Genomic DNA, 56,776 nt, shown 5'->3' with positions numbered 1-56,776 from the left:
CGTTGGGCACCTGCAGCGCCCATTCCCCGGGCAGGCGGGCGGCTGTTCCTTCCGCCGTGTCCGCCACGTCCGCTGGAAGCGCTTCGGTGACCACCGCGTGCGGGTAGTCGAACACGCCGCTGCCGAGTTCCTTGCCGTCCCGGACCCGCACAACCACGGCCCGGCCGGACAGGGTGCCGTAATCCACCCCGATGACATAGTTTTCGCTGCCGTCTGCTGTGACGTCCATGAATCCTCCAAATGATGGCCCGCTGCTTATCGGGCTGAAACTATTGTGAGCGCTAACAACGGACTGCGTCAAGTGCTGCAGATCACCGATTTAGGGATCTATGCCCTCAGGCCGGGGCGGACGTGCTCCGGCGGACTACCAGCTCGGGTTCCACCACCGTGGTGCTCACCGTGTTCCCGTTCTCGATGGCGCTCAGCATCAGATCCATGCAGCGCCTGCCCAGTTCCTCGAAGTCCTGGCGCACGGTAGTAAGGGGCGGCGTGAAGTAGCCGGACTCCGGCTGGTCATCGAAGCCCACCACCGAAACATCCTCGGGGACCCGGACGCCGGCCTCATTGAAGGCCCGGAGCAGGCCCAGGGACATCTGGTCGTTGCCCACGAACAGCGCGGTGGCGGTCCGTTCGGCCGCCAGCTTCCGGCCGATCTCGTAGCCGCTGCCCGCGCTCCAGTCCCCCTCGACCACCAGGCTGTCGTCCAGCCCGGCCTCGCGCAGCGCGGCGCTCCAGCCTTCGGCGCGCGCCACGGCGTCGATCCAGTCCTGCGGACCGGCAACGTGGCCAATCCGGCGGTGGCCCTGCTCAATCAAATGCCCGACGGCGAGCTCGGCCCCCCGCTTCTGGTCCACCATGGCGCCGCTGACTCCCTCACTGCCGAGGGACCCCACGGCCACCACCGGCACGCCGGGCTTCAGCTCAGCCAAGGCAAGAAGCGTCTCGGAATGCGGCACGATCACCACAATGCCGTCCACGGACTGGTCCAGGAAGTGCCGGATGGCATCGAAAATCGCTTCCCGGCTCACCGACCGCAAGGCCGCGATGCTCACGAAATAGCCGGCGTCGCGCGCTGCGTGCTCAACACCCAGCAGCGTGTTGGCCGGACCGTACTGGGACAGCTCACTGCCGAGCACCCCGATCGTCTGAGACTTCCGCGTGACCAGGCTCCGCGCCGCAGTGTTGCGCCGGTAGCCCAGCTCGGCAATGGCGGCCTCGACGCGCTCGCGCGTGGCCTTGCTGACGTTGGGATGGTTGTTGATCACCCGGGACACAGTCTGGTGCGAGACTCCCGCGCGCTCCGCCACATCCTCAAGCCGGGGCAGCCGGGCATTGCTTTTTGCCATGGGGTAATTGTGCGCGACCCACAGCCCCCAGCACGAATAGGCGCGTGCATGCAGAACGAATGAACGCGGCCGGACGTAAACTGATGGGAACAAAGGAGCGCTGGCGATGGACGGAAAAGTTCATCATTCTGGGGCCGGATCTTCCGCACGGCACATGCTGACGGGCCTTCTGGTTCTGCTCGCCCTGCTTCTTGGATACGTGCCCGGCGCCACCACCGCGCGCGCCGTATCGCTCAACGGCCATGACATCTCCTGGCCCCAGTGCCCGACGGCGGTGGGCGGCTTTGGCCTGCCGCTTCCGCCGGCGTCGTCACAGTTCGTGGTGATCGGCCTAACGAAGGGGCTGCCCTTCACCGAGAACCCGTGCCTGGCCAGCCAGGTCGCCTGGGCGTCCAGCAACCGCAAGCCGGCCCAGGCCTACACGATGGCGGCCTTCCCCACGGCCGCCCAGCTCACCACCTACCGGTCCCAGGGACCGTGGTCCGCAGCCACCCGGGCGGGGCAGCTCTCCAACGTCGGCTATGCCGAAGCACGTTTTGCGGTTGCCAGCCTGGCGCGGGTCCGGTTTGCGCCGCGCGTGGTGTGGATCGACGTCGAACCCCGCCCGGCCCAGCCGTGGCCCACGGCGGGCGCCGCGCAGCAGCGCGAGAACCGGTACATCGTCGAGGGCCTCATGCGCGGCCTGCGCGATTCCGGCTATTCCTATGGCCTGTATTCATTCGCCTCCGGCTGGGCCAGCATTACAGGTTCCTGGCGGCTGTCCGGCGTTCCGGTGTGGGCCACCGCCGGACGGCTGGATTTCCCCGGCGAAGCCCAGAACCTCTGCCGCACCGCCAGCTTCTCCGGTGGCCGAGTGTATCTTTCCCAGTGGTACGACGACGTCCGGGATTACGACCTCACCTGCGACCCCTACGCCTTCACCCCCCTGCCTGTTCCGGCATCCACCCTGTCCCGGTCAACCGCAGACTTCAACGGTGACTGGAACACGGACATCCTGGCCCGCGTGACGGCCACGGCCGAGCTGCGGCTGTACCCGGGGAACGGCCGCGGGGGCCGGCTGCCCGGCGTGCGCATCGGCACCGGCTGGAACGGCTTCAGTGCCCTTGAGACGCCCGGAGACTTCAACGGCGACGGCCCGCAGGACGTCTTTGCCAGGGAAGCCGCCACCGGATACCTGTGGATGTACCGCGGCAACGGCACCGGCGGGTTCCTCCCCCGGGTCCGGCTCGGCACCGGCTGGAACAGCTTCAGCGCGATCATAGGCCCGGGTGACTTCAACGGCGACCAACGTGTGGACATCCTCGCCCGCGAGACTGCCACCGGCTTCCTCTGGCTGTACCGCGGCAACGGCACCGGCGCGTTCCTGCCGCGGATCCGCGTCGGCTCCGGCTGGAACAGCTTCAATGCCCTGGTGGGTCCGGGCGACATGAACGGCGACGGCGCCGCCGACGTCCTCGCGCGGGAAACAGCCAGCGGCGTCCTTTGGCTCTACCGCGGCAGCGGCACCGGCGGCTGGCTGCCCCGCGTCCGGGTGGGCGCCGGCTGGAACGCCATGACCGCCGTCGTAAGTCCCGGTGACTTCAACGGCGACCGCAACCCGGACCTGCTGGCGCGCGACGGCGCCGGCGTCCTCTGGCTCTATCCCGGGCTGGGCACGGGGCAGTTCGCCGCCCGCGTCCGCATCAGCGCCGGCTGGAACGGGCTCGCCCCGCTGTTCTAGTGGGGCTTCTGACCGACCGTTGAACCCGGCCTCTGATCGATCGTTTCACCAGAACGGCCGTTTTCCGCCCAATTCCTTCTATTTACTTGGCCGTAGCCCTATGACGGCCACCCCCCTTATACCCATCTCATTGAGGGGTATGCACCGCACCCGTCCAATGTTTTCCCAAGCCCCGGCCCGCACTGTAGTTGCGCGGGGCAACGACAAGCGCAGCCGGCTTCCGCAAGGCCAGGATTTCCCGGTGCAGAAACCGCCGGGGGAGCCCCTGAGAAAGCTCGAATACCGGGGCCACCAGGCCACACTTTATTGCCCCGAAGGAGGCGCATACCCGTGTCAGAAGAAATCGCAACCACAAACGAAGTGCCGACAAACACAGTGTCCCGCCGCAATCTCTTGCGGCTCAGTGCGGCCGGAGGCGCCGGTGCGGCCGTCGTCGCCGCCCAGGGCTGGGCAGGACCACTGCTCGCGCAGAAAGGACTCCTTTCGCCCGACGGCGCGTTCGCCGCTTCGTCCACCGCCCTCGGTGACCTGCTGTTCTACATCGAGGCATTTCCCACCAGCCCGCTGATCCTGACGCCGTTCAAGGACCAGCTGCCCATTCCAAAGGCCCTGGCCCCGACGCCGGCCGTGGGCGACGGCTTCACCAAGGGCTACACCGAGTGGAACGACCCGCCCGGTCCGGGAGATGGCCAGCAGAGTTCCTTCAAGAACGAACGGCACCAGATCTGGCCCTCCCAACTGGGCTATCCGGACCCCCTGGTCTACAAGATCGACATACTCCTGCGGCAGCACGCGTTCACCACCTCCCAGGTGCTGCCCATCGACGCGAACGGCCGTCCGACGATTTCCTTCGATGAGAAGCGCAAGACGTACCCGGCCGGCACCAAACGCACGCTGCCGCTGAGCACCATCTACGGCTTCAACGGGACCTTCCCTGGCCCCATGATCAACGCCGAATACGGCAAGCCGGCGCTGGTCCGGTTCGAGAACCACCTCGACGAAAACCCGCTGAACCTGGACCGCCAGGACTTCGGCTCTCCGGACTGGTCCTTCCTGACCCACCTGCACAACGGCCACACAGCGCCGGAGAGCGACGGCAATCCGCACTACAGCATGGTGAGCGGGCCCAAGTATGAGGGCTACCTGCCGAAGACGTTCTGCGACAACCTGTACCTGAACTGGCCCGCCGGGGGCGACGACCGGGAGAAGCAGAGCTTCTTCTGGTTCCACGACCACCGGATGGACCACACGGGTTCCAATGTCTACAAGGGCATGGTGGGCCTGTACCCGATCTATGACCCGAAGAACGGCATGGACATGGGCGATGAGCGCCAGGGCCTGCGGCTGCCCGGCGTCCGTAAGGACAACCCGGACGGGTCCTTCGACGTCGACTACGACGTTCCGCTGGCCTTCTACGACTGCCGGCTCGACGACGGCGTCACCATGCACAAGGACATCCACGACGTGCAAAAGGAGTTCCCGGACGCCAAAAACCCGGCCAAGCACCCCGAGTGGTGGGGCAAGACCTTCTACAAGCACTTCCCCAACCACGGGTTCGTGGGTGACATCTTCACCGTGAACGGCACCGCCTACCCGGTCATGGAGGTGAAGCGGCGCAAGTACCGCTTCCGGTTCCTGGACGCGTCCATCGCCCGGATCTACGAGTTCAAGCTGATGAGCTCCACGAAGGGGCCCAAGACCTCCGTCTCGCTCGGCTACAAGGGCGACGAGCTCGAAGGCCAGTACCGCATCCCGGACGGGCAGCAGTGCATGCAGTTCACGCAGATCGCGTCCGACGGCGGCTTGCTGCCGTTCCCGATCAAGCGCGATTCCTTTGAGCTGTGGCCGGCCAAGCGACGCGAGGTGGTGGTCGACTTCAGCCGGTACCAGGATGGCACGCCCACCACCAAGGGCGACGTCATCTACCTCACCGACGTCATGAAGATGCCCAACGGCCGGATGTGGAGCAACTCGTCCCGGTTCTCGCCGGACCCGAACTACAAGGTGCCGGTGCTTAAGTTCGTGATCGGCGACGACGCACCCGACGACAGCGAGATCCCCGTGAAGATGCGCGACCTTCCGCCGCTGCCGAGCAACTGGCAGACCATGCTGGACAATCGGCTCATCTTCGAGGTGGAGCGCGGCTCCGGCGGCGGCGAAACCGAGTGGCTTATCAACGGCAAGCCCTTCACCCCGAATACGGTAGCCACCAGCCTCAAGAACCGCGCCGGCCGCTCACCGCTTGCCCAGCAGAAGAAGAACAGCTTCAACCTCTGGGAGATCCGCAATGGCGGTGGCGGCTGGGTCCATCCGTTCCACCTGCATATGGAGGAACACCGGACCGTCATGCGGAACAACAGGGACGTGACGCGCGGCGGCGACAAGTCCCATCCGGACGATGTGTCACGCGAGGATCTGGTGGCCCTGGATCCCGGCGAGTCGGTGATCATTTACCGCGGCTTCCGGGACTTCGTGGGACCGTATGTGGCCCACTGCCACAACCTGGCGCATGAGGACCACGCCATGATGTTCGGCTGGGAAATCACGCCATGACAGCGGTACCAGCGGGCACCGCCAGCTGGAGCAGCAGCGGGACCGGCGTCCAGGCGCCGGCCCGCCCCGCGGTCCCGTGGCTCACGGTCATCCCGCTGGCGGCGATGATGGCCTACGCCGACGGCTTCTGGATGGTCTCGCTCAGGGGCGCCGTGGGGGCCATTGAGCGGACCCAGGAGCCGTTCATCAGCTGGTTTCGGGAGTCCACCGTGCTGCTCCCGGTGTTCGTGCTGGCGGTCATCGCGGCCGTGACGCTGTCCATGCGGTGGTTCGGGCCGGTACCAGCGGGAAAGAAGGCATACTTCACCACGGCCCTGCTGATTGCCGCCGCCGGCACCCTGGCCGGCGCCCTCACGCTGGCCGCCAGCCAGGCCTGGGACTACGCCCTGCAGCACGACCTGATGAGCCACCTGCACCATTCGAACTCCGCACAGTCCGTGGATCAGCTGGACCAATCCTCGCTCGGACTCCAGCTGGCCGCCTTCGGCTATGGCGCCGGCCTGCTCCTGGTCACCAATGTCGTGGTGACCGGGTGGACGGTGGCCATCCGGGGCGGGCGGCTGGACGTCAGCCGCCGGCCGAAGGCGCACCCGGAGCGCGCCCTGCGCCGGGTGCGGTCCGGCCGTGCCCGGGAGGGCGCCACGGACCCCAGGCAGACGCTGGCGGCGGTGGCACTGTTCGGTTGCGCCGCCATCCACCTCGCAGTCATCCCGGACCATCTCAACCATTGGGTGGTTGCCAGCGCCTTCTTTCTGACCCTGGCCATGGCGGAGGCGGCCGGCGGAGCCCTACTGCTGAGCCGGGCCGGCCAGAATGTCCTCGTTACCGTCGCAGCCGCCTCCGTGGTTCCGCTGGCACTGTGGGTCTGGTCCCGCACATCCGGGCTGCCTTTCGGTCCCAACTCCAACCTGCCCGAGCCTGTGGGCCTGGCTGATATGGCCGCTGGCCTCCTCGAGCTGGGGACCCTGGTGTTGGCCGTCGTCCTGCTCCGCGCCAGGCGCGTTGGCACCGTCAAGCCGGAGGGGCGGATGACGGCGTCGGCCCACGTCCGCGCACTGGCCGTGGTGGGGGTAATTGCCATCGGCTCCCTGGGCGTGGCCGGAGCCGTACCCGGCTTGCTCGGCGACGTTGACACCACAGGGACCACCACACACGGCACCACGCATTAGGAAGACTTTTTCAGTTCAAAGTCCGACGACGGCGGCTCCCGGTTTTGGGGGCCGCCATTGTCGTGTCTGGCGTGCAATAGCGGTTACAAGCAATTTACATTCCCGAAACCCACCGCAGATTCCGGCGCTCTATGTTGTGGGGACAACGGCATTCGTCCGGTCTCAGCAAAATGCCACACACCGATTTCTTGAGTGGAGTTCGACGTGAACGCTGGAGATGTTGCCTGGATCCTCGCAAGTTCCGCACTGGTCTGCATGATGATTCCCGCCCTGGCCCTCTTCTACGGAGGCATGGTGGGATCGCGCAGGATCCTGAACATGATGATGATGTGCTTCGGCGGGGCCAGCCTCGTGGCCGTGCTGTGGGCACTGTTCGGATACTCGATGGCCTTTGGCAATTCCGTGAACGGCCTGGGCCTGATCGGGGACGTCACGGAATACGCAGGCCTCGAGCCAATGCTGAAGGATAATCCCGATGCCGCCCTGCCCGCGGCGCTGTTCACGTCCTTCCAACTGTTCTTCGCCTGCGTCACCACCGCCCTGGTTGCCGGCGCGGCCGCGGGGCGGATGAAGTTCGGCGCCTGGATGGTGTTCGCGGGCGTGTGGGCCACGCTGGTCTACTTCCCCATCGCGCACTGGGTCTTCGCGTTCAACTCCGCGGACGGCTCGGTGACGGGCGGCTGGATCGCCAACGGCATCAAGGCCATCGACTTCGCCGGCGGGACAGCCGTGCACATGAACGCCGGCGCGGCCGCCCTCGCCCTTGCTCTGGTCCTGGGCCGCAGCTCCGGCTGGCCGAAGATGGAACACTCCAAGCCGCACAGCCGCCCCCTGGTGCTGGTGGGCGCGGGCCTGCTCTGGGTGGGCTGGTTCGGGTTCAACGCCGGATCGGCGCTGACCGCCGGCCATTCGGCGTCGGTGGTGTTCCTCAACACCGCCGTGGCAGCATCCGCCGGCCTGCTCGCCTGGGCCGTCGTTGAACGGATCAGGCACGGCGCCACCACCAGCATGGGTGCCGCCTCGGGGCTGGTCTCCGCCCTTGTGGCCATTACGCCCGCCTGCGGCGCGGTCAGCCCGCTGGGCGCCGTGGCCATCGGCGCCATCGCCGGCGCTGTCTGCTCGCTGGCGATCGAATGGAAGTTCCGCCTCGGCTTCGACGATTCACTGGACGTGGTGGGCGTGCACCTCGTGGGCGGCATCATCGGCACGCTCCTGATTGGCATCTTCGCCACGGACAGCGCGCCCAACGGCGTCAGCGGGCTGCTGTACGGCGGTGGCCTGAAGCAGCTGGGCATCCAGTCGATCGCGACGGTTGCCGTGCTTGTCTACTCGTTCGGACTGACCTGGGTGATCGCCAAGGTGGTGGACATGGCCATGGGCCTGCGCATCCACGAAGAGGACGAACTGCGCGGCATCGACATCGCCGCCCACTCCGAGTTCGCCTACCTGACCGACGAAGACCCCGTGAACCTGGGCTCCGCGCCCCGGTCCTGAGCCTGAACCCCCGCAGGGAGAACAGGCGCAGCCAGCTCCTTCGTGAACGCCAGCGGCCCGATGGTCTCGGGGTCGGCGGTGAGGTCGAACTGCGCCAAGTACCCGGTGTTCAGGTACAGGTGCTTGGCCTCCGGCTGGCGCGGGCCCGTGGTGAGGTAGACCCTGCGGTACCCGCGCTTCGCCGCCAGCCGCTCCAGTTCCGCCAGCACCCGCCGGGCCAGGCCCCGCCGCCGGTGGGCCGAGTGCGTCCAGATCCGTTTGAACTCGGCGGTTTCTGGGTCGTAGCGGCGGAAGGCTCCGCCGGCCACCGATTCGCCGTTCTCCTGGATGATCAGCAGGGCACCGCCCGGCGCCTCGAATTCCTCGGCCGGGTACCTGTTCAGTTCGTCCGCCGCCGCGCCGCGGCCAAACAGATCGCCGTAGCGGGAGTCATATTCGACGGCCAGCTCGTCCAGGAGCGGCCGGACCCGGGGATCGTGCATGGGCAGTTCGAGGACGGTGAGGTGCGGAACGGACACGGCAGTAAGGATCCTTCGGGCCAGGGCGTCGTTCTCCCGGAACGGCGCGGCGTTGGTGCCGGGCCGGGCGAAGGCGCCCGCTCCCCAGCCAGAGGTCCCGGGGCCGACGCCGAACAGGCGGCTCCGGGTATCGCCGCCCCGGCCCACGATCCGGTGGCCTGAAGTGACCAGGAGCCGGCCGGTGGAGTGACCCCCGTCGGACGTGAGCAGGTGCTGCTCAGCGCCCAGGCCCGTGCCGTGCAGCGAGCGGAGCAGCGGGTTGGCGGAGCGGGCCACGGCGGGACCGGGCAGTCGCGCCTCGATGAAGGCCTTCGTCCGCACGCTCACCGGTGACTGCGCGGACGTCGCCACGAACTCGCCGGTGGCGTCGTCGGCGGCAACCGCAAGTCCCGGTCCCAGGAAGTGCAGCAGTCCGGCGCGGTGGACGGCCAGCATCTCACGCAGCCGGCGGGGCGGCGGGCCGGAATCCACAAAGCTGAAGAACCCGTGCCACCAGCCGTGCACCTCCTCCTGCGAGCGCGCGTTCAGCCGTTCGGGCGGGACGATCCTGCCCAGTTCCATGTACACCTTCAGCAGGGCCATGAACAGTGCCATCGTTTCCGGGTGGTCCGGTCCCGTCCGCAGCTTGAGATCATGCTCGATGTAGGCGGCAACCGCCGCCTGGACGTCATCGTGGCCGGCAAAGAGCTGCCCGCCGAACGGCCGGTCCAGCCGTTCGAGGTCCAGGTGCAGTTCAGCGTCCGGCACTGCCGCGGCGACGAGCTCGTGCCGCGCGCTGCTGTACCAGTCCAGGGCAGCAAACTGCTCGGCAAACTCGTCCCAGCCCAGTGCAACGCGCTCCGGGCTGCCGGTGAACAGCTCCCGGTAGTAGCCGTAGCCGGCGTCCTTCGCAATCAGGGGCCAGAGGTGGGCGCGGAAATCCAGTTCGGCGTGCTCCGCCAGGAGCGCGCCGACGGCGTCGGCTGTGAAGAACCGGGGCGCCCCCGCCGGCTCGCCGCGCAGTGCCACGGAGATCTTGGAGTGGAACGGCACACCGCGGCGCGACCCGGCCCAGAGCCTGGGCTCGGCCCCGGACGGAAGGTAGCGCAGCCCGCCGTCGGACGTCTCTTCAAAGCGCCCGCCGCGGCCTTCGGTGAGCAGCACCAGCAGGTCCACAAAGGCCAGCCCCATGCCGGAGACGATGACGTCCTGGCCCGGGGCGATGGGGGAATAGTCGACGTCGGTGGTGTAGCTGGGTGCCGCATGGAACCCGCCGTTCCGGGCCGCAAAATCGGTCCAGGCGGCGGAGCGTGCGTCCGGCTCCGCGTCGGTGTGCCCCAGCGCGGAAATCACGACGTCGGCGTGCAGCGTGCCGCCGCCGGCCAGCCGCACGCTGTACCCGCCGTCGTCGGACTTCCCGTCGTCGGAATTGCCACCGTCATTCGGTTCGACGCTGACCGCGGTGTCGCGGTGGACGGTGACGCGGGCGTCGGCGCCGAGGGCGCGGACGGCGCGGCGGAAGAACCACTCGAGGTACTTGCTCTGCAGTTGCCGCGTGGCAAAGGAACTGCCCGTCAGCGAGCGCAGCTGTTCGTGCAGGTGCGGCGGCATGGCCGGCACGTCGGTGATGGAACCGTCCCGGACTCCGGCAGCCCAAGCTGCCAATCCGGGCCCGTCGATGGGCGGCCCTTCACACAGCACCGAGGCGTCCGTGAACATCGTGACATCCGCCGCGGTGGAATTCATCATGAGGCCGGGCTCCTGGTCGAAGCGCCAGATCCTGCCGGAACCGGGTTCGTACGGCTCAACGATGTGGATGTGCACTGGGCCGCCCGCGAGCCCGGGCCTGTTGGCCGCGAGGCGTTCGAGGATGCCGGCGGTGCGCGGACCACCGCCGATGAAGACCACGGATGGGTGCTGCGCTGGCATCGGAAACTCCTGGTGAGAAAGGGCCGCTTAGAAAGGGGTTGGGCCCTCAATCTAGGGTCTGGACAAACCGCCGGTCGAGTGCCCTGTCACCGCCGTTCACCCCGCGTAACGGCGGGTAAACCAGCGCAAGAATTCGTCTCATGACGCCCCGCTAAGCCGCGTGAACGATTGCAACGGAGCGCTTTGCCGGACCTTCCGGGCGCACCTAGATTTGCAGCCAACTACCCCGAACGACCACCCGGAAGAAGCGAGATGGCGCATGAGTTCAGCAGCAACCAGGACGTCACAATCCAAACCTGACGCACCGTCCCCCACTGACGTGCCCGCCGCCACCGACGCGACGGCCACCACTGGGACGCCGTCTTCGGCGGAGCCGGCCGGCCCCGCCGAGCTGCGTGCCGCCGTCGACTACGCCGACTACCGGCTGGTCCCTGCCCGCCGCCCGTGGCGCTGGGTGGGCACGGTGCTGGTGGCACTTGGTGTGGCTGCGGTGGTGTGGTCCCTGGCAACGAACCCGCGGTGGGAATGGGGCGTGGTGGCCCAGTGGTTCACCGCCAAGTCCGTGGTGAACGGTCTTGTGGAGACCCTCAAGCTCACAGCCATCTCCGGGGTGCTCGGTTTCATCCTTGGCTTCATCCTCGCCCTCATGCGGCTGTCCGCCTCGCCGCTGCTGGTGTCCGTGTCCTGGACCTTCTCTTGGATCTTCCGGTCCACGCCGTTGCTGGTCCAGATGCTCCTCTGGTACAACCTGGGCTACCTCTACGAGAAGATCAGCTTAGGGCTCCCGTTCACGGACATCCGGTTCTTCGAAGCGCAGACCACCACCCTGATCAGCCAGTTCGCGGCCGCCGTGCTGGGCCTGACGCTGAACCAGGCCGCCTACTCCGCGGAGATCATCCGCGGCGGCATCCTGTCCGTGGACCAGGGCCAGCTCGAGGCAGCAGCCGCCCTGGGCATTCCCGCCTGGCGCAGGTCCACCCGGATTGTGCTGCCCCAGGCCATGCGCGCCATCCTGCCCACGGCCTTCAACGAAATCATCGGCCTGGTCAAGGGCACCTCGATCGTCTACGTCCTGGCCTACTCGGAGCTCTTCTACACCGTCCAGGTCATCTACAACCGCACCCAGCAGGTCCTGCCGCTGCTGCTCGTGGCCACGCTCTGGTACGTGGTGATCACCTCCGTGCTCAGCGTGTTCCAGTACTACATCGAACGCCACTACTCCAAGGGCGCCCTGCGCAGCCTGCCCCTCACACCGCTGCAGAAGGCCAGGAAGTTCTTCGCCACCCACGCCACGGTCAACACCACCGGAAGGAAATGATTCCGATGAGCACAACACTTGAGGCCCCCGCCGCCACGCGCGGGCTGGTGGAAATCACCAAGGTCCGGAAGTCCTTTGGCCCCACCGAAGTCCTGAAGGGCATTTCCCTGACGGTGGAGCCCGGCGGCGTGGCCGCCATCGTCGGACCGTCCGGTTCCGGGAAGTCCACCCTGCTGCGGACCATCAACCACCTGGAAAAGGTGGATGCCGGGTTCATCGCCATCGACGGCCAGCTGGTGGGCTACCGGGTCAAAGGGAACAAGCTGCACGAGCTGCCCGAGCGGGACATCCTGAAGCAGCGCACCGAAATCGGCATGGTGTTCCAGAACTTCAACCTGTTCCCGCACCTCACGGCGCTGGAGAACGTGGCGGAGGCGCCCGTCGTCGCGCCGCGCCCCGGAAAACCCCGCCGGTCCCAGGCCGAGGCCCGCGAGCGCGGCCTCGAACTCCTGGACCGGGTGGGCCTGCGGGACCGTGCCCATGCGTACCCCCGCCAGCTCTCCGGCGGCCAGCAGCAGCGCGTCGCCATTGCCCGGGCCCTGGCACTGGACCCGAAGATCCTGCTCTTCGACGAGCCCACCTCCGCCCTTGACCCCGAACTGGTCAACGAGGTGCTGGACGTGATCCGCGAGCTGGCCAAGTCCGGCACCACCCTGATCATCGTCACGCACGAGATGGGCTTTGCCCGCGACGTGGCGGACACGGTGGTGTTCATGGACCAGGGCCAGATCGTCGAACAAGGCAAACCCCAGGACATTTTCACCAACCCCCAGGAAGAACGCACCAGGAGTTTCTTCTCCAAGGTGATCGAGCCCGCCTTCAACATCTAAGGAACTCTTATGGCACTCTTCTCCAGACAGCGCCGCAACTCCCGACATGGCTGCAACGGCGCGCTGCCCGCCGTCGTTCTTCTCGGCACGTTGCTGGGCACGGCGGCTCTGTCCGCCTGCTCCGATCCCGGCGCCGCCGCCTCCGGCGGTTCAGCCGGTGCCGCAACAGGAGCGGCGACGACGGCGGCCAGGAACGGCGTCGTCTACAACACTTCACCGGACCAGCAGCGGATCCGCGCCGCAAAGGATGCCGCGCTGGCCGCGAAGGTGCCGGCGCTGATCGGCAAGGACGGCAAGCTCACGGTGGCCACCACCGCGGGCTCCATCCCGCTGTCCTTTCACGCCACGGACGACAAGACGCCTATCGGCTCCGAGCTGGATATAGCCCAGCTGGTGGCGGACAAGCTGGGCCTGGAGCTCGACGTCCAGGTCACGTCCTGGGAGAACTGGCCGCTGAAAACGCAGTCCGGCGACTTCGAGGCCGTGTTCTCCAACGTGGGCATCAACAAGGACCGTGTGAAGCTGTTCGACTTCGCCAGCTACCGGGCGGCGTACATGGGCTTCGAGGCGAAGAAATCCTCGTCCTACAACATCGAGGGCGCGGACGACATCTCCGGCCTGAAGGTTTCCGTGGGCTCCGGCACCAACCAGGAGAAGATCCTGCTGGCCTGGAACAAGGAGCTCGAGGCCAAGGGCAAGGAACCCGCCAGCCTGCAGTACTACTCGTCCGACGCCGACACCATCCTGGCGCTGTCCTCCGGCCGGACCGACCTGAACATCGCACCCTACCCCTCAACGGTCTACCGGGAAAACACCCGCGACGACCTCAAGATCGTCGGCAAGGTCAACGCCGGCTGGCCGTCGGAGACCCTGGTGGCCGCCACCACGCTCAAGGGCAACGGCCTGGCGCCGGTGATCACGGAAGCGCTGAACTCCGCCATCAGGGACGGCTCCTACGCCAAGGTGCTGGACCGCTGGGGACTGTCCGAGGAGGCCCTGCCGGAATCAAAGACGGTGACCGAGGCCAACTTCGCGAGCACCCAGACAGGGACTACTCAGACGGGGTCTGGGAAATGAAGTTCCAGGTCCTGGACATCATTCCGCATCTGAAGAATCCGGTCACCGGGGACATCGTCTCCACCGCCGACCGGCTGAACCAGGTGGTGCAGACCGCCCGCCGCGCCGAGGAGCTCGGCTACGACAGCTTCTCCGTGGGCGAGCGGCACGCCGGGGAGTTCATCTCGTCCTCCCCCACCACGGTGCTCGCGGCCATCGCCGCCGTCACCTCCCGGATCCGGCTGCAGAGCGGCGTCACCGTCCTCTCCGTCCTGGACCCGGTGCGCGTGGCCGAGGACTACGCCACGATCGACCAGCTCAGCCGCGGCCGGCTGGAATTGGTGATCGGCAAGGGCAACGAGGTGCTGCAGTACCCGCTCTTCGGCCTGGACCTGGCGGACCAGTGGGACCTGCTGGAGGAGAAGTACGCACTGCTGCGCCGGCTCTGGCGCGAGGAGGACGTCACGTGGTCCGGCCGTTTCCGTCCGGCGCTCACCGAAAAAACCACCACCACGCCCCGCCCCTATGCCGGTTCCCCGCGGATTTGGCACGGGTCTGCAACAACCCTGACGTCGGCCGCGCTGGCCGCGCGCTGGGGCGACCCGCTGTTCACCGCGAACGCCATCCAGCCGAGGGAAAACTACAAGGTGCTCATCGACCACTACGTGGCGGAGTACGAGCGGCACGGCCACGATCCGCGGCACCGCTACCTGGGCTCGGGCAGCGGGGCCGGGGGTGTGTTCATTGCCGGCACCACGCAGGAGGCCAAGCGCCAGTACGGTCCTGTGTACGAGGGACTCACGGCGGGGCGCAACGTTCCCGGCAACAACTCGCCCTTCCGGGACATCGACCATGCGGTGGCGGAGGGCCCGGCACTCGTCGGCAGCCCCGAACAGGTGATCGACAAGATCCTCAGCTACCACGAGCTCTACGGGCACAGCCTGCAGTCCATCTCGCTGCCCACCACCCTGCCCTTCGAGCAGCAGCTGGACGTCCTGGAGCGGTTCGCGCTTGAGGTGATCCCGGCCGTGCGCGCATCAGCCCCCACCACACTCTGGGAGTCCGCAGATCCGTTTGGCGGCCGTCCCGGTTTAGCGGGAGCCACCCAGCCGGACGCCGCCTCCGCCGTCACCACCGACCACCACAACCACAGGAGCGACCATGCCCACGTCTACGCACACTGAACCGGATTCCGGCACAGCAGTCTTCGCCGCCGAATGGGACCAGTGGCACGCCGCGCATGAGCGCCGCCGCGCCGATCCCCACGGCTTCCTCGCCGTCACCCACCTGCACTGGCTGGGGGCGGAACCCTCCCGGCTCGACGGCGTTCCGGGCATCTGGAGCGTGCAGGACGACGCCGTCACGGTGGTTCTGGAGGCCGGCGAAAGCCTGCTGCGGGACGGCCGCGAGCTGAACGGCAGCCCAGCTAAGGACGGAAGTACCGCCGTCGTCCTCGATCCCATCGCCGAGCGTGAGGGCATCAACCTCACGGCCGGTCCCGCCGTCGTCGAACTCGCCAAGCGCGGCGGGGAGTACATCGTCCGGCCCCGGCACCCGGAGAACGCCCTGCTCAACGGGTACCGCGGCACACCGGCCTACGGGCCGGACCCGCGCTTCGCCGTTGAGGGCCTGTACGTGCCGTTCGAGTCGCCCCGGCCCACTACCGTTGGGGCCGCCGTGGAGGGCATCGTGCACGTGTACGAGGCACCCGGCGAGATCCGGTTCGAGCTGGACGGCCGCGACCTCACGCTCACAGTCTTCAACGGCCACGCGCCGGGCACCCTGTCCGTGCTGTTCACGGACGCGACGTCCGGCAAGACCACGTACGCGGCGAACCGCGCGCTCACGGTGGGCGCACCGGACGCGGACGGCCGCGTGACCCTGGACTTCAACCGCGCCGTGAACCTGCCGTGCGCGTACACCGACCTCGCCACCTGCCCGCTGCCGCCGGCCGAAAACCGCCTGCCGGTGGCCATCGAGGCCGGCGAACAGACCCCCCGCGAAAGGCAGGCCGGACAGTGAGCACTGCAGCCAATACCTCTACTGGCTTCCTCGCGCTCGAACTGGACGGCGACGGCGGGCACCCCGCCGCCTGGCGCAAGGCCCGGCACGCTCCCGCCGAGCTGCTGAACGGAACGCGGATCCGCGCCACGGTGCTGGCCGCCGAATCGGCAGGATTCCACGTGGCCACGTTCGCGGACGGATCGCTGACGCCTGCGGTCGATTCGGCGGACGGCCGCGATGTCCCCGGCCGGCTGAACGCCCTCCAGCGCGCAGCCTTTGCCGGGCCGGTCTCCGGTTCCATCGTGCTGGTCCCCGAGGTGGACACCGTCTACACCGAGCCGTTCCACATCTCGACGCAGCTGGCCAGCCTGGACTACGTGTCCGGCGGCCGCGCCGGCTGGCTGGTCGCTGCCTCGGACCAGCCAGCTGACGCTGCCGCCGTCGGACGTTCCTTTGTCCCTGCTGACGGGCTGGGCCGGGAGGCCGCCGATTCGATCGAGGTCAGCCGCCGGCTCTGGGACTCCTGGGAGGACGACGCCGTGATCCGCGACGTCGCCACCGGCCGATACATCGACGCCGACAAGCTGCACTACGTCGACTTCGAAAGCGGCGCCGGCTTCTCCGTCAAGGGGCCGTCCATCATCCCCCGCCCGCTGCAGGGCCAGCTGCCTGTCCTGGCACCGGCCGGCCTGCTGAGCGCGGACCAGCTGTCCGCCGGGGCCGCGGACGCCGTGCTCGTCTCCGCGCCCACGCCCGAGCTGCTGGCCGGCGAGATCGCCGAGGCCCGCACCGCCGCTCCCGCGGCGGCCATCATCGCCGAGCTCGACGTCGTCCTCGACGCCCGCGGACAAAGCGCCGCCGGGCGCCTCGCCGAGCTGGATGCGCACACTCCCTGGCAGAGCAGCCGGGCCCGTTTCGTCGGCACCGCAGCGGAGCTCACTGAGCTGCTGGCCTCCGTTTTGGAGACTGCCGACGGCGTGCGACTCCACCCCGCAATGCTGGACGTGGACCTGGAGGAGCTGGCCCAGCTGGTGCTTCCTGTCCTCCGGCGCCGCGGTGTGCTGGCACCGCAGCAGCCGGGTTCCACCTTCCGCGACATCCTGGGCCTGCCGCGGCCGGCCAGCCGGTACGCCGCCGTATCCGCGCCCTCCGCGGCCGAGAACTAGGGAGAGACCCATGACAGACACACACATCGGCAACGGCTTCGTGCCCTCCGGCAAGCTGCAGCTCGGCATCTTCTTCCAAGGCGTGAACTCGGGTACGGTCTGGAAGTCGCCGGAATCCGGGTCGCAGACCGACTTCGAGTCCTTCCGCCGCATCGCCCAGACCGCGGAGCGGGGCCTCTTCGCCGCGTTCTTCCTCGGTGAGGGGCTGCGGCTCCGCGAGCACCTCGGCCGTCCGCACGCGCTGGACGTCGTTGGCCGGCCGGACGCGCAGACCATGCTGGCCGCCCTGGCCTCCGTGACAAGCCGCATCGGCCTGGTGGCCACGCAGAACACCACGTACAACGACCCCGCTGATCTGGCACACCGGCTGTCCAGCCTGGACCTGCTCTCCGGCGGCCGCGCGGCCTGGAACGTGGTCACCACGGACAACGCCTGGACCGGCGCCAACTTCCGCCGCGGCGGATACCTGGACCACGCCGACCGGTATGTCCACGCCGAAGCGTTCGTCAACACGGCCAAGCGGATCTGGGACTCCTGGCAGGACGGCGCCATCGCCGAAACGCCCGCCGCCTCCGCCTGGGCCGCGCCTGGTTCGGCCAGGCCCGTGCACCACCAGGGCAAGCACTACACGGTGGACTACGTGCCGCGGCTGCCTCGCAGCGCCCAGTACCGGCCTGTGCTGTTCCAGGCGGGTGACTCGCCGGAGGGCCGCGACTTCGCCGCCCGGCAGGCAGACGTCATCTTCTCCGCCCACCCGAAGCTCGAGGACGCCCTCGACTTCCGCCGCGACATCGTCGAGCGCACGGTCAGGGCCGGCCGCGGTGCGACCGACGTCAAGATCATGCCCGCGAGCGAGTTCATCCTCGCCGCCACCCCGGAGGAAGCACGCGAGAAGAAGGACTGGGTGCGGAGCCTGCAGATCGGCCCCGAGCAGGCCATCGCGTACCTCGAGCAGTTCTGGGGGCGCGAGCTTCAGGGCTTCGATCCCGACGGCCCGCTGCCGGACATCGACCCAGTGGTGGAGGAGACCTCCGAGACCCGCGGCAGCGGTTTCCACGGCGCCAAGGCCAAGCAGCTGGCGGACCAGTGGCGCGCCGAAGCCAAGGACAAGGGCCTCAGCATCCGGCAGTTCGTCTCCGCCCGGACCAGCCGCGGGGACTCCAGCTTCACGGGTTCCTACACCGAGGTGGCGGACCGCCTGGCGGAGTATGCCCGCACCGGCGCCGTGGACGGCTTCAACATCTCGCCGTGGCTGATTCCTACCGGGCTGGACGACATCGTCAACCACCTCGTCCCGGCGCTGCAGGAACGTGGTGCCTACCCGACGGAGTACGCCGGGTCCACGCTGCGGGAGAACCTCGGCCTGGCGACGCCGGTCCGGCAGGACGCCGACGCAGTCCGGCTCCAGCTGACCATCGGGGAGCAACTCCTCTAGAGTTTTTGTACAGATACCGCGGGTTGTGGGGGTATTTGCGGCCATTATCTGTACAAAAACTCGAAGGGGGTCCAGCGGGTGAAGGATTGGGCCGTGGGATTGGACCGGGGTGAAGCCACCGTCTAGCGTGAGTCCTATGTCGGCAGCCGATGCTTCAGCCAAATCCAGCAGCAACCCCCTGCTCGTCCTGGGGAAGATCACGTCGATCCTGGATGCCTTCTCGCTCTCCCGGCCGGTGCTCTCGCTGAGCGACATCCGGGAGTACACCAGGATGCCCACCTCCACTGTCCAGCGGCTGGTCACCAACCTCACTTCCCAGGGCTTCCTGGACCGGGAGGAGGATGCCTACCGCATCGGCATGCGGATGGCGTACTGGGCTGCCCCGGCCACGCGGGGCATGGAAGTCATCGATGTTCTCAGCCCCCTGCTGAAGACCCTGCGGGACACCACGGGCGAGACGGCCTGCTTTTTCAAGGCCGAGCAGCATTACCGGGTGTGCGTCGCCATGGCTGAGACCCGCCACGCCCTGCGCCGGGAGATGCATCTTGGCAAGGTTCTTCCGCTCTATGCAGGCTCCGCGGGCCGGGTCCTGCTGGCGTGGGATCCCGAGCTCATGGACGCCGTCCTCAAGGATCCGCTGGAGCCGATCACCGAGTCCACGATTACCAGTTCCGAAGACCTGGAGAGCGTGGTGAAGCAAACCCGGACGGACGGCTTTGCCATAACGGTGGGTGAGCGCGAACACGGGGCTTCCGGGCTTTCCGCACCGGTTTTCGACTCCGCTGCCGGACTGGTGGGCGCGGTGACCATCAGCGGACCGACCCTGCGCATGCCCCTGGAAACCTGTGAGGCCTGGGTGGAGCCGCTGCTTGCGACCGCCGAGCACATGACAAGACTGATCGGCGGCCGGTTCCCCGGCGAAGCGTAGCGGCCCGCCGGGAAATCGCGGGAAACCCCAGGGACCGGGCAAACCGAAGCGCTACAACCGCGCCGCCGAGTACCCGGCCACCGACATGCCCGCCGCGTGCATCGCCGCGGCGTCGGAGGCCACGAGTATGTCGCTGAAGTTCCGGGCGTAGGCGCCGAGGTCCGCCGCGACGGACCCCACCACAGCCACCACGGGGATGGTCCGTCCCGATCTCCGCACCCGTTCCAGGAAGGTCGACGTGACATCGGAGAGCACGGTGAGCCGGGCACCCCGGAGGCCGCCGCCGTCGTTGATCGCCTGGACGGCACCGGCTCCCCCGTCGGTGGTGGCAGACCCGCCCGCTGCCACCATGATGTGCGTGGCGCCGGCATCCACCGCGGCGGAAACCATCATGCCCGTGCCGTAGGTGCTGGCCGATACCGCATCACGCGGTCCGCTGCTCGGCACCGTCAGGCCGCTGGCCTGTGCAAGCTCGACGACGGCGGTTCCGTCCGCCGCCAGCCCGATGGTAGCGGCGAGCGGCTCACCCCAGGGGTTCTGCGCGACGACGGAAACAGCCGACGCCTGCAGGCTGCTGCACAGCGCGTCGAACGTTCCCTCCCCGCCGTCGGCGACGGGCAGCTCTGCCGCCGTGCCGCCTGCGTCACGGATGCCGGCGGCGATGGCCGCAGCCACTTCCGCTGCCGGGTACGTCCCCTTGAAGCTGTCCGGGGCGACCAGGACGGTCATGCGCCCGTAAGGGTGTTGACGGCGTGCGGCGGGGTGCGTCCCTCGGCGATCGCGACGGCGTTCAGCGCGCTGAGGCGGGCCATCTCGCTGCGGACCGGGACGGTGGCACTGCCCACGTGCGGCAGCAGCACGGTGTTGGGCAGCTCGGCGAGTCCGGGTGCTAGCCGCGGCTCGTCCTCGAACACGTCCAGCCCGGCACCGGCGATGACCCCGGCCCGGAGCGCCTCGACCAGGGCGGCCTCGTCCACCACCGGCCCGCGGGCGGTGTTGATCAGGATGGCATCGGGCTTCATCCGCTCCAGCACCGGCCGGTCCACCAGATGCCGGGTCTGGTCGTTGAGTGGCACGTGCAGGGACAGGAAGTCGCTGCGTTCCACCAGCTCATCCCAGGAAACCTGCCGCACCTTCCCCGCGAATTCGCCCAGCTCCTCGTCGCTGACCGGCCGGTGACCGGGAGGCCGCGGGGCGAAGAGGATTTCCATCCCGAAGCCCAGGGCGCGGCGGGCGGTGGCACGGGCGATCCGGCCGAACCCGGCCAGGCCCAGCACCGCGCCGGACACGTCCCGGCCCAACAGCAGCTCGGGCTCCCAGCCGTGGAATTTCCCGTCACGGACCAGCCGGTCCGCTTCCACCACGCGGCGGGCGGTGCCGAGGATGAGCAGCATGGCGATGTCCGCCGTCGCATCCGTCAGCACGCCGGGGGTGTTGCCCACCAGAATGCCGTGGCGGGTGGCGGCGTCCACGTCGATGTTGTTGTAGCCGACCGCGAAGTTGGACACACCCTTCACCCGCGCGCCGGCCAGCAAAGGGGCGTCGACGACGTCGCGCAGCTGGGTAAGGACGACGTCGTACTCGCCCGAGGCGCACAGCGCCGCCAGCGTCTCATAGTCGGGCGGCGACGGCAGCACGGTGACCGTGCCGGCGTCGGAAAGCAGCTGCAGCCCGGGGTCCGGGATGGCGGTGGTGACCAGGAAACTGCTGCCCATCCCTATTTACCTCCGGTGGTGCATGATGTCGCGGAAGCGGGAGTGTCCGACGGGATGACCCAGCGGAACGCCGGGGCTTTGGACCTGGCGCCCTGTGCCGCCTTGGAGCGGTTGGGTTCGCCCAGTTCGGCGAGCAGCTTCTCGGACAGGACAACGAGGTCCGCGAAAGTTTCCGGGGTAACCCAGCCGGGCCGGGTGGCGAACAGGATGTCTTCACTGGAGGTGTTGCCGCTGGCGCCCGGGGCGAAGGGGCAGCCGCCCAGTCCGCCGAGCGCGCCGTCCACCATGGCGGCCCCTGCCTGGATCGCGGCGAGGGTGTTGGCCACGCCCAGGCCCCAGGTGTCGTGGCCGTGGTAGACGATCCGGCGTGCCGGGGATTCCGCCCGGACGCGCTGGATGAGGCCCGACACCTGGGCGGGGACGGCCTGGCCCAGCGTGTCGCAGAGGACGATGTCCGTGGTTCCCTCCGCACGGGGGTCGTTGGCGATCGCCAGGACCCGCTCCTCGGGCACGGTCCCCTCGAACGGGCAGGTGAAGGACGTGGCAATGCACAGCTGGATCTGCCCGTTGACCGCCTGTGCGTACTCCACGGCCTGGGGCAGGGCGGCGAGGCTTTCGTCGGTGGTGCGGCCGATGTTCGCCTTGTTGTGCGAGTCCGACGCCGAGAGGCAGTACTGGAAGTTGCGGGCACCGGCGGCGGCAGCTTTGGCAACGTGGCCGGGGGTTGCCACCCAAATCCAGCACTTTTCCAGTTCCTTCGGGGTGAGATTCTGGACCACCTCCAGGGTGTTGGCCATGGTGGGGACCAGGTCCGGACGGGCCATGGAGCCCAGCTCGATGGCCGGCACGCCGAGGCGGAGCAGTTCCCGGACCGTCTCCAGCTTCCGTTGGACGGACAGGACTTTCCCTGTGAGCTGCAGCCCGTCCCGCAGGGTGACATCCCGCAGGATGACGTCGCCCAAGATCGAGGCGAGGGTGTCTACATGCTGGTTCATGCCTGGAGTGCCTCCTCGCGGCCGGTTGCCGCACTGATCTCTGCCGGGTCCATGCCGAGGAGCCCGGCGAGGATTTCTGCCGTGTTTTCGCCCAGGTCCGGGCCGAGGTTCCGGATGGGGAGGGATTCGCTGCCGATCACCGGAACAATACCCGGGAATCCGACGCCGGGCAGGATCTCCTCGCCCGTGGAGACGTCGAATTTCTGGACCATGTTGCGGGCGGCGTACTGGCTGTCGGTGCTGATGTCCGCCGCGGTGTAGATGGGCCCCGCCGGGACACCGGCTGCGTCCAGGGCTGCCAGGGCGTCGGCGGCATCCAGTTCCGCGGTCCAGGCGCCGATCGCCTGGTCCAGCTCCTCGCGCCGGGCCCACCGGCCGGCGTTGCTCTGCAGCGCAGGGTCTTCGGCCAGGTCGGGGCGGCCGATGGTCTGCATGTACCGCTGGTAGATGGAGTCCCCGTTGCCGGCGACCACGATGCTGGCGCCGTCCCGGCAGATGTAGGCGTTTGAAGGCGCTATCCCCTCCATCCGGCCGCCCACACGCTGCCGGTCCACACCGTACGCCTGGTAGTCGGGGATCAGGGATTCCATCATGGAGAACATGGCCTCGTGGAGCGCCACGTCGATGATCCGCTCGGTGAGCGGCACAGCTCCGGCCGTGTCCCGCCGTCGTGCTTCCCTTTGGTACAGGCTCATCATGGAGCCGAAGGCGGCATAAAGTCCGGCGATCGAGTCCCCGATCGAAACGCCCACCCGTACCGGTGCGCGGTCCGGGTCACCGACGAGGTTCCGGAACCCGCCGTACGCTTCGGCGACGGCGGCAAACCCCGGACGCTCGGACAGCGGGCCTGTCTGCCCGAAGGCGGAGATCCGCGTGATGATGAGGTCCGGGTTGGCCTCGTTGAGCACCTCCGGGCCGAGGCCCCACTTCTCCAGCGTGCCCGGACGGAAGTTTTCCAGCAGGATGTCCGACTTGGCGGCGAGCTTCAGGACCGCCTGCTTTCCGGCCTCGGTGCGCAGGTCCAGCACCACGGACTTCTTGTTGCGGTTGATGGTCCGGTACAGCATGGAGGTGTCGCCCTTGTGCAGCCGCCAGTTGCGCAGCTCGTCACCGGTTCCCGGCCGCTCCACTTTGATGACCTCGGCGCCGAAGTCCGCGAGGAGCCTTCCAGCCGTGGGTGCGGCAATGTAGTTTCCGAGTTCCAGGACGCGGATGCCTTCCAGGGGCGCGATGCGTGGTGGTGTCATGGTGTCTTCTTCTTTCGTTGGCGTACGCCGGGAACGCGCGGTGGTCTCAGGTTCGATTAGAACAGCAGGCTCATGGGCAGGATCAGCAGGATGGCGACGACGGAGGCCACCGAAACCCCGACCGTCACCGATTTCAGCGCACCCCGCACGCTCTGGCCCAGGAGCGACTGCAGGAGCCAGAAGGTGTTGCTGGTGACGTGGACCATGAACAGCGATCCGGCGCCGGCGGACAGCGCCAGCAGCACGGGATCCAGGCCGATGACGGGTGCAATGGGCGCCAGCAGGCCTGCTGCGGTGATGGCGGAGAGCGTGACGGAGCCGACGGCGATGTGCAGCACGGCCGCGATGGCCCAGACCACCAGGAGGGGTGCGACGGTACTTGCGGAGAAGAAGCCGCCGAGGATGTGGCCGAGGCCTGCTGCGGCGACGGTCGCGGCGAGTGAGCCGCCCACGCCGGTCAGGATCAGGATCTGGCCGCTCTCCTTGAAGCCGACGGCGATGGCCTCCTCGACGCGCTTCTGCCCGATGGCGGAGCGGGTGACGAGGCAGGTTCCGATCAGGCCGATCAGCAGGGCGATGACCGGTTCGCCCAGGAGCTGCAGCCAGGGCAGGTCGATCTTCAGGATCTGCAGGATGGCCCCCGCGCCGATGAGGAGCAGCGAGGTCAGGAGGGGTGCAAACAGGACGATCAGCGGGAACTGCTTCGGTTCGCGTTCGGCCACGGCGACGTTTCCGGCGACCTGGGCAGCGGTTCCGTTGGTTCCCGGCCCGCTGGCGGCGGTGCCGGCGGCAGCGGGGCGGCCAGCACCGCCGTCGTACTCTTCCTCTTCACCCTCCCGGTCCTCTTCGGCGACGAAGGTGTGGTCCTCGTCCTTGGCCTCGTTCCAGAAGCCGCGGCGGAAGAGGAACGTCATGATGGCGATGGCGATGATGATGGTGGGGATGACCAGCAGCAGGCCGAACAGCAGCATTTTGCCGAGCGGCACGTTGAGGAGGCCTGCCAGGGCAAGGGATGCGACGCCGGGAACCGTGAAGACGATGCCGCATTCGAGGGCGATGGCCATGGCGGTGGCCATGCGCGCCGTGCCGAGTTTGCCGATTTTGGGTGCCAGCTTGCGGGCGAGCGGGGCGGAGATGACGAGCAGGACGTCCAGGAAGATGGACTGAAGCACCGTTCCGATGGCCAGGCCCATGGTGTAGGGCAGGCGCTTGGGCCCGAACGTGTTCAGCAGATGCTCCACGAGGCGCCGGATGGCTCCGCTCTGGTTGAGGATGGAGCCCATGAGAACGCCGAAGGCGATGAGCAGGCCGACGTCCACCATGATGTCGCCGAATCCGGCGGTGATGGTCTTGACGGTCTTTTCGACGCCGAGGCCGACGGCGAGGCCGAGGTACACGGAGCTGACCACCAGGGCGATGACGGGGTTGACTCTGAAACGGACAATCAGCAGCACGGCGGCGAGAACCGCGACGGCTGTGTTGATCAGGACAGCGATGTCTTGCATGTTGGGGAATCCGATCGTTGGGCCTTCCGCACTGAAGGCTTGGGAGCAGGGTCGGTCGTGAGGAGCGACACATTCGCTGTTCCCATATTATGGGTTTCAGCTCACAATGCAAGATGTTGCGGGCAACTTAAACGCGGAAGGCGCCCGGCCGTGTGGCCGGACGCCTTCTGCGTTGGTTACCGCGTCGTGTGTGGGTCTGCCTTCCCGGTTCAGGAAGCCTTCGCGCTTTCCCCGGCGCTCCAGTTCATGGCGGGCTGGGATTCGACGTTGTTGAATGTGTAGAGGTGGATGCCCGCAAGTGCAGGTTCCATGGCGGCCAGTTCGGATACCAGGGAGCGGGATGAATAGCTGCCGGCGTTCAGGAGCCTGCGGGCCAGGGGCCCCTTGCGGTTCAGGAACTTCAGCGAGGGACCTACTCCGATCTTGGTGGCCAGCGAGATCAGCTTGGCCCGCGGAACGGCCCCGGCAACGCCGGCCCAGATGGGAAGGTCGACACCTTCGCGGCGCAGCAGTTCGGCGTACCAGCCGATCCTGGGCGCCGAAAAGCACATCTGCGTCACCACGCTCGAGGCCAGATGCTGTTTCTCCAAGAGTGCATCGAGCATCTTTAGCTCGTTGTGCTTCGGATGGCCTTCCGGGTATCCGGCGACGCCGATGGCCATGGTCCCGCCGGTGAGGTCGGCTATGTCCTCCATGAGCCGGCTGCTGTTGCCGTAGGGACCGGCCGCCTCCGGGGCGTCGCCCCCGATCGCGAAAACCTCCGTGATCCCCGCAGCCTCGCAGTCGCGGAGTATGCCCGCCAGCTGGGCGCGGCTTTCGAGACTTCGTGCGGCCAGATGCGGAATCACCTTGTAGCCGAGCTGGCCAAGTTGAACCGAGGCCCGCACGGTGGTCCCAACCCCATGGTGGGGCAGGCACGTCACGGTCAGCGTTGATCCGGCGGGAACTTGGGCCTGGACTTTGGGAATGATGCCGTCCGTGGGGATGATCTCCAGGCGCAGGGGCAATTGGTTCGTCATGAGCAACTCCGGGTCTGGTTGGGCTTGTCAGCGGAGGATAACCGTGCGGTTCCCTGACAGGATGATTCTTCCTTCGGCGTGCCAGCGCACGGCATTCGTCAGGGCCTTGCACTCCGCATCCTTGCCCACGGACACCAGATCCGCGGGAGTGTACGTGTGGTCGACCTCAATCACCTGCTGCGCAATGATCGGCCCCTCATCAAGCTCTGAGTTTACGTAATGGGCCGTGGCGCCGACCGTCTTCACGCCGCGCTCATGCGCCTGGTGGTACGGTTTTGCGCCCTTGAAGCTGGGCAGGAAGGAATGGTGGATGTTGATGGCCCTGCCGGCGAGCCGCGCGGTGGCGGAGTCGCTGAGAACCTGCATGTAGCGGGCCAGGACCACCAGTTCAACCTCATAAGTGTCCACCAGTTCCAGGAGCCGGGCCTCCGCTTCGGCCTTGCGCTCCGGGGTCACGGGGATGTGGTGGAACGGGACACCGTGCCAGGCCGCGAGCTTTTCGAGGTCCGGGTGATTGGACACCACCGCCGCGATCTCCACCGGCAGCTCGCGGCTGCGGGCGCGGACCAGCAGGTCGTTGAGGCAGTGATCATACTTGGACACCATCACCAGGATCCGCTGCTTGCGGTCGTGGCGCTCGAGCCGCCAGTCCATGCTCCACTGTCCGGCCAGCGGCGCGAAGCCGTCCCGGAGCTGTTCGACGGCGGCTGTGTCACCCGTGGAAGCGAAGTGGACCCTCATGAAGAAGTGCCCCGCGTTCCGGTCGCCGAACTGCTTGAGGTCAACGATGTAGCACTCCTGCTTGAGCAGGAAGTCCGCGACCGACTGGACGATTCCCAGGGAATCCGGGCAATGGAAGGTGAGCACAAACTCCCCGCCGGCCCCGCTGGCCGGGTCAGCCAATGAGGGCTTTTCCTCGGTCCTGATCATCCCTTGACGCTTTCCTTCTCCTCGAGACGCCGGCCCGCATGTTCGCGGGCGGCAGTCTCCTCGGCCTGCAGTTCGTCCTGGAAGGCTGCGTAGCGGGCCAGGTGCGCGGGCCGGCGGCGCAGAACCAGCCAGGCCGCACCGAGCAGGACGAACCAGACGGGTGTGACCAGCAGTGCGGTCAGGGTGTCGGGCTGGGTGGTCAGGGTCCACAGCACGAAGGCGAAGAAGGCGAAGACCACCCACACCATGGGAATTCCGCCGGGCATCCTGAACTTGGAGGCGGTGTGCAGGTGCGGGCGACGGCGCCGGAATGCGATGTAGCTGGCGAGGATGATCGACCAGACGAAGACGAAGCAGACAGCGGAAACGGTGGTGACCATGTCGAACGCCTTGCCGACGTCCTGGCCGGCGTACATGAGCACCACGCCGGAGAGCAGCAGCACGCAGGACAGGAACAGGGCGTTATTGGGTACCTTGCGGCGGGACAGGCTGCCGAAGGCGGCCGGTGCGTCGCCTTCCTGCGCCAGGCCGTAAACCATGCGCGAGGTGGAGTAGATCCCGGAGTTGGCCGAGGACATGGCCGAGGACAGCACCACGAGGTTGACCACCGTGGCGGCGGCCCCGAGCCCGGCCAGCGAGAACATCGCAATGAACGGGCTGTGGCCGGCGGCGAACTGGGTCCACGGCGTGACGGACATCAGGATGATGAGGGCGCCCACGTAGAAGAGCAGCACGCGCACCGGGATGGAGTTGATGGCTTTGGGAAGGTTCTTCTCCGGGTTCTTGGCCTCCGCAGCCGTGGTGCCCACCAGTTCAATGCCCACAAAGGCGAACACGGCGATCTGGAACCCGGCCACAAAACCCATGAATTCATTGGGGAAGAAGCCGCCGTGGCTCCACAGGTTGGTGAAGCTGGCCTGTCCGGCGTCGGACTGGAAACCGCTGAAGATCATAAACAGGCCCACCACGATCAGCGCGGCGATGGCGATGATTTTGATCAGGGCGAACCAGAATTCAGTTTCACCGAATGCCTTGACTGTGGTGAGGTTCAGCAGCAGCAGGATGGCGACGGTGGCCAGGCCCGGGATCCAGAGGGGCAGTCCCGGCCAGAGTTCCTTCGAGTAGCCGGCGATGGCGATGACGTCCGCGATTCCGGTAATCACCCAGCAGAACCAGTAGGTCCATCCGGTGAAGAACCCCGCCCACGGGCCCAGCAGGTCGGCGGCAAAATCGCTGAAAGACTTGTAGTTCAGGTTGCTCAGCAGCAGCTCGCCCATCGCCCGCATGACGAAAAAGAGCATGAAGCCGATGATCATGTAAACGAAGATCACGGACGGCCCGGCCGCGGAAATTGTCTTGCCGGAGCCCATGAACAGGCCCGTGCCGATGGCACCGCCGATGGCGATTAGCTGGATGTGCCGGTTGCTCAGCTGCCGCTCCAGGCGGGGAGCCTCACCGGCCGCGGAGGCAGGAGGATGAATCGTCATTAGGAACTCCATCGTTCAAGTGGCCTTGAATGGCCACACTGATTCGGTTCCTCCCCGCTCTGTATGGGACCTGAGAGATTCCGCGGACATGGTCTTCCGCTTGCACCGTCGGTGAGACAGGACGCGCCTGCCTGCTTTCCAGAGTTGCCTCGCCGCGGCGGTACGGGGGCCTGAGAGTTTCCTGGGGAGGGTTTGCTCCTACGGCGCCTGCTGAACGTACCGGCAGGGCTCTCCCGCCGCAGATCGTAAGCATTTTCAATTATGTCGAGAAAAATTTATGCGTACCGGCGGCGCCCGTCTTCCGGCAGGTGCCGGTCGGCGCAGCCCCCGCTGGTACCCGGTTCAGTGTGGTCTCGGTCACGAAGAAATGTCAAACGGCGGCTGGTTCAGTCGCCTCGCCGGCCCGCAGAAAGAAACGGGGGGACATCCGCGCATGGTTGCGATTTGGCCCGGACGGAATTGTCCGGTATCTTGTGATCCGAATCACCCACATCTTCATAGCCTTTCGACCCGTGGCGGGAGAGTCCTCCCAGTCATGCATCGGGCAGGCGCCGTAGGAGCAAATCCTCCCCAGGAATCTCTCAGGCCCCCGTACCGCCGCGGCTAGGCAACTCTGGAAAGCAGTTCGGGTCACCGGGCTCACCGACGGTGCAAGCGGAGAACCATGTCCGCGGAATCTCTCAGGTCCAATACAGAGCGGGGAGGAACCCAAACCATGCCGTGCCACCCGTGGCCGGCCAAACCTGGAGTTCCTCATGACGATTCAATCGCTTCCATCAACCTTTGCCGACCGGCATATCGGCGCCCGCCGCCAGGCCGATATCGACATCATGCTCAAGAACATCGGCTATGACACGGTCGATGGCCTCGTTGATACCGCCGTTCCGGCATCCATCCGCCAGGAGAATGCCCTCCGGCTTAGCGCTGCGCTGAGCGAGGTTGAGGTCCTGGCCGAGCTCCGCCGCCTGGCCGCCAAGAACAAGACCGCCGTGCAGATGATCGGCCAGGGCTACTACGACACGGTGACGCCCCCGGTGATCCGCCGCAACGTCCTGGAAGCACCCGCCTGGTACACCGCGTACACCCCGTACCAGCCGGAGATCTCCCAGGGCCGGCTCGAGGCCCTGTTGAACTTCCAGACCATGGTGCAGGACCTGACCGCGCTGCCGGTCGCCAACGCTTCCCTGCTCGACGAGGCGACCGCCGTCGCCGAGGCCGTGCTGCTGATGCGCCGGGCCAACAAGGCGGCAGGAGCGAAGGACGGCAAGACGGTCCTGGACGCCGACTGCCTCCCCCAGACCGTCGCCGTCGTCAAGGGCCGCGCCGAAGCCCTCGGCTTCGAGGTGGAGGTGGCAGACCTGTCCAACGGGCTTCCCGACGGCGACATCAATGGCGTCGTCCTCCAGCAGCCCGGCGTTTCGGGCCGGGTATGGGACCAGTCCGGCGTTATCGCCGCCGCCAAGGAGCGCGGCGCGCTGGTCACGGTGGCCGCTGACCTGCTGGCCCTGACCCTGATCACGCCTCCGGGCGAGCAGGGCGCGGACATCGCCGTCGGAACCGCCCAGCGCTTCGGGGTGCCGCTGTTCTTCGGCGGTCCGCACGCTGCCTACATGGCAGTGCGCACCGGCATGGAGCGCACGCTCCCGGGCCGCATCGTTGGCGTCTCCAAGGACAACGCCGGCGCCCCCGCCTACCGCCTGGCGCTGCAGACCCGCGAGCAGCACATCCGCCGGGAGAAGGCGACCTCCAACATCTGCACCGCCCAGGCGCTGCTGGCCATCGTGTCGTCCTTTTACGCCGTCTACCACGGTCCCGAGGGCCTGAAGGCAATCGCCGAGACCGTCCACAACAACGCCCGTGTCCTCGCCACCGCGCTCCAGACGGCGGGCCGCGAACTCGTCAGCGGTTCCTTCTTCGACACCCTCACCGTGCGCGTGCCCGGCAAGGCCACCAAGGTCATCACGGCGGCAGAAGCCCGCGGCATCAACCTGCGCCTCATCGACGCGGACACCGTGGGCGTTTCCATTGATGAGACGACGACGGCGGCAACACTTTCCGCTGTAGCCGTCGCCTTCGGCGCCGGTCCGGTAGGGGACGCAGCGGGCTTTGAACTCCCCGAAGCCGTGCGGCGCACCTCCGCGTACCTGCAGCACCCGGTGTTCAACACGCACCGCTCCGAAACCCAGCTGCTGCGTTACATCCGCAAGCTCTCCGACCGCGACCTGGCCCTGGACCGCACCATGATCCCGCTGGGCTCCTGCACTATGAAGCTGAACGCCACGGCCGAGATGGAGGCCATTTCCTGGCCTGAGTTCGCCTCGATCCACCCGTTCGCCCCGGATTCCCAGACCGAGGGATGGCGTGAACTGATCGCCGACCTCGAGGCGCAGCTGACCGAGATCACCGGCTACGACCAGGTGTCCATCCAGCCCAACGCCGGATCCCAGGGCGAGCTCGCAGGGCTCCTGGCCATCCGCGGCTATCATCTGTCCCGCGGCGACGAGCAGCGCAATATCTGCCTGATCCCCGCCTCGGCGCACGGCACCAACGCTGCCTCGGCCGTGCTGGCCGGCATGAAAGTGGTCGTCGTGGCCACCGCCGCCGACGGCACGATTGACCACGCGGACCTGTACGCGAAGATCGAGGCGCACAAGGATGCGCTCTCCTGCATCATGATCACCTACCCGTCCACGCACGGCGTGTACGACGCTGACGTCCGCGAGGTCTGCGACGCCATCCATGCGGCCGGCGGCCAGGTGTACATCGACGGGGCCAACCTCAACGCGCTCGTCGGGCTGGCGCAGCCGGGCAAGTTCGGCGGCGACGTGTCCCACCTGAACCTGCACAAGACCTTCTGCATCCCGCACGGCGGCGGCGGACCCGGCGTCGGCCCGGTCGCGGCCAAGGCGCACCTGGCCCCCTTTATGCCGGGCGATGCGAACAAGGCCGCGCATGAGGCGGGCAGTGCCGGATTAACGGGCGTCGCGATCAGCGCGTCGCGGTTCGGTTCAGCGGGCGTGCTGCCCATCTCCTGGGCCTACGTGAAGCTGATGGGCGGCAGCGGCCTGACCGAGGCCACCAAGTCTGCGCTGCTCGCGGCGAACTATGTCGCGTCCCGGCTGAATGAGTTCTTCCCGGTCCTCTACACGGGGGACAGCGGGCTGGTGGCGCACGAGTGCATCCTGGACCTGCGCGAGCTCACGGCCCGGACCGGCGTCACCGCCGAGGACGTGGCCAAGCGCCTGATCGACTACGGCTTCCACGCGCCCACCCTGGCGTTCCCGGTGGCCGGTACCCTGATGGTCGAACCCACCGAGTCCGAGGACCTGGCCGAGATCGACCGGTTCATCGACGCGATGATCACCATCCACGCCGAAATCGAGCAGGTCGCCAGCGGCGACTTCTCCGTGGAGAACTCCCCGCTGCGCAACGCACCCCACACGGCAGCCGCCGTCGTCAGTTCCACCTGGGGCCGTTCCTACCCGCGCGAGCAGGCCGCTTTCCCTGTGCCCTCACTCAGGCAGGACAAGTACTTCCCGCCGGTAGGCCGCATCGACGGCGCAGCCGGCGACCGCAACCTGGTCTGCTCCTGCCCGCCCCTCGAAGCGTTCGAGGACAACACAGCAGCCTTCGAAAACTAAGGACTCTCCCATGACCGAGAACTACACCGCCCTCTACGACCAGCACAAAAAGTCCGGCGCCTCCTTCACCGACTTCGGTGGCTGGCAGATGCCGCTCAAGTACACCTCCGAGCTCGCCGAACACCATGCCGTGCGCAACGCGGCAGGCCTGTTCGACCTGTCCCACATGGGCGAAGTCTGGGTGACCGGCCCGGATGCCGGCGCTTTCCTGGACTACGCCCTGGCCGGCAAGCTGTCCGCAATCGCCGTCGGCAAGGCCAAGTACTCACTGATTTGCGACGCCGACGGCGGCATCATCGATGACCTGATCTCGTACCGGCGTGGCGAGGATAAGTACCTGGTGGTCCCCAACGCCGGCAACGCCAGGGTGGTGGCCGCGGCTCTGGTCGAACGGGCCGCCAACTTCGACGTCGTCGTGGAGGACGCCTCCGCAGAGACCTCGCTGATCGCGGTGCAGGGGCCTAACGCGGCAGCAATCCTGCTGACCCTGGTCCCCACCGAACAGCACACGCTGGTCACTGAACTGAAGTACTACGCCGCCGTCGAGGTGGAAATTAACGGACAGGACCTGCTCTTGGCCCGCACGGGCTACACCGGCGAGGACGGCTTCGAGATCTACATCCCGAACGAGGATGCTGCCGGACTGTGGGAAGCTCTTCTGGAAGTTGGCGAAGGCCACGGTCTCATTCCCGCAGGTCTCGCCTGCCGTGACTCGCTCCGGCTGGAAGCCGGCATGCCGCTCTACGGCAACGAACTCTCGCGTCAGGTCAATGCCTATGCGGCGGGTTTGGGCCCGGTGGTGTCGCTGGCCAAGGAAAGCGACTTCGTGGGCAAGGAGGCGCTGGCCGCAATCAAGGCAGCCGGCGTCGGTTCCACCATTGGCCAAAAGCTCGTGGGCCTCAAAGGCCTGGGCCGCCGCGCCGCCCGCGGCCACTACCCGGTGCTCAATGAAGGCATGCTGATCGGCGAGGTCACCTCCGGCCAGCCCTCCCCCACCCTCGGCTATCCGGTGGCGATGGCGTATGTCGACGTCGAGCATTCCGAAGTGGGCACGGTCCTGGACGTCGACCTGCGCGGCAAGGCTGAGCCCTTCGAAGTGGTGGCCCTCCCGTTCTACAAGCGAACCGCTGGCTGAGCCTTTCGTAACCAAGCACCAACAGACTGTCAAACGTAAAGGAAAGTCAGATGAGCAAAGTTGTTTCTGAACTGAAGTACTCCGCTGAGCACGAATGGGTTGCTGCCGACGGGGCGGGGCCGGTGGGGATCGGCATTTCCGCTGTCGCGGCCGACGCCCTGGGCGACATCGTCTACGTGGACCTGCCCGAGGTCGGCGCCACCGTCACGGCAGGCGAAACCTGCGGCGAGGTCGAATCCACCAAGTCCGTCTCCGACCTGTACGCGCCGGTGACCGGTGAAGTGACCGAGATCAATGACGGCGTCGTCGCCGATCCGGCGCTGATCAACAGCGATCCCTATGGCGCCGGCTGGCTGTTCAAGGTGGCCGTCACCGAAGAGGGTCCGCTGATGTCGGCCGAAGAGTACGCAACAGCCAACGGCGGCGAACTGTAACTCCCCTCCCAGGAATGGAGTTTTTGTACAGATATCGCGAGTTCGAGGCCCTTTAGGTCCCGATATCTGTACAAAAACTCCACCACCGGCAAGTCCACCTCCCCAGCCCGAACCGACCACAACTCTCCAGTTAGGAACCGACCATGGCTGTTGGCGTCTTTGACCTGTTTTCCATTGGGATTGGCCCTTCGTCCTCGCACACCGTTGGGCCGATGCGGGCTGCGGCGGTGTTCTCCGAGGAGCTTAAGGCGTCCGGCAAGTTGCAGGACGTGGCGTCGCTGCGGGTGGACCTGTACGGCTCGCTCGCGGCGACCGGGCACGGGCACGGAACCATGACGGCGATCCTGCTCGGCCTGGAGGGCTTCCACCCCGAGCTGATCCTTCCCGGTGAGGTGGAGGAGCGGCTTGCCGCCATCGCCGAAACCGGAACGCTGCAGCTGGCCGGCGCCGGCGATGGGAAGGGCGTTCCGCTGCCCTACGGCGTGAAGGACATGGTCCTGCGGCCGCTGACCGTGCTGCCGAGGCACACCAACGGCATGACGTTCGCCGTGTCCGACGCCGAGGGGACCGTGCTTCACGAGGCGACGTTCTTCTCCGTGGGCGGCGGGTTCATTGTCCGCGAGGGCGAGGAGGACGCTGCCCTGAAGGAGCTCGCCGAGTCCAAGAAGGAGCTGCCTTTGCCGTTCCGCACCGCCGCGGAGCTGCTGGAGCACTGCGGCGCCCAGGGCCTGTCCATCGGTGAGGTCATGCTGGTCAACGAGCGCGCCTCGCGGTCTGAGGAGGACATCCGGGAGGGCCTGCTGCACATCTATTCGGTGATGGAGGCCTGCGTGGCGGTCAGCCTGAAGCGCGAGGGGCTGCTGCCCGGCGGACTGAAGGTCCGCCGTCGTGCGCCGGACTGGCATGAACGCCTCCTGAAGGAGGGCCGGGACCATGATCCCGACTACCGGGACCCGAAGTACTGGCAGGAGTGGGTGAACCTGATCGCGCTGGCGGTCAACGAGGAGAACGCGTCCGGCGGGCGGGTGGTGACTGCGCCGACGAACGGCGCCGCCGGCATCATCCCGGCCGTCCTCTACTACGCGCTGCATTTCGCCCCGGGCATGGACCAGGCGACCCAGGAAGACCGCGACGACGTGGTGGTGCGTTTCCTGCTCACCGCCGGGGCCGTCGGGGTGCTTTATAAGGAGCAGGCGTCCATTTCCGGTGCGGAGGTGGGCTGCCAGGGTGAGGTGGGCTCGGCGTCGTCGATGGCGGCTGCCGGGCTTGCCGAGGTCATGGGCGGCACACGGGCGCAGGTGGAGAACGCCGCCGAGATCGCCATGGAGCACAACCTGGGCCTGACGTGTGACCCGATCGGCGGGCTGGTCCAGGTCCCCTGCATTGAGCGGAATGCGATCGCGGCAGCGAAGGCCATCAACGCGGCCAAGATGGCGTTGTGGGGCGACGGCTCGCACCGGGTCTCGCTGGACGAGGTCATCGTGACCATGCGCGAGACCGGCAAGGACATGAGCTCCAAATACAAGGAAACCGCGATGGGCGGCCTCGCCGTCAACGTCGTGGCCTGCTGATTCAGCAGTCCTACTGATTTAGTAACAGGGAAAGAGAACAATGACACTGGCACCAGAAGGCCGGAAAATGCTGCGGATCGAGCAGCGCAATGCGGCCACCCCGGTAGAACGCAAACCGGACTGGATCAAGGCCAAGGTCCAGATGGGCCCGGAATTCGTCCAGCTCAAGAACCTGGTCAAGAAGGAAGGCCTGCACACCGTCTGCGAAGAGGCCGGCTGCCCCAACATCTTCGAATGCTGGGAAGACAAGGAAGCCACCTTCCTGATCGGCGGCTCCGAATGCACCCGCCGCTGCGACTTCTGCCAGATCGACACCGGCAAACCCTCCCCCGTGGACAGGTTCGAACCCACCAAGGTGGCCCGCTCCGTCCAGGCCATGCAGCTGCGCTACGCCACCGTCACCGGCGTGGCCCGCGACGACCTCGCAGACGAAGGCGTCTGGCTCTACGCCGAAACGGTCCGCAAGATCCACGAACTGAACCCCGGCACCGGCGTCGAACTCCTGATCCCGGACTTCTCCGGCAAACCCGAACACATCGCCGCGATCTGCGACTCCAAACCAGAAGTGTTCGCCCACAACGTCGAAACCGTGCCAAGGATCTTCAAGCGCATCCGCCCCGCGTTCCGCTACGAACGCTCCCTGGACGTCATCACCCAGGGCCGGAACCTGGGCATGGTCACCAAGTCCAACCTGATCCTGGGCATGGGCGAAACCCGCGAGGAGATCTCCGAAGCCCTGAAGGACCTGCACCAGGCCGGCTGCGACCTGATCACCATCACCCAGTACCTGCGCCCCTCCGAACGCCACCTCCCCGTGGACCGCTGGGTCAAGCCGCAGGAATTCGTGGACCTCGCCACCGAAGCCGAGGAAATCGGCTTCCTCGGCGTCATGTCCGGCCCCCTGGTCCGCTCCTCCTACCGTGCCGGCCGGCTCTGGGCCACCGCCATGCGCAAAAAGGGCTGGGAAATCCCCGCCGAACTCGCCCACATCGAATCCTCCGGCACCACCCGCCAGGAAGCCAGCTCCCTGCTCGCAGCACACCACTAGCACCAGAGCCGGCCCGGTCACGGGTATAGCGTTGGTGCATGACGCCAACCTACCGGTACGACGTGGACGTGCTGCATCTGCTCGTTTCGCCGTCGCACGCCTATTTCGGCCGCGCGAGGGACGGCGCCGCCGATGTGCCGACGGCGGATGCCGACCGGGTGGAGATCGTGGCCGGTAAAGGAATCGTCGGGGACCGGTTCTTCGGCAAGGCGGCGCACATGGACGCGGCGGTCACACTGTTCGCCGTCGAGGCCCTCGAAGCCATGGCTGCGGACTTGAACGCCGGCCCCTTCGACCCGCTGCTGACCCGGCGCAACGTGGTCCTCAGGGGCGCGCACCTGGCCCCGCTCCTGGGCCAGGAGTTCACGCTGGAATCCCAAGGGGACCCAGTGCGGTTCAAAGGGGGCCGGCCCGCCCACCCATGCGCGTGGATGGACAGGATGCTCGCCCCCGGAGCGCATGCCGCCATGCGGGGGCGCGGGGGCATGCGCTGCCAGGCGCTTTCCGACGGCGTGCTGCACCGCGGGCCTGCGGTGCTGGTCAGCCCGGTGCCGCTGGAGCCCGGACAGGCAGGCACTCCGAGCGTGCTGCGGCCGGGCCGGCTGCCTTAGCGCACAGCCGAGGCTACAGGGCTGGCGCCTCTCCAAGCTCTGCCCGGAGCTGGGACAGCCGGGCGTAGGCGCTGTCACGATACGCCACGAGTTCCTCCCTGCCGGCCGGATCGATGTCCAGGAACCCGCGGCCGGTTTTCAGCCCGAGGTTCCCTTCCTCCACCGTGGCAGCCAGCGCCGCGGGCGGGGAAAAGCGTTCGCCGTAGGCCTTTTCCAGGGTCCGGTAGGAGGATTCGTACACGTCCAGTCCGGCCATGTCACCGATGGCGAAGGGCCCGAACAGGGCGAGCCGGAACCCGAACGTGTTGCTGACCACCGCATCGATCTGGGACGGGGTGGCGACGCCTTCTTCTACGATCCGGGCCGCTTCCTTGTACAGCGCGAACTGCAGCCTGTTGGCAACGAATCCCGGGGTGTCTGCCACCCGCGCCGGCGCCTTGCCGAGGCCCCGGATGAGTTCTTCCGCGAGGTCCATGGCCTGGGGCGAGGTCTGCGGTCCCGGAATGAGTTCGACACCGGGGATGAAGGGCGCCGGATTCATCCAGTGCACACCGAGGAAACGCTCGGGGCCCGTGACGGATGCTGCCAGTTCCCCGATCGGAATGGCTGAGGTGTTGGACGCGATGATTGCCCCTGCCGGCGCGGCAGACGAGATGCGCCGCAGGATATCCGCCTTGATGACCGGGTCCTCCGGGACTGCCTCGGCGACGTAGTCCGCCGTCGAGACAGCACCCTCAATGCTGGCGGCAGCGGCAAGGTTGGCCCCAATGGTTACAGCGGCGCCGGCAGGCAGCAGCCCCCTGGCCTCAAAGTCCCGGGCCTGGTCCACGAGGCGGACGCGGGCGCGCTCGGCGATCTCGCCGTCGACGTCGCCCAAGGCTACTTTGTAACCGTGCAAAGCCAGGACCTGGGCTATGCCGCCGCCCATGTAGCCGGCACCAACCACTGCCGTGGCCGCGATGGTCTGCGTGATTTCCATGTTGCTGCTCCTATATAGAGGCCGGTGGGTGGGTCAGCGGATCGTGTAGCCGCCGTCGATAGTCAGCGTGTGGCCGGTGATGAGCGACGCCGCGTCGCTGAGGAGGAACGCCACCCCGCCGGCGATGTCTTCGGGTTCCCCGAAGCGGCCGGCCGGGATCCGGGACAGCAGCTCATTGGCCCAGTCCGGCCTGCTGAGCGTCGACGCCGTCAGTTCCGTCCGCACGAACGTGGGGGCGACGGCATTCACGCGGATTCCCGCGGCGGCCCATTCCAGGGCCAGGACCTTGGTGAGGTGGATCATCCCGGCTTTGCTGGTGCCGTACGCCGCCCGTTCCTCGATTCCCACGATCCCGGCCTGGGAGGCGATGTTGACAATGGCGCCGCGGGTGCCGGCGTCCACCCAGCGCCGCGCCAGTGCCGTGGTCAGGAAGAACGTGCCCTTGAGGTTGGTGTCAAAGACGGTGTCCCAGTCGTCTTCCGTGAGCTCCAGGGCAGGCTTAGGCACGTTGACGCCGGCATTGTTGACGAGCAGGTCGATGCCGCCGCTGGCCTGCTGAAGCGATTCGATAAACCCCTCGACGGTCCTGGTGTCGGTGACGTCCACCGCCAGGGGCGGGGTTCCGTAACGCTCGCTGATCTGCTTGGCCGTTTCGGCATCGCGGCTGGTTCCGTAGACGGTGGCGCCGGACTCGGCGAGGCCATCAGCGATGGCCTTGCCGAGCCCGCGTCCCGCACCCGTGACCAGGGCTTTTTTGCCGTCCAGCCGGAAGTTCGGCACGTGAGGTCCTCTTAGCTGTCGAAGGTGTGCTCGGACCAGGGCAGTGACGTGCCGCGGTACTTCGCTGCGCGCACGTCTCCGGACCGTGCGTGGCCTTCAAACCGCTCCACCCTCGACGCGCGGCCGCAGAGTTCGCCGAAGAAGGCGCTCGATTCGGTGTTGGTCACCTCCTGGTAGGTGACGGTGCGGAGGTACTTGCCTACCCAGAGGCCGCCGGTGTAGCGGGCCGCGCCGCGGGTGGGCAGCACATGGTTGGTGCCGATTACCTTATCGCCGTAGGAGACACACGTTCCCTCACCCAGGAACAGGGCGCCGTAGTCGTGCATCTTGTCGAGTGCCTCGCGCGGGTTTTGGGTCAGGATCTGGACGTGCTCGTAGGCGTACTCATCGGCCAGGGCGTAGGCGTCGTCCAACGTATCAACCACGTGCACGGCACCCCAGTCGCGCCAGGCGGCCCCGGCGTAGTCGCGGGTGGGCATGTCCACCAGGATCGTGTCGATGTGCTCCATGACCTTGCGGCCCAGGTCCTCGCTCGTGGTGATCAGGACGGCCGGGGAGTCGGGTCCGTGCTCGGCCTGGGAGAGAAGGTCGACGGCGACAATGAACGGATCGGCGTGTTCATCGGCGACGATCAGGACTTCGGTAGGTCCGGCGAAGAGGTCGATGCCGACCTCGCCGAAGAGCTGGCGCTTGGCCTCGGCGACGAAGGCGTTGCCCGGCCCGGCCAGCATGTTCACCGGCTTGATGGTCTCGGTGCCGATTGCCAGCGCTGCCACGGCTTGGATGCCGCCCAGCAGGTAGATCTCGTCGGCGCCAGCCAGGTACATCGCGGCCACGGTGGCGTCCGGAACTTCCCCCTGGATGAGCGGGGTGCATGCCGCCACGCGCTCTACCCCGGCCACCTTGGCGGTGACGATGGTCATGTGGGCGCTGGCGAGGAGCGGGTATTTGCCGCCGGGGATGTAGGCGCCGGCAGCCTGGACGGGAACGTTCTTCTGCCCCAGGAAAACGCCGGGGAGGGTCTCGATTTCAAAGTCGGACAGCGACTCCAGCTGCTTCTGGGCCATCACGCGGACCTGCTGCTGGACGAACTTGATGTCCTCGATGACCTGCTCCGGAACCCTGGCCATGATCTCGTCGAGCTGTTCCTGGCTGAGCAGGAAGGATTCGGGGGCGTGCTTGTCGAACTTGGCGGAGTACTCGCGGACGGCCTCGTCGCCGCGCTCCCGGATGTCTGCAATGACGGCTTCCACAGTGGCGCGGACCTCGGGGGTGCTCCCCCGGGCCACGCTGTTGCGGGCGGGCTCCTTCAGCAGGGTGGAGTCCACGCCGGTGGTAAGTGCTGTTGTAACGGTCATCAGGGTTTGCCTTTCCATCTTCGTCGATGGGCGACCTATGGAGCGCCCGGGCCAGCCCCGCAGGACCGGATGATCATCGAGTGTATACGTATACATATTTCGCCACAAGGGGTTGTTTCAGCTTTTTGCATACGTATACACTGCTAGTCACGAGCCAGCCGGTGTGGCTGGGCTCACTGTCCGGACGAAGACAAAGGAGTCTCTAAATGAGCGCCCCCGTGACAACCCCGACACCGCCGGTGATCGATCCGAAGATGCGCCGCAAGGCGCTGGTTTCCTCAGTGCTTGGCAGCTGCATCGAGTGGTACGACTTTTACGTTTATGGCGTTGCCGCCGCCATCATTCTCAACAGCCAGTTCTTCCCGCAGGTGAGCCCGTTCGCCGGCATCCTGCTGTCGTTCAGCACCTATGCGATCGGCTTTGCCGCCCGCCCTGTCGGCGGAATAATTTTTGCCCACTTCGGCGACCGGCTGGGCCGGAAGAAGATGCTCATGGCTACGCTCGGCCTCATGGGTGCCGGCACCTTCCTGATTGGCTGCCTGCCAAACTTCGCCACCATCGGCATCGCGGCGCCCATCCTCCTGGTCCTGCTGCGGATCATCCAGGGCATCGGCGTCGGCGGCGAATGGGGCGGGGCTGCCCTCATGGCCACCGAATACGCCCCTGCCAAACGCCGGGGTTTCTTCGGCTCCTGGCCGCAGATCGGCGTTCCGGCAGGTACGCTGCTGGCCAACGGCGCGTTCTTCATCATGGGCGGCCTGATCTCCCCCGAGGACTTCATGGCCTGGGGCTGGCGCATCCCGTTCCTGGTTTCCATCCTGCTGGTGGTGCTGTCCTTCTACATCCGCCGCAACGTGGACGAGTCCCCGGCCTTCGAAGAGATCAAGCGCAAGGGCGAAATCGAGAAACTGCCGGTGGTCAAGGTCATCAAGACCCGCCCGCTGACCATCCTCAAGGTCATCATGATGCGGTTCGCGGAGAACGCGAACTACTACATTTACACCACGTTCCTGCTGGCCTACGGCCCGGCAATTCTGCTGGAAAAGAACAGCATTCTGCTGGCCACCATGATCATGGCCGGCCTGGGCATCTTCTCCATTCCCTTCTGGGGCTGGGTTTCGGACCGCTGGGGCCGCCGCTACACGGTGCTGGCCGGCGCAGGAACCATGCTCCTGATGGCCTTTCCGTTCTTCTGGGCCGTGCAGACGGGCGACTTCTTCATGGTCCTCCTGGTCCTCATCCTCACCTGCAACGTCGGCCGGGACCTCTGCTACTCGGTGGAACCTGCCTACTTCACCGAACTCTTCGAACCCAAGCTCCGCTACTCCGGAGCATCGGTCGGTCCGCAGGTGGCCGCAGTCTTCGCCGGCGGCTTCGCGCCGCTGATCGCCACGGCGCTTATCGGCCCGGACTTCGACCGGTACTGGCTGGTTGCGCTGTACATGATCGCGACGTCGGTCATCACCATCGTCGGCGCGCTCTGGTCTCCGGAGACGGCGCCCCGCGTCCGGCTGCGGCGCGGCCTGAGCGCCGAGCACGATCCCACAACAGGCCGGTAGGCTGACATGAACGCGCCGGCGCCAGCCGCAGGAAAACAAGGAGAACGCCCCGATGGTCACAAGCCGTGATGTCGCAGAACTGGCGGGCGTTTCACAGGCCACAGTGTCCCGGGTGATGTCCTCCCCCGCGAAGCTGTCTCCGGCCACCCGCGCCCGTGTGCAGGCGGCCATGGAGACGCTGGGCTACGTGCCCCATGCCGGCGCGCAGGCCATGAAAACCAGGCGGACGAATTCCATCGGCGTCGTGGTCGCCGACCTGACCAATCCGTTCTACCCGGAGGTTCTGGACGAACTTAGCCGGGAGCTGGACACGGCAGGTTTCCGCGTCGTCATCTGGAACGCCGGGGGCGGCAGCCACCACGACGCGCTGAAAGCCATCCGGGAACACGCCGTCGACGGCGTCATCTTCACGACGGCGACCGAGGACTCCGTCGAGTTGCAGGCAGCCATTGAGAAGAAGAGCCCGATCGTTCTCATCAACCGAGTGGTGGAAGGCCTGGACTGCGACCAGGTCACCAGCAGCAACACCGAGGGGGGCGCCGCCGTCGCCGATTACCTCCTGGACAACGGCCGGACCCGGGTGGCCTTCATCGGCGGCGCTGAAAACGCCAGCACGTCACGTGAGCGCGCCCAGGGCTTCCTGGACAGGATGGCCGAGCGGGGCCACGGCGTGCCGGAACACTTCCGCTTCCATGGCGGGTTCTCCCACGACGTCAGCGCGCAGGTCATGAACCGCCTGCTCGCCCGCGCGGACCGGCCACAGGCCGTCTTCTGCGCCAATGACCTGATGGCCTTCGGTGCCCTCGACGCCCTCCGGGCCAACCGGCTCCCGGCGCAGGACTGCTGGGTCATTGGCTACGACGACGTCGACATGGCGGCCTGGGATTCGTTCAGCCTCACCACGGTGCGCCAGCCCAGCCGCGAAATGGCCCGCGTGGGAGCGCGGATGCTGCTGGACCGCATCCATGCGCCCGGGGAGCCGCCGCGCAGGGTGAATTTTCCATGCGACCTCATCGTCCGCGGCAGCACCGGACGTGCCGAGGCCGCCGCACGCGACAGACCGGCGGGGCCGTAGCTGCGCTCTTCGCCAGGCGGCGCGGGCAGCGAACGCTGCAGTCCGCTACCGCTGCGCGTTCTCGAGGGCGGCGAGGTGCTCGGGGTGCACGGCGGCGGCGCGCTGCTGGTAGTCCGGGTGCTTGCGCAGCCAGAGCTTGACGTACGGGCAGACTGGCACGACCGCGATGCCGGCGTCCAGCGTATCGTCCAGGGCATCCTGGACCAGGCGCGCGGCAAGGCCCTGGCCGGCGTAGTCCTCGCTGACGGTCGTGTGGTAAAAAATCCGTTCGGGCCCGTGTCCGCCGTCATACGGCAGGTAGTGCGCCTTGCCGATGACGGTGTCGCCGTCGCGGAGCTCGTAGCGGCGGCGCTGCGGTGCGTTCTGGACGGTCAGGGTTGTTTGCTGTTCCACGAGTCCTCCTGGGTTGGATGGTCGGTTAGCCGCGGGGACGAAGCCGGGCGTTGGGCAAAGCTGGGGCTGGAAGCGGCGCTGGATAGCCTTCCGGGAACGGCCCGAAACGGGGGAACGGGGCACCGTCCGGGTAGGTACCGCCGGCAGGAGAGTCGGCGCGCTCGGCGCCGATCTCTGCCTGCCAGGCCGCGCGGTAGGCGACCACTTCCTCGTGGGTGCGCCCGACAAAGTTCCACCACATGACAATCTGTTCGCCAAGAGGCTCTCCGCCGAGGATCAGCACGCGGGCCGGTGACTGCCCGGCCTCCAGCAGGATCCTGCTCCGCCCCGGGCGCAGATAGTGCAGGTGGTCCACCGCCATAGGCGTCCCGTCGACTGAAACGTCGCCGGTGTCGAGCAGGATTCCATGCTCGAAGGACGGGTCCAGGTCCAGCTCGAGCCGTCCGCCGGCATGCAGCACGGCCTCGGCGCCCAGCAGCGGCGGCGTGTAGGTGGTGACGGGCGAGGACGACCCCGCCAGCGAGCCGAGGAAGACCCGCAGCTCGCTGCCTTCTCCCTGCACGGGTTCCGGGGCATAGTGCTGGAAGGTCGGGGCCATGTTCCTGGTTTCCTCCGGCAGGGCATACCAGAGCTGGGCGCCGTGAAGGACGCCAGTATCCGGGGTTGAGAACTCCTGGTGCGAGATCCCACGCCCGGCGATCATCAGGTTGACCTCTCCGGGGCGGACGATTGCCTCGTACCCGGCCGAGTCGCGGTGGGCGACGTTGCCGGTGAACAGCCAGCTCACCGTCGCCAGGCCCGTGTGGGGATGGCGCGGGACCTTCATACCCCCTGATTCCGGGACGAGGTCCGGGCCGTAGTGGTCCAGGAAGCACCAGGCGCCGATGAGGCTGCGCTGTTTCTGGGGAAGGGTCCGCCGCACCGGCATGGCGCGGGGCCCGCCCAAAGGAACCATCCGGGGTGCCAGGAATTCCACCGCTTCCGCGTGGTCCCCCTCGGTGCACACGATTTCCTCGGGGAAGGTCTCCAGGTTACTCATGCCATCACGCCACAGACGCGCTGTGGACAGGGACCCGGCTCTCGGGGACGTTCCCCGCAGCCGGCCGCGGCCGGACGGGGTGGCCACTGAGGATGGAAACCCGGTTGAAGGCGTTCATCGTGACCGCACACCACTGCAGGGCGGAGTACTGCGCCTCGGTAAGCGCCGCACGGGCCGAGGCGAGTTCGGCAAAGGAATTTCCGTCGTGATGCAGGACCGTGACGGCCTCACCGATGGCGAGGGCGGCGCGTTCCGTCTCACTGAAGACAGCCGTCTCCCGCCACGCGGGCAACACAGCCAACTGCTGCTCACTCACCCCGGCTTCCCGGGCGAGCCGGCCGTGAAGGTCCAGGCAGTAGGCGCAACCGTTGATTTGCGAAACCCGGACATTGAGCAGTTCCACGACAGTCCTGCCCAGCCCAGCTGCTTCCGCGGAGCCGGCAACCTTCAGGGCCACACCGTTCAGGGCCTTCCAGCTGCCGGGATCGGACTTGTCCAGGAAAAACGGGTCGCGCATGGCACTCCTTAGTACGGCGTCGCACCGACGGCCGGCGCAGCATCCCGGCTCCGCCGGCCCAGACTCGGGACCGGCAGCACCAGGATCATCCTTTCAACAATGCAGCTTCCGGGGCAACGGAAGATTTCATTGACGCTTCAACCGCACTAGGAGGAGACTGGAGCGGAGCTTGAACAAACACGTTCGGGCAGCATGCTCAAGATCAGTGAATCTCCTGTTCCACCGCTTTGGAAGGAAGAGCAAAATGACTGACATCACCATCATCGGCACCGGCAACATGGCCCGCGGTCTGGCAACCCGCGCGATCGCGGGCGGCAAAAGCGTCCAGCTCCTCGCCCACGACGACAAAGCCAAGGCCGACGCCCTCGCAGCGGAACTCGGCGGCCAGGTCACCACAGGCGTGCTGGGCGACGAGCTCAGCGGCGGCATCGTGATCCCCGCCGTGTACTTCGATCCCGCCAAGGACGTGGTGGCCAAATTGGGCAATGCACTCGACGGCAAGGTGTACGTGGACATCACCAACCCTGTGGACACGTCCACCTTCGAAGGCCTCAGCGTCCCTGAAGGCAGCTCCGCAGCCGAAGAGCTCCAGAAAACCACCGGAGCCAAAGTGGTGAAGGCCTTCAACACCACCTTCGCCACTACCCTGGCCGCCGGTGATGTGGCAGGCCAGCAGCTCGACGTCCTCATCGCGGGCGACGACGAGGACGCCGTGCGCGCCGTGGCGGAGTTCGCGTCAGCGGGCGGCCTCCGGCCGATCGTCGTCGGCCCGCAACGCCGCGCCCGGCAGCTCGAGCAGGCCGGATTCCTCCATATTCTTCTTTCCGCCAACGAGCAGCTCCCAGAGTTCCAGTGGAACTCCGCGCTCAAGGTGGTCCCTGCATCCTGAACCGATCGATTGCGTCGAAACTAACTCTTCGGCAGGCCTGCCGGGTTCAGTTCCGACTTGGCGACGGCCTCGGATGACAGGCCCCAGCGGTCCAGGATCTTGCCGTAGGTACCGTCCTCGATCAGGTGGTTCAGGCCGGCCTGCGCAGCTGCAGCGAACCCGTTGCCCTTCTTGGTGGTGGCGGCGATGCTCGCCTTCAGCGGCCAGCCGCCGTCCACCAGGCCCACCAGCTTGGTCTTCTCGTCGGTCGCGGCTTTATAGGCGGCGGTGGCGTTCGGGCCGAACGTCAGGTCCGCGCGGCCGGACTGCAGCGCAAGGTTCGAGGCGGAGTCGTCGTCGTAGTACTGGAACTCGACCGGCTTCAGCCCCTTGGCCTTGTTCTCCTCGTCCCAGCGCAACAGGATGGATTCCTGGTTGGTGCCCGAGCCGACAATGACGCGCTTGCCGGCGACGTCCGCGGCGGATTCGACCTTGGTGATGCCGCTGTCGCTCTTGGCGTAGAACCCGAGCTTGTCGTCCCGATAGCTGGCGAAGTCGAACTTGAGTTTGCGTTCCTCCGTCACGGTGACGTTGGAGAGGACGGCCTCGTACTTGCCAGATTCGACGCCGAGGGGCCAGTCCGCCCAGGCGGTCGGAACGATCTGGGCCTCCAGCCCCAGCGACTGGGCCAGTGCGACGGCGATGTCCACCTCGTTGCCCACCGGCGTCTTGTTGTCGGTGGCGTAAACCGCCAGCGGCGGAGCGAACGGACTGACGGCAACCGTCAGCTTCCCGTCCTTCTTGATGGCTTCCGGAACCAGCGCCGCAGCGGCCTCGTCCACGGTGACGGGAACGCGGTTCTGCTCGGGCGTCAGGTTGAACGTCTTGGCCGCCGACGCAGCGGCGGCAGGCGCGTTCGAGGACGCTGCACCCCCGGCAGCTGCAGCCCCGGGATCGGAGCAGGCGGAAAGCGCCAGCAGGCTGCTGGCGGCGAGGGCCAGGCCCACCCCCGGCCTCAGTGCGCCTGCACGGGTCTTGAGAGTGCGGGACGGAAGAGACTGACGATTCATTGGTGGCCCCTAAAGAAGTAGTGAATGCGAAGGATGTGGCTGCAACTATCCGTCAGCGGAAATATGCGGTCAAAGCGCGGAGAAACCGGGAGATACACGCCGTAACCGCGATTAATACGGCGTTCGACGGCGTCATTGGGCCTGCCGCTCATCCCTAAACCGCGCCTAGCATCGAGTATGAGCGATCAATTCACCACCGAACGTGACGGCTACGGCAGGCTTCTGGCAGACCGTGAAGTGTGGCGGCAGGCAAGTACACTCGCCGCGGCCGGAGAGCTGACCGCGCGGTGGCTTGAGGGCACCAGCGAGTACCAGCCCGGAACCCTCGCCCCGCGCTTCGACGACGAGACCCTGCCCATTGCCGGCCAGCTGGCGGAGCTCAACCGCAGCGGACTGTTCACCAAGGAATCCCAGCCCGGCCTCGGCCCCGACGCCGGCCACGCCCAGCGCGAGTACGTCACCGGCTTCTGCTCCGCGGAGTCGGCGGCCCTCCTGCTGCGGCTCTCTGCCGCGACAGAACTCATTGCCATCGCCCACGCCCCGGGGGAGGTCAGCCAGGCGTCCGTTCCGGTCACACTGCACGACGGCGAAGTGGTGACTGTCCTGGGAAGCAGCGAAAATCCGGTCGAATCGGAGCAGATCCAGGACTGGGCACGCGAAAGCAACGAAAGCCTCGCCCTGCTGCTGGCCGACTCCTGGTACGTCGAGCTGCTCGACCCGGTCTGGGGCCGGCAGCAGCACCTCCTGCCAGCCGTGCTGGAAACCCTGAAGTCCGCCCCGGACGGGCTGTACGCCCGGTTTTTGACGTCCCGCGACTCCCGGTGAAGCCATAAGACCGCCAGGATGAACCATTGCGACGCCGGGTGAACGCCTGCGTCGGTTGCCATTGTGGCCGCCCGAGGGGCCTCCGTAATCTCAATCCAACGCTCAGCGCCATCCCCTCCGCTCCATCATCCAAAAGGAAAACACCATGACTTCTCCGAACGATTTTCCGGGCTCCACCCGGATCGCCGCGGGCCAGCCCGCCGGCCGGAAACGCCCCAGCGGGCTCAAGATCGGCATTGCCGCCGGCATCCTTGCCGTCCTGGGAGCAGGCGTCGCCGTCGCCACCACGGCCGCCAACAACGCCGCCCCGGATTCCGCCAACGCGGCCGCTGCCACCAGCCCCGCCACCGAGCTGAAGCTGGGCTACTTCGGGAACATCACCCACGCCACCGCGCTGGTTGGCGTCCAGAAGGGCTTCATCGCCAAGGAGCTGGGCGACACCAAGCTGAGCACGCAGGTGTTCAACGCGGGCCCGGCAGCGATCGAGGCGCTGAACGCCGGCGCGATCGACGCCACCTACATCGGCCCGAACCCGGCCATCAACTCGTTCGTAAAGAGCAAGGGCGAATCCATCAGCATCATCGCCGGGGCAGCCTCCGGCGGCGCACAGCTGGTGGTCAAGCCGGAGATCAAGACCGCGGCGGACCTCAAGGGCAAGACCCTGGCGTCCCCGCAGCTGGGCGGCACCCAGGACGTGGCGCTGCGCGCCTGGCTGGGCAAGCAGGGCTACAAGACCACGCCCGACGGCGGCGGGGACGTTGCGATCAACCCCACCGAGAACGCCCAGACCCTGAAGCTGTTCCAGAACGGAAAGCTCGACGGCGCGTGGTTGCCTGAGCCATGGGCCTCGCGCTTGGTGCTCCAGGCCGGAGCGAAGGTCCTGGTGGATGAGAAGGACCTGTGGGACGGGTCGCTGACGGGCAAGCCCGGCGAGTTCCCCACCACCATCCTGATCGTGAACAAGAAGTTCGCCGCGGAACACCCGCAGACGGTGGAGGCCCTGCTCAAGGGCCACGTCCAGGCCGTGAAGTGGCTCAACGACACCCCGGCAGCCGAGAAGGCAACGGAAGTGAACGCCGCCCTGAAGGAAGCTGCCGGCAAGGCACTCCCGCAGGAAGTCATTGACCGCTCGCTGAAAAACATCGTGTTCACGGTGGATCCGCTGGCCGGAGCATTCAAGAAGCTGCTGCAGGACGGCGTGGATGCCGGCACCACCAAGCAGGCCGACATCAACGGCATCTTCGACCTGGCGAAGCTGAATGAAGTCACCGGTGAAAAGACCTCTGCCGCAGGGCTGGGCAAGGAATAACGCGGAACAAAAAGGATCCGGCGGGAGCATTCCCGCCGGATCCTTATTTGGTTTAAGTCGCTTTTACAGCACCTCGGAGTATTCGGCCGAGTACTCCGGCACTGCCGAATATTCGGGCACCGCCGAGTACTCCGGCACGGCCGGGTACTCCGCGTTTTTCAGGGCGTAGTGAAAGACCATGCCGTCCGGGCCTTCCTGGCTTCCGACATATTCGGCGGCAACCCATTCCCCGCCGGCCACAGCGCCGGCCCAGGCATGGGCTTCTTCCCAGTGGACGGCGGAGGCCATCCGGCCGGGCTGCAGGCTCATGGACACGGCAACGCGCACCGAGGGCGCGCCACCGGAGGAATGGGGGCAGGTGAAGCCGACGATGTCCACGGACACTCCCGGGGTGGCCAGGCACGGCCGGCGGGCCATGGTGGTGGCTGCCGCATCCAGGCCTCCGGAACCGATGTCCTGCCGCGCCAGTGCGTGGACCTGGCTGCGGAACGTGTTCAGTTCCGCGCCGCATTGCGTCCGGATTCTGTGAACCAAAGCTGTGATCATGTCCCCCTCGATTCAGGGAGGGCGTTACGCCGCCCCGTCGTGATTATGGACTTACACAACCACCCGGTAACTTGCTTCACAATGCCCGGCGACACCCGCCGTCGTGCTACGCAACAGTGCTTCATCTTCTGCAGTTCGGCGTAACAAACGAGTGCCGGCCGCACGTAAATGAACGTGCCGCCCGCCGGAGCAGCGCCTTCCTCAGACGTGCATCCGCGCCACGAAGCGGAACCGGTCGCCCCGGAACACCGACTCGGTCCACTCCACGGGCCGCGCGTCGGGGGTGAAGCCGAGGCGGTGGACCAGGAGCATGGGGGCGCCCATTTCGACGTCGAGAAGCTGCACCTCCGCCGGTCCGGCCAGCTTGGTCTCCACGGTGTCCTCCACCTCCGCGATCCGGATTCCGTAGTCCTCGCGCAGGGCAGCGTACAACGAGCCGCGCTCAGCCACGGTCCGCGCCAGGTCCGGGAGCGGCCCGGCAAGGAATGCAATCTCGTGCGCAAGGGGCTCGCCGTCCACCAGCCTGATCCGCTCCACCCGGTGGATGTCCGTCCCCGGCTCCACCCCCAGCCGCCGCGCCGTGGCCGGATCGGCGGGAAGCACGCTCACATCCACGATCCGGGCCGCGGCCGTGAGGCCCTGGCTCGCGGCGTCGTCAGAAAAGGACGTGAGCTGGCGGACGTGCGTCACCTTCGGCGGCGCCACATAGGTTCCCCTCCCCTGCGTCCGGTCCAGGCGGCCCTCGGACACCAGTTCGCCGATGGCCTGCCGGACGGTGGTGCGGGACGTTCCGTACTGCTCGGCGAGCGCGCGTTCGGTGGGGATCAGCGTTCCGGGCGCCGCGTCCTCGATGAGGGTGAGGATCTGCTCCTTGAGTACGTAGTACTTGGGCAGGGCGGCGGCGGAGGTTTCCATAAATCTGATGGTACCTATTGACACGAAAATTGGTCTAGGCCAAAATGATGGAAATTGGTTTACACCAATTCGGCTTGAACCGGTTTCCCGGACCCGAATCCCCCATCACTTCCAAGGACCCAAAGATGTCGTTCCTGCAAGACCTGCGCCAGACGCCCCGCCTCGGCCTTCTGGTCGGCGGCACCGCCGCCACCATCGGCATAATCTACGGCTACGACCTGTCGAATATCGCCGGTGCCCTGCTGTTCATTACCAAGGAGTTCCAGCTCTCCACCAGCCAACAGGAGCTGGTGACCACCGCCGTCGTCATCGGTGAAGTATTGGGCGCAGTCCTCGGTGGCTGGCTCGCCAACAAACTGGGCCGCAAGGCCTGCATGGTGGGCGTCGCGGGAGCATACGCCGCCTTTGCGGTGCTCAGCGCCCTCGCCGCTGACGTGCCCATGCTGCTCGTGGCCCGCCTGCTCCTGGGCCTGACCATCGGCATCTCCGTGGTGGTGGTGCCCGTCTTCGTGGCCGAGTCAGCGCCGCCCAAGGTGCGCGGCGCCCTGCTCGTGGCTTACCAGGTGGCCACCGTCATCGGCATCATCATCGGCTACCTGGCCGCCTACGTTTTGTCCGCCACCGAAAACTGGCGGCTGATGCTGGGCCTCGCCGCCGTCCCGGCCCTTGCGGTCCTCGCCGTCACCCTCCGCCTCCCGGACACCGCCCGCTGGTACATGATGCGCGGACGCACCGAAGACGCCCGCCGTACGCTCAGCTCGATCGAGCCGGATGCAGACGTCGACGCCGAACTGGCGGACATGCGCCGCGCCATCGGCGAAGAGCGCGGCGGCGGCCTGCGCGAGATGCTCCGCTCGCCGTACCTGAAAGCGACCGTGTTCGTCGTCGGGCTCGGCTTCTTCATCCAGATCACCGGCATCAACGCCGTGGTCTACTACAGCCCCCGGATCTTCGAGGCCATGGGCTTCACCGGCAACGCCGCCCTCCTGCTGCTCCCCGCGCTGGTCCAGGCCGCATCCCTGGTGGCGGTGTTCGTCTCGCTGTCCCTGGTGGACCGGGTGGGCCGGCGGCCCATCCTGCTCGGCGGCATCGGCATGATGATCGTGGCCAACGTCATCCTGGTGGGCGTCTTCATGGCCGGACGTGACTTCGGCGGAATCCTGACTGTGGTCGGCTTCCTCGGGGTCCTGCTGTTCACGGTCGGCTTCACCTTCGGCTTCGGCGCGCTGGTCTGGGTGTACGCCGGCGAGTCGTTCCCCGCCCGGCTGCGTTCCCTGGGCGCCAGCGCCATGCTGACCTCGGACCTCGTGGCCAACGTGATCGTTGCGGCGTTCTTCCTGACCATGCTCCAGCGGCTCGGCGGTGCCGGCACCTTCGCAGTGTTCGGGGCGCTGGCCATCGCCGGCTTCGTCTTCGTCCACCGCCTCGCCCCCGAAACCAAGGGCCGGAACCTCGAGGAAATCCGCCACTACTGGGAAAACGGCGCCCGCTGGCCCGAAGCCACCGGCAGCAGCAACAGCAGCAACAAGCCGGCGGCCAAGTGACGCGGCACGTCCCCGGCCTGGACCGTGTCCTCGGTTTGGATATCGGCGGCTCCAAGACGCACGCCATCCTGGCTGATGTTGAGTGCACACGGTTCGCTGAGTGCACGGTGGGCAGTGCGAACATCGCCTCCGTCGGCCCGGACGAAGCCGCCGCGGCGCTGGACGACCTCGCTGCCCGGCTGGGCATCGGCGAACCTGCAGGCCACGGAATACACGCCGTCTTTGCCGGCGCCGCGGGAGCTGACACGCCGGCGGCCCGGGAACGCCTGAGCGGCCTGCTCTCCCGCAGGTTCCCCGGAGCCCGGATCCACGTGGACCACGACACCCGCATCATCCTTGCGGCCGGCGGCCTCACGGCAGGCACCGTCCTCATCTCCGGCACTGGCTCCGCCGCCTGGGCGAAGGCCATTGACGGCCGGGAGGCCCGGGCCGGCGGCTGGGGCTACCTGCTCGGCGATGAAGGCAGCGGCTACGCCGTGGCCCGCGGCGCGGTCCGCAACGCTTTGCGGGAATCCGACGACGGCCTGCCCGCCGGGCCGTTGACCGCCCAACTTCTGGCGCAGACCGGCGTCACGGAACCCGGGGAGCTGCTGGACCTGTTCTACCGCCGGCCGGAGCGCCGGTACTGGGCCGGGCTGGCCGGAACCGTGTTCGACCTCGCCGCCTCCGACGCTGCGAGCGCGGCCATCGCCGAGGACGCGGCACGGCACCTCGCGGGCCTGGCCCTGACGGTGAACCGAAGGCTGGGCACCAATCCTGAAGGAGCACCGGTCCTGCTGGCGGGCGGAATGCTGGTCAACCAGCCGTCGCTGGCCGCCCGGGTCCGCGAACTGCTCGCCGCCGGCGGCCTCACCGGCGTCCGCGTGCTGGACCGCGCGCCCGCCTGGGGCGCCGTGGAGCTGGCCCGCCAGACTGCAAGCGCACCGCCAACAGCCAAGATCCCCGCCTGATCCCCCCTTCACCCCTTATCCCTGCCCCGCTGATCCCCCAAGGAGACCCATGACCTCGCAAAACACGCTCGCCCCTGCCACCACGGCCCCGCTTCCCGGTTCCCTGATGGCCGCCGAAATCCTGGAACAGCCGGAGGCACTCGCCCGCCAGCTTGAACACGGGCGCCCCGCCATCACCCAACTGGCCGCCACCCTCCGGGACGCCGACATCAGGTACGTCCTCCTGGCTGCCCGCGGCACCAGCGACCACGCGGCCCTGTACGCGAAGTACCTCATCGAGACGGTGTTGGGGCTGCCGGCCGGGCTGGCGTCGCCGTCGAGCCTTACGGTCTACGGCGCGGAACCGAAGATGGACGGCGTGCTGTGGCTGGCGGTCAGCCAGTCCGGCGGCTCCCCGGACCTGGTGGATTCCACCGCCGCTGCCGCCCGGGCCGGCGCCCTCACCGTGGCCGTCACGAACGTCCCGTCCTCGCCGCTGGCCGCTGCCGCCCGGCACCATCTGGACATTTTGGCCGGGCCGGAGCGCGCCGTGGCAGCAACCAAGAGCTACACGTCGCAGCTGCTGGCGCTGTGGCAGCTGATCGACGCCTGGGCCGGAGGAAACGGCGCGGAAGCCGCGGGCCTGCCGCGTCTCGCGGCCGATGTGCTGGCCCGGCCGGAGATACTGGAGGTTGCAGACCGCTACCGCTTCGTGAACCACATCATCACCACGGGACGCGGCTTTTCCTACCCCACCGCACGGGAGGCGGCGCTGAAACTGATGGAAACGTCCTACCTGGCGGCACACGCCTTCTCCGGCGCAGACCTGCTGCACGGGCCCTTCGCCATGATCGACGCCGACCGGCCAGTCATCGCCGTCGCCTCCCCCGGCGCCGGCGGCCGTGCCCTGCACCCCGTACTGGACCGGCTCGCCGAACGGGGCGCGGATGTCTGCCTCGTGGGTGATGCCGGAGCTGCCCGCCCGCTGAACCACGTGGTGCCGCTGCCGGCCGTCCACGAACAGCTCTCGCCGATCCTGGAGATCATGCCCCTGCAGCGGCTGGCACACGCGATGGCGGCCGCGCGCCACCGGGACCCGGATGCTCCCCGGGGCCTGCGCAAGATCACGGAAACCTGGTGAGTCCCACGCTCATTTCCGCTTCCCGGGTCATCCTGCCCGACGCCGTACTGGAGCCCGGCTGGGTGGAGACCGACGGCGGCCGGATCACCGCAGCGGGTCCCGGGCTGCCCGCCCGGGAGCCCGACGCCGATTTTCCGGACGCCATCCTCGCGCCGGGGTTTGTTGATGCCCACATCCATGGCGGCGGCGGCTTCAGCTTCAACGACGCTGATCCCGCTGCCGCCGCGGTCCAGATCGCCGGTGTGCACCGTTCTCACGGCACCACCACGTTGATGGCCAGCCTGGTCACCGCGCCGCTTCCGCAGCTTGAGAAGGCTGTGGCCGCGCTGGCCACCCTGGTGGAGCAGGGGATGCCGGCCGGGATCCATCTGGAAGGCCCGTGGCTGAGCCCAGACCACCGGGGCGCCCACGCGGCGGACCTTCTGCTCGCACCGGAGGCGGCGGCCATCGACCGGCTGATGCTGGCCGGGCGGGGCACCGTCCGGATGGTCACGATAGCGCCTGAACTGGAAGGGGGGCTGGCCGCCATCCGGCAGATCACCGGTTACGGCGCCGTCGCCGCCATCGGCCACACGGGCGCCGGTTACGACCTGGCCCGTGAGGCGATTGGAGCGGGCGCCACCGCCGGAACGCACGTGTTCAACGCGATGCGGCCGCTCCACCACCGGGAACCCGGGCCGGCCCTTGCGTTGCTGGAGGACCCTTCCGTTTTCGCGGAGGTCATAGCCGACGGCGTCCACCTCCACCCGTCGCTGGTCCGCTTCATTGCGGCCAGCCCGGCCCGTGCCGTCTTTGTCACCGACGCCATGGCCGCGGCCTGTGCGCAGGAAGGCACGTACCAGCTCGGCGGGCTGGACGTCCGGGTGTCCGACGGCGAGGCGCGCCTTGTCAGTGACGGCACCATCGCCGGCAGCATCCTCACCCTGGACGCGGCTGTACGGCACGCAGTCCACGACGCCGGCGTCCCGCTCGCCGACGCCATCCGTGCCGCCAGCCAGAACCCGGCGGACATGCTGGGGCTGTCCGACGTCGGCCGCATCGAAGCCGGGCGCAAGGCGGACCTGGTGGTGCTCACCCCCGAACTCGAGGTGGCCGCCGTGATGAAGGCAGGCGAATGGCTCGCTGGTTGAGCCCCGGTGATTGACCCTGTCGAACCCCCCGCCAGTCAGTCGTCCGGGCTCTGGTTCAGGAACTGGAAGTTCGGGCCGATGTTGACTTCCACCTCGGATCCGTCGCTCTTGCGGATCTCCACCTCGTAGGCGGAGCCGGCGTCGTCGCCCCGCTCCACTTCGGTCACCTGCTCCGACCCAATCTTGGCCATCGCGGCGTCGACTGCTTTGTCCCGGTCGGACTGGTTCAGGGGCTGCTGCTTGCCCCCATTTGTGCTCGGGTCATCGTCGAAGGGGTTCACGGAGGTAGCCTTGGGGCAGGAGGGCACCATGGCTGTCAGGAGTGCAGGCCTTCTGCTGTACCGGTAGAACGGCGGGGCGGAAGTGGAAGTGTGGATCGCCCACATGGGCGGGCCATTCTGGGAGCGCAAAGATGAACGCGCCTGGTCGATTCCCAAGGGCGAGTATCTTGAGGAGGAGGATCCGCTCGCGGCGGCGCAGCGTGAGTTCGCGGAGGAAATGGGCGTGCCGGCGCCGGCCGCGGACTACGTGCTGCTCGGCACCTTCCGGCAACCCTCGGGCAAGCTCATCACCGCCTTCGCCGCCGAATCCGCCTTCGCGCCCGAGAAAATCCTGAGCAACACTTTTCCGCTGGAGTGGCCCAAGGGGTCCGGAACGGTACAGGACTTCCCCGAGATTGACCGCGCCGAGTGGATCAGCGAACCCGTAGCCCGCATCAAGCTGGTCAAAGGCCAGCTGCCAATCCTCGACGCGCTTATCCAGCACCTCCGGGGCACTGAGGGTGAGTGACACGCTGCGTGCAGCGTTCGTGCACGAGGCCACTGTAAAGATGGAGGCCGACGGCGACCTGCGCGCCTTGGGCGCCGCAGTCACGCGCGAGCTGTGCGGAAGCTGGGACCACCCGCCGCCGTGCCCGCTGGCACCGCACCACACCCGGCCGTACAGGGACGGGGACGGGGACACGGTCGTTCTGCGGATCATCTTCGCCACGGAACCGGCGAATGAAACCCTCGTCCGCAGCCGCATCGACAGTGCCCTCCGCGAAGGAACCCTCACCGGCCCGGATGGCCGCACCAGCCACTGGGAATTCCTTGGCGGCGGCCCCGGCGAACTCGACCCCGCCGAGGCCGGGCACGCCCGGCGGCTCACCCATGGTTAGCCTGCCGTTACCCTGAACGCCCCAGGAGCGTGCGGTAGATCCCGGTGTGGTCCAGGGCGCCGTCGCCTGCCTCGACCATCAGCTCGAAGGCACCGCGGACGCTGGCAGAGAGAGGCAGCTTCAGCCCGGCGTCCTTGGCGATCTCGGCGATGAAATTCAGGTCCTTGAGCTGGTTTTTCGCGGAGCCTCCACCTTCGAAGTCCCCGTCGATCCAGCGCTGTCCCTTCTGCCGGAGCACCTCTGAATTCGCCAGGCCGCCGGCCAGGATGGACTGCACCTTCTCAAGGTCAAGCCCCGTGGCGGTCGCCACGGCCATGGCCTCGGACAGCGCCGTGACGGTGGCGGACACGACGATCTGGTTGCACGCCTTGACCGTGGACCCCGCACCGGCTTCCCCGAACCAGACGACGGTGGAACTGTAGAGTTCGAAGAGCGGCACGAGGCTCTGAACGGTGTCACGCGGGCCTCCCGCCATGGTGCTCAGCCGTCCTTCCTCCGCCCCGATGGTTCCGCCGCTCAGCGGCGCGTCCACCACCGTCACTCCGTACCGGGTCCGGCAGTCCTCAGCGAACCGGGCCACGGCCACCGGGGACACTGTCCCGTGGATGACCAGGACCGGTTCCCCGATGCCGGCCGCCTTCCACCCGGCCAGCAGTCCGTCCTCGCCGGGCAGCAGGTCGGCGACCTGCGGCAGGTCCGGCAGGACGGTGAGGACGACGCCGGCCGCAGCCTCCGCCGGTGTGCCGGCCACCCGTCCCCCGCCGATGGCCCTGGCCTTGTCCGCGGTCCGGTTCCAGAGCGTGAGGGGGACGCCTCCGGCAAGGATGTTCCTGGCGATCGGTGCGCCCATCGGGCCG

General features: G+C 67.4%; 51 protein-coding genes, 1 pseudogene and 2 riboswitches (2 of these 54 only partly in view). Of the genes and pseudogenes, 29 read left to right on the top strand and 23 right to left on the bottom strand.

Annotated features, from left to right (window positions below):
• Together araB and AC57BR_RS13550 are read right to left on the bottom strand one after the other, a co-directional pair.
• A protein-coding gene (gene araB / locus AC57BR_RS13555) for a ribulokinase (protein WP_496361381.1) crosses the window boundary here: on the bottom strand, positions 1-229 show its 5' end (the start). 1,526 nt of this gene lie to the left of the window's left edge; 229 of the gene's 1,755 nt are visible here — the first part of the coding sequence; the start codon lies at positions 227-229; its stop codon lies off the left edge, out of view.
• Positions 230-335: 106 nt separating this feature from the next.
• Complete coding sequence (locus AC57BR_RS13550; RefSeq protein WP_496361378.1) at positions 336-1,346, bottom strand: LacI family DNA-binding transcriptional regulator; 1,011 nt, start codon at positions 1,344-1,346, stop codon at positions 336-338.
• Positions 1,347-1,500: 154 nt separating this feature from the next.
• Here AC57BR_RS13550 and AC57BR_RS13545 point away from each other — a divergent pair, with 154 nt between their 5' ends.
• From AC57BR_RS13545 to AC57BR_RS13530, 4 genes are all read left to right on the top strand, one after another.
• The gene (locus AC57BR_RS13545) at positions 1,501-3,066 is read left to right on the top strand and encodes an FG-GAP repeat domain-containing protein (RefSeq protein ID WP_496361376.1); all 1,566 of its coding nucleotides are present in this window, start codon (positions 1,501-1,503) and stop codon (positions 3,064-3,066) included.
• A 330-nt stretch (positions 3,067-3,396) separates the two neighbouring features.
• Entirely contained in the window at positions 3,397-5,619 is a 2,223-nt protein-coding gene (locus tag AC57BR_RS13540; RefSeq protein WP_496361374.1) for a multicopper oxidase family protein, read from the top strand.
• A complete protein-coding gene (locus tag AC57BR_RS13535; protein WP_496361372.1) occupies positions 5,616-6,788 on the top strand; it encodes a hypothetical protein in 1,173 nt (390 codons plus the stop codon). The genes AC57BR_RS13540 and AC57BR_RS13535 overlap by 4 nt, the downstream gene beginning before the upstream one ends.
• Positions 6,789-6,992: 204 nt before the next feature.
• Positions 6,993-8,282 carry an ammonium transporter gene (locus tag AC57BR_RS13530; protein WP_496361370.1) on the top strand — a complete coding sequence of 430 codons (1,290 nt, stop codon included), beginning with the start codon at positions 6,993-6,995 and terminating at the stop codon, positions 8,280-8,282.
• On the opposite strand, the gene AC57BR_RS13525 is transcribed toward AC57BR_RS13530, so the two are convergent.
• Together AC57BR_RS13525 and AC57BR_RS13520 are read right to left on the bottom strand one after the other, a co-directional pair.
• On the bottom strand, positions 8,231-8,764 hold the full coding sequence (locus AC57BR_RS13525; RefSeq protein WP_496361846.1) for a GNAT family N-acetyltransferase: 534 nt from the start codon (positions 8,762-8,764) through the stop codon (positions 8,231-8,233). The genes AC57BR_RS13530 and AC57BR_RS13525 overlap by 52 nt on opposite strands.
• Positions 8,765-10,171: 1,407 nt before the next feature.
• A pseudogene (locus tag AC57BR_RS13520) lies at positions 10,172-10,708 on the bottom strand (FAD/NAD(P)-binding protein); the annotation flags it as partial.
• Positions 10,709-10,967: 259 nt separating this feature from the next.
• Here AC57BR_RS13520 and AC57BR_RS13515 point away from each other — a divergent pair.
• The 8 genes from AC57BR_RS13515 to AC57BR_RS13480 all read left to right on the top strand — a co-directional run bounded on the left by AC57BR_RS13515 (position 10,968) and on the right by AC57BR_RS13480 (position 19,445).
• On the top strand, positions 10,968-12,026 hold the full coding sequence (locus tag AC57BR_RS13515) for an amino acid ABC transporter permease (RefSeq protein WP_496361367.1): 1,059 nt from the start codon (positions 10,968-10,970) through the stop codon (positions 12,024-12,026).
• Positions 12,027-12,031: 5 nt separating this feature from the next.
• The gene (locus AC57BR_RS13510; protein ID WP_496361365.1) at positions 12,032-12,856 is read left to right on the top strand and encodes an amino acid ABC transporter ATP-binding protein; all 825 of its coding nucleotides are present in this window, start codon (positions 12,032-12,034) and stop codon (positions 12,854-12,856) included.
• A 9-nt stretch (positions 12,857-12,865) separates the two neighbouring features.
• Positions 12,866-13,933, top strand: coding sequence for an ABC transporter substrate-binding protein (locus AC57BR_RS13505; protein WP_496361363.1), 1,068 nt, complete (start codon positions 12,866-12,868; stop codon positions 13,931-13,933).
• Complete coding sequence (locus AC57BR_RS13500) at positions 13,930-15,096, top strand: LLM class flavin-dependent oxidoreductase (RefSeq protein ID WP_496361361.1); 1,167 nt, start codon at positions 13,930-13,932, stop codon at positions 15,094-15,096. Before AC57BR_RS13505 ends, AC57BR_RS13500 begins: the two co-directional genes overlap by 4 nt.
• Positions 15,074-15,934: a DUF1684 domain-containing protein gene (locus tag AC57BR_RS13495; RefSeq protein ID WP_496361359.1), complete on the top strand. Its 861-nt coding sequence runs from the start codon at positions 15,074-15,076 to the stop codon at positions 15,932-15,934. Before AC57BR_RS13500 ends, AC57BR_RS13495 begins: the two co-directional genes overlap by 23 nt.
• A complete protein-coding gene (locus tag AC57BR_RS13490; protein WP_496361357.1) occupies positions 15,931-17,082 on the top strand; it encodes an LLM class flavin-dependent oxidoreductase in 1,152 nt (383 codons plus the stop codon). The genes AC57BR_RS13495 and AC57BR_RS13490 overlap by 4 nt, the downstream gene beginning before the upstream one ends.
• 10 nt (positions 17,083-17,092) lie before the next feature.
• The gene (locus tag AC57BR_RS13485) at positions 17,093-18,517 is read left to right on the top strand and encodes an NtaA/DmoA family FMN-dependent monooxygenase (protein ID WP_496361355.1); all 1,425 of its coding nucleotides are present in this window, start codon (positions 17,093-17,095) and stop codon (positions 18,515-18,517) included.
• Between the two features lie 136 nt (positions 18,518-18,653).
• Entirely contained in the window at positions 18,654-19,445 is a 792-nt protein-coding gene (locus AC57BR_RS13480; RefSeq protein WP_496361353.1) for an IclR family transcriptional regulator, read from the top strand.
• Between the two features lie 51 nt (positions 19,446-19,496).
• Here the strand turns inward: AC57BR_RS13480 and AC57BR_RS13475 are convergent, their stop codons facing one another.
• The 8 genes from AC57BR_RS13475 to cycA all read right to left on the bottom strand — a co-directional run bounded on the left by AC57BR_RS13475 (position 19,497) and on the right by cycA (position 28,343).
• The gene (locus tag AC57BR_RS13475; protein ID WP_496361351.1) at positions 19,497-20,174 is read right to left on the bottom strand and encodes a glycerate kinase; all 678 of its coding nucleotides are present in this window, start codon (positions 20,172-20,174) and stop codon (positions 19,497-19,499) included.
• Entirely contained in the window at positions 20,171-21,160 is a 990-nt protein-coding gene (locus AC57BR_RS13470; protein ID WP_496361349.1) for a 2-hydroxyacid dehydrogenase, read from the bottom strand. The genes AC57BR_RS13475 and AC57BR_RS13470 overlap by 4 nt, the downstream gene beginning before the upstream one ends.
• Positions 21,161-21,162: 2 nt before the next feature.
• Positions 21,163-22,155, bottom strand: coding sequence for a hydroxymethylglutaryl-CoA lyase-like TIM-barrel protein (locus AC57BR_RS13465; RefSeq protein WP_496361347.1), 993 nt, complete (start codon positions 22,153-22,155; stop codon positions 21,163-21,165).
• Entirely contained in the window at positions 22,152-23,402 is a 1,251-nt protein-coding gene (locus AC57BR_RS13460; RefSeq protein ID WP_496361345.1) for a CaiB/BaiF CoA transferase family protein, read from the bottom strand. The genes AC57BR_RS13465 and AC57BR_RS13460 overlap by 4 nt, the downstream gene beginning before the upstream one ends.
• A gap of 56 nt (positions 23,403-23,458) precedes the next feature.
• Positions 23,459-24,907, bottom strand: coding sequence for a GntP family permease (locus AC57BR_RS13455; protein WP_496361343.1), 1,449 nt, complete (start codon positions 24,905-24,907; stop codon positions 23,459-23,461).
• Between the two features lie 209 nt (positions 24,908-25,116).
• On the bottom strand, positions 25,117-25,926 hold the full coding sequence (locus AC57BR_RS13450; RefSeq protein WP_496361341.1) for a methylenetetrahydrofolate reductase: 810 nt from the start codon (positions 25,924-25,926) through the stop codon (positions 25,117-25,119).
• Between the two features lie 27 nt (positions 25,927-25,953).
• The gene (purU, locus tag AC57BR_RS13445; protein WP_496361339.1) at positions 25,954-26,856 is read right to left on the bottom strand and encodes a formyltetrahydrofolate deformylase; all 903 of its coding nucleotides are present in this window, start codon (positions 26,854-26,856) and stop codon (positions 25,954-25,956) included.
• Positions 26,853-28,343: a D-serine/D-alanine/glycine transporter gene (gene cycA, locus AC57BR_RS13440; protein ID WP_496361337.1), complete on the bottom strand. Its 1,491-nt coding sequence runs from the start codon at positions 28,341-28,343 to the stop codon at positions 26,853-26,855. Before cycA ends, purU begins: the two co-directional genes overlap by 4 nt.
• Before the next feature lie 148 nt (positions 28,344-28,491).
• Positions 28,492-28,589: riboswitch (glycine riboswitch) on the bottom strand.
• 260 nt (positions 28,590-28,849) lie between these two features.
• Positions 28,850-28,950, top strand: a riboswitch (glycine riboswitch).
• A 148-nt stretch (positions 28,951-29,098) separates the two neighbouring features.
• On the opposite strand from cycA, the gene gcvP reads away from it, so the two are divergent.
• The 6 genes from gcvP to AC57BR_RS13410 all read left to right on the top strand — a co-directional run bounded on the left by gcvP (position 29,099) and on the right by AC57BR_RS13410 (position 36,783).
• A complete protein-coding gene (gcvP, locus tag AC57BR_RS13435) occupies positions 29,099-31,984 on the top strand; it encodes an aminomethyl-transferring glycine dehydrogenase (RefSeq protein WP_496361335.1) in 2,886 nt (961 codons plus the stop codon).
• A gap of 10 nt (positions 31,985-31,994) precedes the next feature.
• Positions 31,995-33,119 carry a glycine cleavage system aminomethyltransferase GcvT gene (gene gcvT, locus AC57BR_RS13430; RefSeq protein WP_496361333.1) on the top strand — a complete coding sequence of 375 codons (1,125 nt, stop codon included), beginning with the start codon at positions 31,995-31,997 and terminating at the stop codon, positions 33,117-33,119.
• Between the two features lie 50 nt (positions 33,120-33,169).
• Entirely contained in the window at positions 33,170-33,553 is a 384-nt protein-coding gene (gene gcvH, locus AC57BR_RS13425; protein WP_496361331.1) for a glycine cleavage system protein GcvH, read from the top strand.
• A gap of 143 nt (positions 33,554-33,696) precedes the next feature.
• Positions 33,697-35,124 (top strand): L-serine ammonia-lyase, encoded by a 1,428-nt coding sequence (locus tag AC57BR_RS13420; protein ID WP_496361329.1) that lies wholly within the window; start codon positions 33,697-33,699, stop codon positions 35,122-35,124.
• 40 nt (positions 35,125-35,164) lie between these two features.
• Positions 35,165-36,172, top strand: a complete 1,008-nt coding sequence (gene lipA / locus AC57BR_RS13415) for a lipoyl synthase (RefSeq protein ID WP_496361327.1) — start codon at positions 35,165-35,167, stop codon at positions 36,170-36,172.
• A 38-nt stretch (positions 36,173-36,210) separates the two neighbouring features.
• Positions 36,211-36,783: an MOSC domain-containing protein gene (locus tag AC57BR_RS13410; protein ID WP_496361325.1), complete on the top strand. Its 573-nt coding sequence runs from the start codon at positions 36,211-36,213 to the stop codon at positions 36,781-36,783.
• Positions 36,784-36,796: 13 nt separating this feature from the next.
• Here the strand turns inward: AC57BR_RS13410 and AC57BR_RS13405 are convergent, their stop codons facing one another.
• Genes AC57BR_RS13405 through hisD form a run of 3 tightly spaced genes read right to left on the bottom strand, consistent with a single transcriptional unit; the run spans position 36,797 to position 39,900 of the window.
• Positions 36,797-37,762, bottom strand: coding sequence for a 3-hydroxyacyl-CoA dehydrogenase family protein (locus tag AC57BR_RS13405; protein ID WP_496361323.1), 966 nt, complete (start codon positions 37,760-37,762; stop codon positions 36,797-36,799).
• A 33-nt stretch (positions 37,763-37,795) separates the two neighbouring features.
• Positions 37,796-38,542, bottom strand: a complete 747-nt coding sequence (locus AC57BR_RS13400) for an SDR family NAD(P)-dependent oxidoreductase (protein ID WP_496361321.1) — start codon at positions 38,540-38,542, stop codon at positions 37,796-37,798.
• Between the two features lie 11 nt (positions 38,543-38,553).
• Positions 38,554-39,900 carry a histidinol dehydrogenase gene (gene hisD / locus AC57BR_RS13395; RefSeq protein ID WP_496361319.1) on the bottom strand — a complete coding sequence of 449 codons (1,347 nt, stop codon included), beginning with the start codon at positions 39,898-39,900 and terminating at the stop codon, positions 38,554-38,556.
• 206 nt (positions 39,901-40,106) lie between these two features.
• Between hisD and AC57BR_RS13390 the strand changes: the two genes are divergently transcribed.
• Together AC57BR_RS13390 and AC57BR_RS13385 are read left to right on the top strand one after the other, a co-directional pair.
• On the top strand, positions 40,107-41,459 hold the full coding sequence (locus AC57BR_RS13390; RefSeq protein ID WP_496361317.1) for an MFS transporter: 1,353 nt from the start codon (positions 40,107-40,109) through the stop codon (positions 41,457-41,459).
• Between the two features lie 52 nt (positions 41,460-41,511).
• Positions 41,512-42,534 (top strand): LacI family DNA-binding transcriptional regulator, encoded by a 1,023-nt coding sequence (locus tag AC57BR_RS13385; RefSeq protein ID WP_496361315.1) that lies wholly within the window; start codon positions 41,512-41,514, stop codon positions 42,532-42,534.
• 45 nt (positions 42,535-42,579) lie between these two features.
• Here AC57BR_RS13385 and AC57BR_RS13380 read toward each other — a convergent pair whose 3' ends face one another.
• From AC57BR_RS13380 to AC57BR_RS13370, 3 genes are read right to left on the bottom strand one after another with little or no spacing between them, the layout of a single operon-like run.
• Positions 42,580-42,927 (bottom strand): GNAT family N-acetyltransferase, encoded by a 348-nt coding sequence (locus AC57BR_RS13380; RefSeq protein ID WP_496361313.1) that lies wholly within the window; start codon positions 42,925-42,927, stop codon positions 42,580-42,582.
• Between the two features lie 25 nt (positions 42,928-42,952).
• Complete coding sequence (locus tag AC57BR_RS13375; protein WP_496361311.1) at positions 42,953-43,966, bottom strand: pirin family protein; 1,014 nt, start codon at positions 43,964-43,966, stop codon at positions 42,953-42,955.
• A 4-nt stretch (positions 43,967-43,970) separates the two neighbouring features.
• A complete protein-coding gene (locus AC57BR_RS13370) occupies positions 43,971-44,483 on the bottom strand; it encodes a carboxymuconolactone decarboxylase family protein (protein WP_496361309.1) in 513 nt (170 codons plus the stop codon).
• Between the two features lie 244 nt (positions 44,484-44,727).
• Here AC57BR_RS13370 and AC57BR_RS13365 point away from each other — a divergent pair, with 244 nt between their 5' ends.
• Positions 44,728-45,372, top strand: coding sequence for an NADPH-dependent F420 reductase (locus tag AC57BR_RS13365; protein WP_496361307.1), 645 nt, complete (start codon positions 44,728-44,730; stop codon positions 45,370-45,372).
• A 20-nt stretch (positions 45,373-45,392) separates the two neighbouring features.
• Here AC57BR_RS13365 and AC57BR_RS13360 read toward each other — a convergent pair whose 3' ends face one another.
• Complete coding sequence (locus tag AC57BR_RS13360) at positions 45,393-46,421, bottom strand: ABC transporter substrate-binding protein (RefSeq protein WP_496361305.1); 1,029 nt, start codon at positions 46,419-46,421, stop codon at positions 45,393-45,395.
• Positions 46,422-46,598: 177 nt separating this feature from the next.
• On the opposite strand from AC57BR_RS13360, the gene AC57BR_RS13355 reads away from it, so the two are divergent.
• On the top strand, positions 46,599-47,246 hold the full coding sequence (locus tag AC57BR_RS13355; protein WP_496361303.1) for a DUF6919 domain-containing protein: 648 nt from the start codon (positions 46,599-46,601) through the stop codon (positions 47,244-47,246).
• A 145-nt stretch (positions 47,247-47,391) separates the two neighbouring features.
• Positions 47,392-48,555, top strand: coding sequence for an ABC transporter substrate-binding protein (locus AC57BR_RS13350; RefSeq protein ID WP_496361301.1), 1,164 nt, complete (start codon positions 47,392-47,394; stop codon positions 48,553-48,555).
• A gap of 63 nt (positions 48,556-48,618) precedes the next feature.
• Here AC57BR_RS13350 and AC57BR_RS13345 read toward each other — a convergent pair whose 3' ends face one another.
• Positions 48,619-49,101 carry a hypothetical protein gene (locus AC57BR_RS13345; protein ID WP_496361299.1) on the bottom strand — a complete coding sequence of 161 codons (483 nt, stop codon included), beginning with the start codon at positions 49,099-49,101 and terminating at the stop codon, positions 48,619-48,621.
• 201 nt (positions 49,102-49,302) lie between these two features.
• Positions 49,303-50,016, bottom strand: a complete 714-nt coding sequence (locus AC57BR_RS13340) for a GntR family transcriptional regulator (RefSeq protein WP_496361297.1) — start codon at positions 50,014-50,016, stop codon at positions 49,303-49,305.
• A 44-nt stretch (positions 50,017-50,060) separates the two neighbouring features.
• Here AC57BR_RS13340 and AC57BR_RS13335 point away from each other — a divergent pair, with 44 nt between their 5' ends.
• From AC57BR_RS13335 to nagA, 4 genes are read left to right on the top strand one after another with little or no spacing between them, the layout of a single operon-like run.
• On the top strand, positions 50,061-51,560 hold the full coding sequence (locus AC57BR_RS13335; protein WP_496361295.1) for a sugar porter family MFS transporter: 1,500 nt from the start codon (positions 50,061-50,063) through the stop codon (positions 51,558-51,560).
• Positions 51,557-52,510, top strand: a complete 954-nt coding sequence (locus AC57BR_RS13330; protein WP_496361293.1) for an N-acetylglucosamine kinase — start codon at positions 51,557-51,559, stop codon at positions 52,508-52,510. The genes AC57BR_RS13335 and AC57BR_RS13330 overlap by 4 nt, the downstream gene beginning before the upstream one ends.
• 49 nt (positions 52,511-52,559) lie before the next feature.
• Positions 52,560-53,630: an SIS domain-containing protein gene (locus AC57BR_RS13325; protein ID WP_496361291.1), complete on the top strand. Its 1,071-nt coding sequence runs from the start codon at positions 52,560-52,562 to the stop codon at positions 53,628-53,630.
• Positions 53,627-54,760, top strand: coding sequence for an N-acetylglucosamine-6-phosphate deacetylase (gene nagA / locus AC57BR_RS13320; RefSeq protein ID WP_496361289.1), 1,134 nt, complete (start codon positions 53,627-53,629; stop codon positions 54,758-54,760). Before AC57BR_RS13325 ends, nagA begins: the two co-directional genes overlap by 4 nt.
• A 35-nt stretch (positions 54,761-54,795) precedes the next feature.
• Here nagA and AC57BR_RS13315 read toward each other — a convergent pair whose 3' ends face one another.
• The gene (locus tag AC57BR_RS13315) at positions 54,796-55,041 is read right to left on the bottom strand and encodes a PepSY domain-containing protein (protein WP_496361287.1); all 246 of its coding nucleotides are present in this window, start codon (positions 55,039-55,041) and stop codon (positions 54,796-54,798) included.
• A gap of 82 nt (positions 55,042-55,123) precedes the next feature.
• On the opposite strand from AC57BR_RS13315, the gene AC57BR_RS13310 reads away from it, so the two are divergent.
• Together AC57BR_RS13310 and AC57BR_RS13305 are read left to right on the top strand one after the other, a co-directional pair.
• The gene (locus tag AC57BR_RS13310) at positions 55,124-55,549 is read left to right on the top strand and encodes an NUDIX hydrolase (RefSeq protein WP_496361285.1); all 426 of its coding nucleotides are present in this window, start codon (positions 55,124-55,126) and stop codon (positions 55,547-55,549) included.
• On the top strand, positions 55,542-55,919 hold the full coding sequence (locus AC57BR_RS13305) for a hypothetical protein (RefSeq protein ID WP_496361283.1): 378 nt from the start codon (positions 55,542-55,544) through the stop codon (positions 55,917-55,919). Before AC57BR_RS13310 ends, AC57BR_RS13305 begins: the two co-directional genes overlap by 8 nt.
• 7 nt (positions 55,920-55,926) lie before the next feature.
• Here AC57BR_RS13305 and AC57BR_RS13300 read toward each other — a convergent pair whose 3' ends face one another.
• Positions 55,927-56,776 carry the 3' portion of an NAD(P)-dependent oxidoreductase gene (locus AC57BR_RS13300; RefSeq protein WP_496361281.1) on the bottom strand. Its footprint extends 86 nt past the window's final position, so only the last 850 of its 936 coding nucleotides appear in the window; the start codon falls outside the window, past its right edge — the gene reads right to left on this strand; it ends in the stop codon at positions 55,927-55,929.

This window comes from Arthrobacter sp. BGA-UO-ETr-C19, from assembly GCF_059568005.1.
The sequence above is the reverse complement of the archived record's forward strand: the minus strand, read 5'-3'. Positions and strand labels throughout refer to the sequence as shown.

Coding starts and splice junctions, on each gene's coding strand:
- AC57BR_RS13550 (WP_496361378.1), bottom strand. CDS start 1,346: ATGGCAAAAAGCAATGCCCGGCTGCCCCGGCTTGAGGATGTGGCGGAG.
- AC57BR_RS13545 (WP_496361376.1), top strand. CDS start 1,501: ATGCTGACGGGCCTTCTGGTTCTGCTCGCCCTGCTTCTTGGATACGTG.
- AC57BR_RS13535 (WP_496361372.1), top strand. CDS start 5,616: ATGACAGCGGTACCAGCGGGCACCGCCAGCTGGAGCAGCAGCGGGACC.
- AC57BR_RS13525 (WP_496361846.1), bottom strand. CDS start 8,764: ATGCACGATCCCCGGGTCCGGCCGCTCCTGGACGAGCTGGCCGTCGAA.
- AC57BR_RS13515 (WP_496361367.1), top strand. CDS start 10,968: ATGAGTTCAGCAGCAACCAGGACGTCACAATCCAAACCTGACGCACCG.
- AC57BR_RS13510 (WP_496361365.1), top strand. CDS start 12,032: ATGAGCACAACACTTGAGGCCCCCGCCGCCACGCGCGGGCTGGTGGAA.
- AC57BR_RS13505 (WP_496361363.1), top strand. CDS start 12,866: ATGGCACTCTTCTCCAGACAGCGCCGCAACTCCCGACATGGCTGCAAC.
- AC57BR_RS13500 (WP_496361361.1), top strand. CDS start 13,930: ATGAAGTTCCAGGTCCTGGACATCATTCCGCATCTGAAGAATCCGGTC.
- AC57BR_RS13495 (WP_496361359.1), top strand. CDS start 15,074: ATGCCCACGTCTACGCACACTGAACCGGATTCCGGCACAGCAGTCTTC.
- AC57BR_RS13485 (WP_496361355.1), top strand. CDS start 17,093: ATGACAGACACACACATCGGCAACGGCTTCGTGCCCTCCGGCAAGCTG.
- AC57BR_RS13480 (WP_496361353.1), top strand. CDS start 18,654: ATGTCGGCAGCCGATGCTTCAGCCAAATCCAGCAGCAACCCCCTGCTC.
- AC57BR_RS13475 (WP_496361351.1), bottom strand. CDS start 20,174: ATGACCGTCCTGGTCGCCCCGGACAGCTTCAAGGGGACGTACCCGGCA.
- AC57BR_RS13470 (WP_496361349.1), bottom strand. CDS start 21,160: ATGGGCAGCAGTTTCCTGGTCACCACCGCCATCCCGGACCCCGGGCTG.
- AC57BR_RS13465 (WP_496361347.1), bottom strand. CDS start 22,155: ATGAACCAGCATGTAGACACCCTCGCCTCGATCTTGGGCGACGTCATC.
- AC57BR_RS13460 (WP_496361345.1), bottom strand. CDS start 23,402: ATGACACCACCACGCATCGCGCCCCTGGAAGGCATCCGCGTCCTGGAA.
- AC57BR_RS13455 (WP_496361343.1), bottom strand. CDS start 24,907: ATGCAAGACATCGCTGTCCTGATCAACACAGCCGTCGCGGTTCTCGCC.
- AC57BR_RS13450 (WP_496361341.1), bottom strand. CDS start 25,926: ATGACGAACCAATTGCCCCTGCGCCTGGAGATCATCCCCACGGACGGC.
- purU (WP_496361339.1), bottom strand. CDS start 26,856: ATGATCAGGACCGAGGAAAAGCCCTCATTGGCTGACCCGGCCAGCGGG.
- cycA (WP_496361337.1), bottom strand. CDS start 28,343: ATGACGATTCATCCTCCTGCCTCCGCGGCCGGTGAGGCTCCCCGCCTG.
- gcvP (WP_496361335.1), top strand. CDS start 29,099: ATGACGATTCAATCGCTTCCATCAACCTTTGCCGACCGGCATATCGGC.
- gcvT (WP_496361333.1), top strand. CDS start 31,995: ATGACCGAGAACTACACCGCCCTCTACGACCAGCACAAAAAGTCCGGC.
- gcvH (WP_496361331.1), top strand. CDS start 33,170: ATGAGCAAAGTTGTTTCTGAACTGAAGTACTCCGCTGAGCACGAATGG.
- AC57BR_RS13420 (WP_496361329.1), top strand. CDS start 33,697: ATGGCTGTTGGCGTCTTTGACCTGTTTTCCATTGGGATTGGCCCTTCG.
- lipA (WP_496361327.1), top strand. CDS start 35,165: ATGACACTGGCACCAGAAGGCCGGAAAATGCTGCGGATCGAGCAGCGC.
- AC57BR_RS13410 (WP_496361325.1), top strand. CDS start 36,211: ATGACGCCAACCTACCGGTACGACGTGGACGTGCTGCATCTGCTCGTT.
- AC57BR_RS13405 (WP_496361323.1), bottom strand. CDS start 37,762: ATGGAAATCACGCAGACCATCGCGGCCACGGCAGTGGTTGGTGCCGGC.
- hisD (WP_496361319.1), bottom strand. CDS start 39,900: ATGACCGTTACAACAGCACTTACCACCGGCGTGGACTCCACCCTGCTG.
- AC57BR_RS13390 (WP_496361317.1), top strand. CDS start 40,107: ATGAGCGCCCCCGTGACAACCCCGACACCGCCGGTGATCGATCCGAAG.
- AC57BR_RS13385 (WP_496361315.1), top strand. CDS start 41,512: ATGGTCACAAGCCGTGATGTCGCAGAACTGGCGGGCGTTTCACAGGCC.
- AC57BR_RS13375 (WP_496361311.1), bottom strand. CDS start 43,966: ATGAGTAACCTGGAGACCTTCCCCGAGGAAATCGTGTGCACCGAGGGG.
- AC57BR_RS13370 (WP_496361309.1), bottom strand. CDS start 44,483: ATGCGCGACCCGTTTTTCCTGGACAAGTCCGATCCCGGCAGCTGGAAG.
- AC57BR_RS13365 (WP_496361307.1), top strand. CDS start 44,728: ATGACTGACATCACCATCATCGGCACCGGCAACATGGCCCGCGGTCTG.
- AC57BR_RS13360 (WP_496361305.1), bottom strand. CDS start 46,421: ATGAATCGTCAGTCTCTTCCGTCCCGCACTCTCAAGACCCGTGCAGGC.
- AC57BR_RS13355 (WP_496361303.1), top strand. CDS start 46,599: ATGAGCGATCAATTCACCACCGAACGTGACGGCTACGGCAGGCTTCTG.
- AC57BR_RS13350 (WP_496361301.1), top strand. CDS start 47,392: ATGACTTCTCCGAACGATTTTCCGGGCTCCACCCGGATCGCCGCGGGC.
- AC57BR_RS13345 (WP_496361299.1), bottom strand. CDS start 49,101: ATGATCACAGCTTTGGTTCACAGAATCCGGACGCAATGCGGCGCGGAA.
- AC57BR_RS13340 (WP_496361297.1), bottom strand. CDS start 50,016: ATGGAAACCTCCGCCGCCGCCCTGCCCAAGTACTACGTACTCAAGGAG.
- AC57BR_RS13335 (WP_496361295.1), top strand. CDS start 50,061: ATGATGGAAATTGGTTTACACCAATTCGGCTTGAACCGGTTTCCCGGA.
- AC57BR_RS13325 (WP_496361291.1), top strand. CDS start 52,560: ATGACCTCGCAAAACACGCTCGCCCCTGCCACCACGGCCCCGCTTCCC.